Source organism: Streptomyces sp. AA1529, from assembly GCF_000280905.1.
Lineage (GTDB): Bacteria > Actinomycetota > Actinomycetes > Streptomycetales > Streptomycetaceae > Streptomyces.
Genome location: NZ_ALAP01000041.1, coordinates 1 through 57,671, shown reverse-complemented (window position 1 = coordinate 57,671; position 57,671 = coordinate 1). Strand labels below are relative to the sequence as shown.

The 57,671-nt window shown below is 73.7% G+C and carries 41 protein-coding genes (1 of these 41 running past the window's edge); 23 read left to right on the top strand and 18 right to left on the bottom strand.

Annotated elements, in window-relative coordinates:
• On the bottom strand, positions 1-437 hold the 5' portion of the coding sequence (locus A949_RS0112185; protein ID WP_019356291.1) for a carboxypeptidase regulatory-like domain-containing protein. Its footprint begins 946 nt before the window's first position; 437 of the gene's 1,383 nt are visible here — the first part of the coding sequence; it begins with the start codon at positions 435-437; its stop codon lies off the left edge, out of view.
• A 156-nt stretch (positions 438-593) separates the two neighbouring features.
• On the opposite strand from A949_RS0112185, the gene A949_RS0112180 reads away from it, so the two are divergent.
• On the top strand, positions 594-1,235 hold the full coding sequence (locus A949_RS0112180; RefSeq protein ID WP_019356290.1) for a TetR/AcrR family transcriptional regulator: 642 nt from the start codon (positions 594-596) through the stop codon (positions 1,233-1,235).
• 94 nt (positions 1,236-1,329) lie between these two features.
• Here the strand turns inward: A949_RS0112180 and A949_RS0112175 are convergent, their stop codons facing one another.
• A complete protein-coding gene (locus tag A949_RS0112175; RefSeq protein ID WP_026004578.1) occupies positions 1,330-2,397 on the bottom strand; it encodes an ATP-dependent DNA ligase in 1,068 nt (355 codons plus the stop codon).
• Between the two features lie 366 nt (positions 2,398-2,763).
• Here A949_RS0112175 and A949_RS0112170 point away from each other — a divergent pair, with 366 nt between their 5' ends.
• Positions 2,764-4,299, top strand: a complete 1,536-nt coding sequence (locus A949_RS0112170) for an ATP-dependent DNA ligase (protein WP_019356288.1) — start codon at positions 2,764-2,766, stop codon at positions 4,297-4,299.
• 60 nt (positions 4,300-4,359) lie between these two features.
• Here the strand turns inward: A949_RS0112170 and A949_RS0112165 are convergent, their stop codons facing one another.
• The 4 genes from A949_RS0112165 to A949_RS0112150 all read right to left on the bottom strand — a co-directional run bounded on the left by A949_RS0112165 (position 4,360) and on the right by A949_RS0112150 (position 8,722).
• Entirely contained in the window at positions 4,360-4,791 is a 432-nt protein-coding gene (locus A949_RS0112165; RefSeq protein ID WP_019356287.1) for an HIT family protein, read from the bottom strand.
• A gap of 3 nt (positions 4,792-4,794) precedes the next feature.
• On the bottom strand, positions 4,795-5,580 hold the full coding sequence (locus tag A949_RS0112160; RefSeq protein WP_051019480.1) for an aldo/keto reductase: 786 nt from the start codon (positions 5,578-5,580) through the stop codon (positions 4,795-4,797).
• 235 nt (positions 5,581-5,815) lie between these two features.
• Positions 5,816-7,366, bottom strand: a complete 1,551-nt coding sequence (locus tag A949_RS0112155; RefSeq protein ID WP_019356285.1) for a purine-cytosine permease family protein — start codon at positions 7,364-7,366, stop codon at positions 5,816-5,818.
• 444 nt (positions 7,367-7,810) lie between these two features.
• Positions 7,811-8,722, bottom strand: a complete 912-nt coding sequence (locus tag A949_RS0112150) for a universal stress protein (protein WP_019356284.1) — start codon at positions 8,720-8,722, stop codon at positions 7,811-7,813.
• A gap of 431 nt (positions 8,723-9,153) precedes the next feature.
• On the opposite strand from A949_RS0112150, the gene A949_RS0112145 reads away from it, so the two are divergent.
• Both A949_RS0112145 and A949_RS0112140 read left to right on the top strand, forming a co-directional pair.
• Positions 9,154-9,813: a TetR/AcrR family transcriptional regulator gene (locus A949_RS0112145; RefSeq protein WP_019356283.1), complete on the top strand. Its 660-nt coding sequence runs from the start codon at positions 9,154-9,156 to the stop codon at positions 9,811-9,813.
• 232 nt (positions 9,814-10,045) lie between these two features.
• A complete protein-coding gene (locus A949_RS0112140) occupies positions 10,046-12,223 on the top strand; it encodes a HelD family protein (protein WP_019356282.1) in 2,178 nt (725 codons plus the stop codon).
• Here the strand turns inward: A949_RS0112140 and A949_RS38065 are convergent.
• Positions 12,200-12,370: a hypothetical protein gene (locus A949_RS38065; RefSeq protein ID WP_158687575.1), complete on the bottom strand. Its 171-nt coding sequence runs from the start codon at positions 12,368-12,370 to the stop codon at positions 12,200-12,202. The two genes, A949_RS0112140 and A949_RS38065, sit on opposite strands and share 24 nt — an antisense overlap.
• 221 nt (positions 12,371-12,591) lie before the next feature.
• Here A949_RS38065 and A949_RS0112135 point away from each other — a divergent pair, with 221 nt between their 5' ends.
• The 9 genes from A949_RS0112135 to A949_RS0112095 all read left to right on the top strand — a co-directional run bounded on the left by A949_RS0112135 (position 12,592) and on the right by A949_RS0112095 (position 31,057).
• Positions 12,592-12,828: a DUF397 domain-containing protein gene (locus A949_RS0112135; RefSeq protein WP_019356281.1), complete on the top strand. Its 237-nt coding sequence runs from the start codon at positions 12,592-12,594 to the stop codon at positions 12,826-12,828.
• A gap of 351 nt (positions 12,829-13,179) precedes the next feature.
• The gene (locus A949_RS0112130; protein WP_019356280.1) at positions 13,180-14,082 is read left to right on the top strand and encodes a helix-turn-helix domain-containing protein; all 903 of its coding nucleotides are present in this window, start codon (positions 13,180-13,182) and stop codon (positions 14,080-14,082) included.
• Positions 14,083-15,069: 987 nt separating this feature from the next.
• The gene (locus A949_RS0112125; RefSeq protein ID WP_237735807.1) at positions 15,070-16,350 is read left to right on the top strand and encodes an MFS transporter; all 1,281 of its coding nucleotides are present in this window, start codon (positions 15,070-15,072) and stop codon (positions 16,348-16,350) included.
• Positions 16,286-20,122, top strand: a complete 3,837-nt coding sequence (locus A949_RS0112120) for a non-ribosomal peptide synthetase (RefSeq protein ID WP_019356278.1) — start codon at positions 16,286-16,288, stop codon at positions 20,120-20,122. The genes A949_RS0112125 and A949_RS0112120 overlap by 65 nt, the downstream gene beginning before the upstream one ends.
• A 107-nt stretch (positions 20,123-20,229) precedes the next feature.
• Positions 20,230-25,314 carry a non-ribosomal peptide synthetase gene (locus tag A949_RS35545; protein ID WP_051019474.1) on the top strand — a complete coding sequence of 1,695 codons (5,085 nt, stop codon included), beginning with the start codon at positions 20,230-20,232 and terminating at the stop codon, positions 25,312-25,314.
• A 1-nt stretch (position 25,315) separates the two neighbouring features.
• Entirely contained in the window at positions 25,316-26,047 is a 732-nt protein-coding gene (locus A949_RS0112110; protein ID WP_019356277.1) for a thioesterase II family protein, read from the top strand.
• Positions 26,048-26,052: 5 nt separating this feature from the next.
• Entirely contained in the window at positions 26,053-26,943 is an 891-nt protein-coding gene (locus A949_RS0112105) for an SDR family oxidoreductase (RefSeq protein WP_078565408.1), read from the top strand.
• A 53-nt stretch (positions 26,944-26,996) separates the two neighbouring features.
• Entirely contained in the window at positions 26,997-29,822 is a 2,826-nt protein-coding gene (locus A949_RS0112100) for an amino acid adenylation domain-containing protein (RefSeq protein ID WP_019356275.1), read from the top strand.
• A complete protein-coding gene (locus A949_RS0112095; RefSeq protein ID WP_019356274.1) occupies positions 29,819-31,057 on the top strand; it encodes an ATP-grasp domain-containing protein in 1,239 nt (412 codons plus the stop codon). Before A949_RS0112100 ends, A949_RS0112095 begins: the two co-directional genes overlap by 4 nt.
• Positions 31,058-31,191: 134 nt before the next feature.
• Here the strand turns inward: A949_RS0112095 and A949_RS0112090 are convergent, their stop codons facing one another.
• Complete coding sequence (locus A949_RS0112090) at positions 31,192-32,013, bottom strand: SAM-dependent methyltransferase (RefSeq protein ID WP_019356273.1); 822 nt, start codon at positions 32,011-32,013, stop codon at positions 31,192-31,194.
• A 245-nt stretch (positions 32,014-32,258) separates the two neighbouring features.
• The gene (locus A949_RS0112085; protein ID WP_019356272.1) at positions 32,259-32,726 is read right to left on the bottom strand and encodes an ATP-binding protein; all 468 of its coding nucleotides are present in this window, start codon (positions 32,724-32,726) and stop codon (positions 32,259-32,261) included.
• A 318-nt stretch (positions 32,727-33,044) separates the two neighbouring features.
• On the opposite strand from A949_RS0112085, the gene A949_RS0112080 reads away from it, so the two are divergent.
• From A949_RS0112080 to A949_RS0112060, 5 genes are all read left to right on the top strand, one after another.
• A complete protein-coding gene (locus A949_RS0112080; RefSeq protein ID WP_026004575.1) occupies positions 33,045-33,902 on the top strand; it encodes a helix-turn-helix domain-containing protein in 858 nt (285 codons plus the stop codon).
• Between the two features lie 3 nt (positions 33,903-33,905).
• Positions 33,906-34,166: a DUF397 domain-containing protein gene (locus A949_RS0112075; RefSeq protein WP_019356270.1), complete on the top strand. Its 261-nt coding sequence runs from the start codon at positions 33,906-33,908 to the stop codon at positions 34,164-34,166.
• Between the two features lie 42 nt (positions 34,167-34,208).
• Positions 34,209-35,033, top strand: coding sequence for an SAM-dependent methyltransferase (locus A949_RS0112070; RefSeq protein WP_019356269.1), 825 nt, complete (start codon positions 34,209-34,211; stop codon positions 35,031-35,033).
• Positions 35,034-35,074: 41 nt separating this feature from the next.
• Positions 35,075-35,899 carry an SAM-dependent methyltransferase gene (locus tag A949_RS0112065; RefSeq protein ID WP_019356268.1) on the top strand — a complete coding sequence of 275 codons (825 nt, stop codon included), beginning with the start codon at positions 35,075-35,077 and terminating at the stop codon, positions 35,897-35,899.
• A 127-nt stretch (positions 35,900-36,026) separates the two neighbouring features.
• Positions 36,027-37,856 (top strand): acyl-CoA dehydrogenase, encoded by a 1,830-nt coding sequence (locus tag A949_RS0112060; RefSeq protein ID WP_019356267.1) that lies wholly within the window; start codon positions 36,027-36,029, stop codon positions 37,854-37,856.
• Positions 37,857-37,872: 16 nt separating this feature from the next.
• Here A949_RS0112060 and A949_RS0112055 read toward each other — a convergent pair whose 3' ends face one another.
• Entirely contained in the window at positions 37,873-39,423 is a 1,551-nt protein-coding gene (locus A949_RS0112055) for an FAD-dependent oxidoreductase (RefSeq protein WP_019356266.1), read from the bottom strand.
• A 231-nt stretch (positions 39,424-39,654) separates the two neighbouring features.
• Between A949_RS0112055 and A949_RS0112050 the strand changes: the two genes are divergently transcribed.
• Together A949_RS0112050 and A949_RS0112045 are read left to right on the top strand one after the other, a co-directional pair.
• Entirely contained in the window at positions 39,655-40,419 is a 765-nt protein-coding gene (locus tag A949_RS0112050) for a DUF6227 family protein (RefSeq protein WP_019356265.1), read from the top strand.
• Between the two features lie 48 nt (positions 40,420-40,467).
• Entirely contained in the window at positions 40,468-41,736 is a 1,269-nt protein-coding gene (locus tag A949_RS0112045) for a peptidoglycan DD-metalloendopeptidase family protein (protein WP_019356264.1), read from the top strand.
• Here A949_RS0112045 and A949_RS0112040 read toward each other — a convergent pair.
• Genes A949_RS0112040 through A949_RS0112020 form a run of 5 tightly spaced genes read right to left on the bottom strand, consistent with a single transcriptional unit; the run spans position 41,693 to position 46,938 of the window.
• The gene (locus A949_RS0112040; protein WP_019356263.1) at positions 41,693-42,436 is read right to left on the bottom strand and encodes an ABC transporter ATP-binding protein; all 744 of its coding nucleotides are present in this window, start codon (positions 42,434-42,436) and stop codon (positions 41,693-41,695) included. The two genes, A949_RS0112045 and A949_RS0112040, sit on opposite strands and share 44 nt — an antisense overlap.
• Positions 42,433-43,455 (bottom strand): ABC transporter ATP-binding protein, encoded by a 1,023-nt coding sequence (locus A949_RS33195; protein WP_019356262.1) that lies wholly within the window; start codon positions 43,453-43,455, stop codon positions 42,433-42,435. Before A949_RS33195 ends, A949_RS0112040 begins: the two co-directional genes overlap by 4 nt.
• Positions 43,452-44,300 (bottom strand): ABC transporter permease, encoded by an 849-nt coding sequence (locus A949_RS37195; protein ID WP_026004574.1) that lies wholly within the window; start codon positions 44,298-44,300, stop codon positions 43,452-43,454. Before A949_RS37195 ends, A949_RS33195 begins: the two co-directional genes overlap by 4 nt.
• A gap of 53 nt (positions 44,301-44,353) precedes the next feature.
• Complete coding sequence (locus tag A949_RS0112025) at positions 44,354-45,346, bottom strand: ABC transporter permease (protein ID WP_019356260.1); 993 nt, start codon at positions 45,344-45,346, stop codon at positions 44,354-44,356.
• Positions 45,343-46,938: an ABC transporter substrate-binding protein gene (locus A949_RS0112020; RefSeq protein ID WP_026004573.1), complete on the bottom strand. Its 1,596-nt coding sequence runs from the start codon at positions 46,936-46,938 to the stop codon at positions 45,343-45,345. The genes A949_RS0112025 and A949_RS0112020 overlap by 4 nt, the downstream gene beginning before the upstream one ends.
• A gap of 236 nt (positions 46,939-47,174) precedes the next feature.
• On the opposite strand from A949_RS0112020, the gene A949_RS0112015 reads away from it, so the two are divergent.
• Together A949_RS0112015 and A949_RS0112010 are read left to right on the top strand one after the other, a co-directional pair.
• Positions 47,175-47,996, top strand: coding sequence for an SAM-dependent methyltransferase (locus A949_RS0112015; protein WP_019356258.1), 822 nt, complete (start codon positions 47,175-47,177; stop codon positions 47,994-47,996).
• A 92-nt stretch (positions 47,997-48,088) separates the two neighbouring features.
• On the top strand, positions 48,089-50,185 hold the full coding sequence (locus A949_RS0112010; protein ID WP_051019477.1) for a putative bifunctional diguanylate cyclase/phosphodiesterase: 2,097 nt from the start codon (positions 48,089-48,091) through the stop codon (positions 50,183-50,185).
• A gap of 7 nt (positions 50,186-50,192) precedes the next feature.
• Here the strand turns inward: A949_RS0112010 and A949_RS0112005 are convergent, their stop codons facing one another.
• Positions 50,193-51,143 carry a LysR family transcriptional regulator gene (locus tag A949_RS0112005; RefSeq protein WP_019356256.1) on the bottom strand — a complete coding sequence of 317 codons (951 nt, stop codon included), beginning with the start codon at positions 51,141-51,143 and terminating at the stop codon, positions 50,193-50,195.
• 124 nt (positions 51,144-51,267) lie between these two features.
• Here A949_RS0112005 and A949_RS0112000 point away from each other — a divergent pair, with 124 nt between their 5' ends.
• Positions 51,268-52,548: an MFS transporter gene (locus A949_RS0112000; RefSeq protein WP_019356255.1), complete on the top strand. Its 1,281-nt coding sequence runs from the start codon at positions 51,268-51,270 to the stop codon at positions 52,546-52,548.
• Positions 52,549-52,580: 32 nt separating this feature from the next.
• On the opposite strand, the gene A949_RS0111995 is transcribed toward A949_RS0112000, so the two are convergent.
• Together A949_RS0111995 and A949_RS0111990 are read right to left on the bottom strand one after the other, a co-directional pair.
• Positions 52,581-53,522 carry an alpha/beta fold hydrolase gene (locus A949_RS0111995; RefSeq protein WP_019356254.1) on the bottom strand — a complete coding sequence of 314 codons (942 nt, stop codon included), beginning with the start codon at positions 53,520-53,522 and terminating at the stop codon, positions 52,581-52,583.
• 58 nt (positions 53,523-53,580) lie between these two features.
• The gene (locus tag A949_RS0111990) at positions 53,581-56,778 is read right to left on the bottom strand and encodes a glycoside hydrolase family 2 TIM barrel-domain containing protein (protein ID WP_019356253.1); all 3,198 of its coding nucleotides are present in this window, start codon (positions 56,776-56,778) and stop codon (positions 53,581-53,583) included.
• Between the last annotated feature and the right edge of the window lie 893 nt (positions 56,779-57,671).

Sequence of the window (57,671 nt, the reverse complement as noted above, 5' to 3'; positions counted from 1 at the left end):
GCCTCGTGGATCCGGAGCGTGCCGCCACTGTGCTGCGCCACGCCGGTGAAGGTCTTCTGGAGGACCGCTTCGAGCGAGTAGCCGTCCGCCTTGGCGACGTAGAGCCGGGGGTGCTCGGCGTCGGGCACGAAGCCCGCCGTGGCCGCCCGGTCGGTGACCGCGTCGTGTGCCGCCTGCGCGTCGGCGACCTGGTGGATGTCGAACGCTCCGGGGCTCTGCTGTTCGAGGGCCTGTCCGAGCTGGTGGGCCGTCGGCCCGGCGACGGCCACGTCCACGTGGTGCGGCACCGGGTTGTGGAAGGGCAGCAGGTAGCAGACGAGGAAGCCGGTGAAGAAGAACGCCGGGAACCAGAGCGTCTCCGCCAGGGTGCGTACGGTCGCGCCGAGCGCCCGTGGGCTGCTGCCCGTGCGCTCCGGGTCCGCCTTGTGTTCCGCCATGGACAGGGTCCGCCTCCTCGTGCATACGGCGCGGCAAAATAAATGGCCTAGCCAATGATTAGAGAGGCTAACAGAAACATGCAGTGCTGCAAAAATGCACTACTGTAGAAAGCACCGCAGCACGGGCAGTGACCGGAATCAGCACGGGGAGCACAGATGGCCGCCCAGTCCGCCGGAGCCGACGCCCGAGGGCTCCGGGAGCGCAAGAAGCTGGAGACCCGCTCGGCGCTGCGCGCCGCGGCGGTACGGATGTATCTGGAGCGCGGGCCGGCAGCCGTGACCGTGCAGGACATCTGCGAGGCCGCCGGAGTCTCGCAGCGCACCTTCTTCAACTACTTCGAGACCAAGGACGACGCGGTCTTCGACTGGGACCGCCGGCTGGCCGGACAGCTCGTGGAACTGCTCACCGCGCGCCCCGCGAGCGAGCCCCCGCTGGAGGCCGTGCACCGGACACTCCGCACCGCCGTCCCGGCACTGGTCGCCGACGCCGGCTGGCGGGACCGCCGGCGGCTGCTGGGCACCTATCCGGAACTGGTGCCCAAGCTGCTGCACAGCAACAGCCATCTGGCGGAGGCCCTGGCCGCGGCGGTCGCCCAGCGCACCGGACTGCCCCCGGACGCCCTCTACCCGCGGCTGCTGGCCGGCGCCGGACTGACCGTGCTGCGCTCCTCGATCCGGGCCTGGGACCCGGAGTCCCCGGCCGAGGACCTGCTGGCCGTGCTCGACTCCTGCTTCGCCTCGCTGGCCGCCGGGCTGCCGCACCCCGAAGCCGACGACCCGGTGCACTCGGCGCGCTGACGCCCCGGGACACCCGCAGGCGCGACACCCCCGGCTGCCGCCCCGGCCGGCACCGGCCGGTGGCACCGCACGGCCCGAGGAGCGGCCCGAGACCTCAGCGGCCGCCCAGCGCCGCCTCCAGGTCGTAGTGCACCGGCTGCTCCAGCTGCTCGTACGTGCACGAGCGCGGGTCGCGGTCCGGGCGCCAGCGGCGGAAGAGCACCGTGTGCCGGAAGCGTTCGCCCTCCATGTGGTCGTAGGCCACCTCGCACACCCGCTCGGGCCGCAGCGGCACCCAGGAGGCGTCCTTGCCACCGCTCCACCTGCTGGGCGCGCCCGGCATCCTGCCCTCCTGCTGCGCTTCCTCCTCCGCCCAGCGAGCCCACGGGTGCTCCTCCGGGCGGTCCGTCCGCAGCGGTGCCAGCTCCCGCATCAGTTCGCGCCTGCGGGCGGCCGGGAACGAGGAGGAGGCACCGACGTACTGGAGCACGCCCGAGGCGTCGTGCAGCCCGAGCAGCAGGGACCCGAGCGCCTCGGGGCCGCTCTTGTGGGGACGCAGTCCGGCCAGCACGCAGTCGGCCGTGCGCTCGTGCTTGACCTTGAGCATCACCCGCTCCCCCGGCCGGTAGGGCAGCTCCGTCCGCTTGGCCACCACGCCGTCGAGTCCGGCGCCCTCGTACTGCGCGAACCACTCCCGCGCCAGCGCGCTGTCGTGGGTCACCGGCGCCAGGTGCAGCGGCGGGCGGCATCCCTCCAGCGCGGACTCCAGCATCCGGCGGCGCTCGGAGAGGGGCTCCCCCATGGCGTCGGTGTCGCCCAGGGCCAGCAGGTCGAAGGCGACGTAGGAGACGGGCGTCCGCTCGGCGAGCAGCCGCACCCGGGAGGCGGCCGGGTGGATGCGCTGCTGGAGCGCCTCGAAGTCCAGCTGCCCGCCCGCCGGCAGCACGATCTCGCCGTCCAGCACGCAGCGTTCGGGCAGCCGTTCCCGCAGCGCCGCGACGAGTTCGGGGAAGTAGCGGACCAGGGACTTGCCGGTCCGGCTGAGCAGCTCGACCTCGTCGCGGTCCCGGAAGACCAGGCAGCGGAAGCCGTCCCACTTGGCCTCGTACTGCATGCCCTCCGGGACGGCGGACACGGCCTTGGCGAGCATCGGGCGTACCGGGGGCATGACAGGCAGTCGCATACTCCGACTGTGCGGACCGGCAGCGGTTCCCGCGCGCCGGATGACCCCTTCCGGTGAGCACCGGCACCGCTCCGGCGGTCGGGTGGCACTGCGCACCCGAGGGGGGCCGTCGGATGAGCCGCACCGCTCGTCGGGCACCGCCCGGCGGCTCAAGAGCGCCGGCCGGCCGGGCGGTGGGCGGCCGGGCCTCGCCGGGCGTCGCGGGCTGCGGGACCCGCACGGGGCCCGCAGCTAGCCTGGAGGCCCGCGGTACCGGCGTGCGCGCGGACCCGCCGGCGGGTCCGCGCGACGGGTGGCCCCGGGGCCGGAACCTCCTTCGGCCAAGTCGTCCACGGCCCTCGTCCGGCCCTTCTCGCGAGGTGTGCCATGTTGCTCGCCGACATCGCGCGGACCTCCGCGCTGATCACCCGGGCCGCGGGCCGCAACGAGAAGGTGACGCTGCTCGCGGAACTGTTCGGGCGGGCCGAGCCGTCCGAGGCGCCCCTCGTCGTCACCTACCTCGCGGGGCGCCTTCCGCAGCGCCGTACCGGCATCGGGTGGCGCACCCTGCGCGAACTGCCGCCGCCTGCGGCCGAACCGTCGCTGACCGTCCCGGACGCGGACACCGCCTTCGACCGGATCGCGCAGGTGAGCGGGAAGGGCGCACAGGCCGAGCGCAAACGGCTGCTGGACGGGCTGCTGGCGGCGGCCACGGAGGAGGAACAGCAGTTCCTCGTCCGGCTGGTCGGCGGCGAACTGCGGCAGGGCGCGCTGGACGCGTTCGCGGTGGAGGGGCTGGCCGCGGCCGCAGACGCCGACCCGGGAGCGGTGCGGCGTGCGGTGATGCTCGGCGGGTCGCTCGGGGCGGTCGCCCGGGCACTGCTGGCCGAGGGCCCGGCGGCGCTGGCCGGGTTCACGCTGGAGGTGGGCAGGCCGGTGCTGCCGATGCTGGCGCAGTCCGCGAAGGACGTCGAGGAGGCGCTCGGCAGGCTCGGTCCGTGCGCGGTCGAGGAGAAGCTGGACGGCATCCGGGTGCAAGTGCACAAGGACGGCGGCGACGTCCGTGTCTACACCCGGACGCTGGAGGAGATCACCGACCGGCTGCCGGAGGCCGCGGCGGCCGCACGCAGGATCGGCGCCGCGCAGGCGGTCCTCGACGGTGAGGTGATCGCCCTGCGCCCGGACGGCCGGCCCCACCCCTTCCAGGACGTGTCCGGGCGGGTCGCCTCCCGGCTGGACGTCCCCGGGGCCAGCAGCGAACTGCCGCTGCACCCGGTCTTCTTCGACGTCCTGCTGCTGGACGGCCTGGATCTGCTCGACCAGCCGATCGTCCAGCGGCACGCGGCGCTGGCCCGGGTGCTGCCCGAGGAGCTGCGGGTGCGGCGGCTGCCGGTGCCCGATCCGGCCTCGGCCCGGGCGCGTGCCGCCGCGCGCGGTTTCGCCGAGGAGGTGCTGGCACGCGGGCACGAGGGAGTGGTGGTCAAGGCGCTCGACTCGGGATACAGCGCCGGGCGGCGCGGCGCCTCCTGGCTGAAGGTCAAACCGGTGCACACCCTCGATCTGGTGGTGCTCGGGGCCGAATGGGGGCACGGGCGGCGCACCGGCAGGCTGTCGAACCTGCACCTGGGGGCGCGCCGCCCGGACGGCAGCTTCGCGATGCTCGGCAAGACCTTCAAGGGGCTGACCGACACGCTGCTGGCCTGGCAGACCGTGCGGCTGCGGGAGCTGGCCGTCCGGGAGGAGCCCTGGGGCGTACTGGTGGCGCCCGAACTGGTGGTCGAGATCGCCTTCGACGGGGTGCAGCGCTCGACCCGCTACCCGGCGGGCGTCACCCTGCGGTTCGCCCGGGTGGTGCGCTACCGGGAGGACAAGCGCCCGCAGGAGGCCGACCCGGTCGAGGCGGTCACGGCGCTGCTGCGCTGAGCCGGCCTGCCGCGGCGCGCGGGCACCGGCACCGGCACCGGCACCGGCACCGGCACCGGGTCACAGCTCCGCGCGGACGCGTGCGGCCACGCGCCGGGCCTCGGACTCGTCGGGGTAGCTGCCGCGCGGCCAGAAGAACCCGCGCAGCCCGTCCTTGCGCCTGCGCGGCACGACGTGCATGTGCAGGTGCGGCACCGACTGGCTGACCCGGTTGTTCCCCGCCACGAACGAGCCCTCGGCCGCCATCGCCCGCTCCACCGCACCGGTGACCCGGCGGACGGCGCCGAAGTAGGGGCCTACCGACTCCTCGGGCAGGTCGGTCAGGGTCTCCACATGGCTGCGCGGCACCACCAGGGTGTGGCCGGGGAAGAGCGGACGCCGGTCGAGGAAGGCGACGACGGCGCCGTCCTCGTGCACCCGGAAGGCGGGGAGTTCGCCGTCGACGATCCGGCAGAAGACGCACCCGCTGCCGTCGGTGGGGTCGGCGGACACGCGTCAGTCCAGGGTGCGGGGGTCGGGGCCGACGCGGGTGCCGGTCTCCAGCCGCTGGATCTCGCGCAGGTCCTCGCCGTCCAGTTCGAAGTCGAAGACGTCGATGTTCTCCTTGATCCGCGAGGGGGTGACGGACTTCGGGATCACGACGTTGCCGAGCTGGATGTGCCAGCGCAGGACCACCTGGGCCGGCGTCTTGCCGTGCTTGGCGGCGGCCCGGCGGACCGCGGGGTCGTCCAGGACGCCGTTGCCGCGGCCCAGCGGGGACCATGCCTCGGTGGCGACGCGGTGCTCCGCGTCGAAGCGGCGCAGCTCCGGCTGCTGGAGGCGGGGGTGCAGTTCGATCTGGTTGACCGCGGGGGCGACTCCCGTCTCGTCCAGGAGCCGCTGGAGGTGGTCGGTCTCGAAGTTGGAGACGCCGATGGCCCGTGCCCGGCCGCTGTCGTGGATCTCGGCCAGCGCCCGCCAGGTCTGCACGTAGCGGTCCCGGCCGGGCGCGGGCCAGTGGATGAGATAGAGGTCGACGTAGTCGAGCCCCAGCCGCTCCAGCGAGTCGTCGAAGGCGCGCAGCGCGGTGTCGTGGCCCTGGTCGGTGTTCCAGAGCTTGGTCGTGACGAACAGCTCCTCGCGGGGGATGCCGGACTCGCGGAGCGCCTTGCCGGTGCCGCCTTCGTTGCCGTAGAGCGCGGCGGTGTCCACGCTGCGGTATCCGGACTCCAACGCGGTGGAGACGGTGGCCGTCGCCTCGTCGTCCGGCACCTGGTACACGCCGAACCCGAGCTGCGGCATCTCCGTTCCGCTGTTCAGCAGGAGGGTGGGGACCTGGGTGCTGCTCACTGTGGACCTCGGCTTCCTCGGAGAGGGCGTCGCGGGCGGCGGTCGGATGCCGCCCTGGACCGGGGTTTCCGCTCCGGCCCGCTCCATTCACGCATACCGCACCGGGCTCGCGGGGCTTCCTGCGCCCCGCGAGCCCGGTGCTGCGCCCTCCGGTCCCGGTTCGCCCCGGTCCGGGACGGGCGTCGCTTCAGTCCCGGTGCGTCCCGGCGGACGCCTCCTCGGTGCGGGGGGCGGGGACCGGCGCGGGTGCCGCGCCCTCGCGGGGCACGGGCAGCGCCGCGTGGAGCAGCGCGGCCAGCAGTGCGGTGGCGGCCCAGCCGAGCCCGTTCTCGCCGATCCAGGTGGAGACGAGGGGCCCGGTGAACCAGTCGCACTTGGTGAAGCCCAGGCCCAGCAGCAGCGCGACGCCCCAGGCTGTCATGGCCTGCCAGCAGTAGCCGCCGACGTACCAGTAGCGGCTGCTGCGCGAGGTGTCGAGCAGCCCGGCGGGGTCGTAGCGGACGGTCCGGTTGCGGCGCCGCAGCATGTCGATCCCGTAGACGCCGACCCAGGCGGAGAAGGAGACGGCGAGCAGCGACAGGAAGGAGATGAACGAGCCGTAGAAGCTCTTGGCGACCAGCATCAGCAGCAGCCCGCCGACCAGGCTGATGCCCGCGTTGATGCTCACGGCCCAGGCGCGCGGCAGCTTCACGCCCATCGTCTGCGCCGTGAAGCCGGCCGAGTACATGGAAAGGCTGTTGATCAGCACCATCCCGATGAGCGCGACGACCAGGTACGGCACGGCCAGCCACATCGGCAGCGCCTCACCGAGGAAGGAGACGGGGTCGTCGGTCTTGGCCAGTGCCGGGTCCTTGACCGACATCACGCCACCCATCAGCACCATCGGAACCAGCACCAGCAGGGCGCCGGAGAGGGTGGTGCCGAAGATCTTCCGCCCCTCGGCGCTGTGCGGCAGGTAACGGGCGAAGTCGGGTCCGGTGGGGATCCAGCTGATCCCGCCGGCCGCGATGGTGCCGATCCCCGCGATGAACATGGCGGTGCCCCCGGCGGGCCGGGAGAAGACCGCGCCCCAGTCCATGGTGGTGACCAGGTAGCCCAGGACCAGCACCGTGAAGAGCCCGAAAAGGTAGGTCGACCAGGTGTTGCAGAGGTTGAGGACCTTGCGGCCCATACCGCTGACCACGAAGGTCACCCCGACGAACAGCAGCAGTGTGACGGCGATCAGCGGGGTGCTGCTGCGGACGCCGAAGAGCAGGCGGAGCACCGTCAGGACGGCGTAGGCCCCGGTGACGGCGTTGATGGTCTCCCAGCCGAAGCGGGCCACCCACAGGATCATGCCGGGGAAGTAGTTGCCCCGGACACCGAAGGTGGCCCGGGAGAGCATGGCACCCGGTGCGCCGCCCCACTTGCCGGAGACGGACAGCAGCCCGACCAGGCCGAAGGAGATACCGCCCGCGATGGCGGCCGCGAGCAGGACCTGCCAGAAGTTGAGGCCGTTGAAGACCACCAGGCCGGCGCCCATGGTCAGCAGCAGGACGCTGATGTTGGCGGCCACCCAGGTGGGGAAGAGTTCGCGGACCCGGCCGCGCCGCTCATGGTCGGGGACGGGCTCGATGCCGCGGGTCTCGACGGTCCCGTCGAGCGCGCCGGCCGTCTCGGCGGCGGCCGGGGACGCGGGTGCTGGGGAGGGCGCCGAGGCGGCGCCGTCGGCGTCGGTGACGCCGGGGGAGACTGCCATGGGTGGGGCTCCGTGCGTGATTCTCTGGTGCGACGTGCGTCATTGCAGAGTCCTGACCAGGACTGGAAAGGACTCTACGCGCGTTGCACGGGGCCCTCCATCGTACAGAGTGCCACGATCGACCCCCTTGACCTCGGGTGATCCTCCAACGGGCCCGGAGCCGCGGTTTCGGCCCCGGCCGCCCGTTCGAGCGGCCCCGGCAGCGGAGCGGGCCGCGCGAGCGGACTCCTCCGCCCTTCCACGGCGGGGAGGGCAGCCACGGCGAGGAGGGCACCGGGTTCCGCGTGGCCGGCACCCGGGGCACGGGCCACCGCGCAGCGGCGCGACCCGCCGCGCAGGCTGCCCTGACACCGGTTCCGGAAGTGCGGGACGTCACGCACCCCGGGGACAGCCGTGCGGCGCCCCCGGGGAGGGGCCCCGGGGGCGCCGGCAGCGGTCAGGACGTCACGGCACGGGGATCAGCACCACCGAGCACTTCGCGTGGTGCAGCACCGCGTGCACCACCGGGCCCACCTGGAGGCTGAGGCGGCGGGCCTGGCGCCGCACCCCCAGCACGACCGTGTCGGCGCCCTCGCTCAGCTTGATCAGATGCTCGGCCGGCTGACCCTGGTGCTGCTCGGCACTCAGCGGCACCTGCGGGTACCGCTTCCGGAACGGCCGGAGGGTGTCCGCCACGAACTGCTCGGCGCGCTTGGTCTCCGTGGAGGGCTCCTGCGGCGACAGCCGCAGGGCCACCCCGGGCAGCATCGGATAGATCCAGCAGTGCGCCACCCGCACCGCCGCACCGGACCGCTGGGCCGCCTGGAACCCGTACTCCACCGGCTGCGTCGCGCTCCCCGACTTCACGCCGACGACCACATCGCCGGGGGCGGCGCCGGGCTCGGGCAGGGCGCCGCGCACGACCATCAGCGGCCCCGCGGCGTGCGCGGCCAGCCGCAGGCTGACGGAACCGAGCAGCAGACCGCGGAAGCCGCCGTGCCCGCGGGTCCCCACGACGGTCAGCTCCGCGGTACGGCTGCGGCCCACCAGCGCGTCGGCCGCGGGTTCGCTGACGCCGGTCGCCACGACCGTGAGCCCCGGCACCCGCTCGCGGGCCCGCTCCGCGGCGCTTTCGGCGACCTCACGGGTCGCCTGCCGCATCCGCTCCCGGTCGGCCTCCGTCTCGGGGTACGCACCGCGTCGCGCGGGCACCCCTCCGCAGAGCACCTCCAGTTCGGCGCCCCGCCGTTCGGCCTCGTCGGCAGCCCGGTCCAGCGCGCGCAGCGAGTGCGGGGAACCGTCGACCCCGACCACGACACGGCCGACTCCGTCGGCGGGCGCGGATATTCCTGCGGGGCGCTCGTTGCTCTCCGACATGTCCGTCCTCTCCTCGCGTCCTCGCCTCGATGCGTGGGTACCCCGCCAGTGTGGTGCACACGGGACGGATGCGGTAGAAGCTTCGGCAACCGGTCGTACCCGCCCTCCGGCGCCCGCCTGGGTGTCCGCCCGGACCGGCCTCCGAACCGGCCCGCACGAGGCGGCAGTTGGGTCCGGAACCCGCACTTCCGCGGCCCGGCACCGATTTCCGGAGTGCCCTCCTCCGCCGTTCCTCTCCACGCCCTGCACCGCTCCCCTTCGCCGCACCCTTACGCCGTCGCCGTTCCGGCTCACCGCCGGGGCGGTTCCCGTCGCGCGCGGTGCCGCCCGGGTGCCATCCCTCCGCGGCAAACCGCAGCCGATTCGGACGCACACAAACACAACCAGGATAGAAATTTAACTGAGTCACATTTTACTGTTACGGTCGCCCCATGAGCGAAAACGGCACCGGACTGCGCGCACGCAAGCGGCAACGCACCTACCGGGCGATCTCCGACGCGGCCGTCTCCCTCTTCCTGGAGAAGGGATTCGCCACCGTCTCCGTGTCCGAGATCGCCGAGGCCGCAGAGGTCTCCAAACCGACCCTCTTCCGCTACTTCCGCACCAAGGAGGACATGGCGCTCCACCGCTTCGCCGACCACGAGAACGAGGCCGCGCGCGTGGTGGCGGGGCGCCACGCGCACGAGTCGCCGCTCACCGCGCTGGAGAACCACTTCCTGGCCGGGCTCGAAGCCCGCGACCCGGTCACCGGACTGTGCGACGAGCCGGAGGTGCTCTCCTTCCACCGGCTGCTCTACGGCACCCCCGAACTGGTCGCACGGCTGCACTCCTACACCGCACGGTCGGAAGAAGCGCTGGCGGACGCGCTGGCGGCCGGTGCGGCCGACGGCGCCGCGGACGCGGGCACCGCACCGGGCCTGACGGCGCGGCTGGCGGCGGGGCAGCTCGTGACGTCCCAGCGGGTGCTCGCGACCGCCAACTGGCGGCGGATCGCGGACGGCGCGAGCGCGGACAGCGTGTCCGCCGCGGCCCGGGAGGACGCCCGCCGCGCCTTCGCGCTGCTGCGCACCGGACTGACGCCGTTCGCCTGAGCCGGGGCGAGCGGAACAGCGGGCGTACCCGCGCACCCCGCTCCCGGACAGCACCCGCACCCGCACCGGCACCGCCACCACGGGCCGGCTCCGCCCACCGACACGGCGGTCCCGGCCCACCGGAGCACCGAAACCGCCGGCCGCCACCTGCGCGCCGGACACCGAGCACCCCCTACGACACCCCTACCGAGCCCGATCAGGCAGTGGACCGGGCAGTGAGGAGCACCGCCCCATGCCGGGGGAAGACACCGCAGAGGAGAACGCGCTCCGGGCCGAACTGGCCGCCGAGCGCGCCTATATCGAGCTGTGCCGCGCCGCGCTCGGCACAGCGGAGAGCGCGGCCCGGGACCGGGTCCGGGAGGGCGCCGGAGTACTGACCGGGCAGCACTCGGGCGAGGCGGCCGCGGAGGGCGTGGCGGCCGACGGCGCGAGCGCCGAGGCCCTGGGCCGCCGGCTGCGCAGCCGGGCCGCGGAACTGCACACGGAGCCGGAGGGGCCGCCGTTCTTCGGACGGCTCGACTTCCTCGGCGCCGGGCGCGGCGGCGAGGAGGCCGGCGAACACCGGGGGCAGCGCTACTACATCGGCCGGCGGCGCGTCAGCGAACACCCTTCGGCGCCGCCGCTGGTACTGGACTGGCGCGCCCCGGTCTCCCGGGCCTTCTATCAGGCGACCGCCGTGCACCCGCAAGGAGTGGGATCCCGGCGCCGGTTCGGCTGGGCGCCGGAGGGTACCGGCACCCCGGCGGATCTGACCGGGCTGGAGGACGAACGGCTGACGGACCCGCTGCCGGAGGCTGCCGGCGAGGGGGCCCGGACCCCGGGAGCGGTGGCCGGGTCCGTCCTCGCCTCCCGGATCGTCGCCGGGGAGATCGAACGTCCGCGGGTCGGGCCGATGCGCGACATCGTCGCCACCATCCAGCCCGAGCAGGACGACCTGGTGCGCTCGGGCCCCGACAGCTCGATCTGCGTCCAGGGTGCGCCGGGCACGGGGAAGACCGCAGTCGGGCTGCATCGTGCCGCGTATCTGCTCCACACCCATCCCCGGCGGATCGAGCGGGGCGGCATGCTCGTCGTCGGCCCCAACCCGGCCTTCCTGGCCTACATCTCGGCCGTGCTGCCCGCGCTCGGCGAAGGCGGGGTACGCCAGTGCACCGTGCGGGACCTGCTGCCGGGGCTCCCGGTGCGGGCCGAGGACGCTCCGCGGGTCGTGGAGCTGAAGCACGGCGCCCGGATGGCCGAGGTGCTGCGACGGGCCCTCCTCGGGCGGGTACGGCTGCCGGACGGCCCGCTGGCGGTGCCGGACGGCTCCTATCGCTGGCGGCTGGACGAGGCCGAGCTGCGTGCGCTCGTCGAGGAGACGCTGGCGCAGCGGCCGCCCTTCGAGGTGGGGAGGGAGCGGGTGCGGGCCCGTGCGGCGGCGCTGCTGCGGGAGCAGGCCGAGCGCCGCGCCGGGCCGCCGGGCGATGCCTGGCTGCGGCGGATGGGCCGGACCAGGGCGCTGACCGGGTTCCTCGACTCGGTGTGGCCGCGGACGAGGCCGGAGGAGGTCGTCGCCGGCTTGCTGGGCGACGCGGAAGCGCTGGCCCGGGCCGCCGACGGGCTGCTGAGCGAGGAGGAGCAGCGGGCACTGCTGTGGCGGGGGCACCGCCCGCGGTCGCCGCGCGCGGCCCGCTGGTCGGAGGCGGATCTGCTGCTGCTGGACGAGGCTGCGGGGCTGATCGCCCGTCCCGGGGAGAGTTTCCGGCACGTGGTGGTGGACGAGGCCCAGGACCTCTCCCCCATGCAGTGCCGCGTCCTGGCGCGCCGGAGCCGTTTCGGCTCGCTGACCGTACTGGGCGACCTGGCACAGGGGACGACGCCCTGGGCGGCGCGCGACTGGCCGGAGCAGTTGGCGCATCTGGGCGCGCCCGGGGCGGCTGTCACTGCCCTGACCACCGGTTTCCGGGTACCGTCCGAACTGCTCGCGCCGGCCAACCGGTTGCTGGAGGCGCTGGAGGTGCCGGTGCCGCCCGCGCGTTCGCTGCGCACCGGGGGCGAGCTGTGTACGGTCCGGGTGGCGACGGCTGCCGAACTGTCCCGGGTGGTGCCGGAGCGGGTCGCCGCGGCTCTGGGGCGTGCGGGCTCGGTCGGGGTGCTCGCGGCCGGGTCACGGGCCGCGGGTGTGCGGGCGGCCCTGGAGGCGGCCGGGATCGCGACCGGCGCACCGGGAGGCGCGCCGGAGCGGGTCGTGGTGGTGGCGGCGGAACTCGCCAAGGGCCTGGAGTACGACCATGTGGTGCTGGTGGAACCGGCCGAACTGGCGGGCAGCGGCCCACTGGGGCCACGGCACCTCTACGTCGCGCTGACCCGCGCGGTGTCCCGGCTGGAGATCGTGCACTCCGCCGAACTACCGCAAGCTCTGCGGGGCTGATCCGGCGGGGGCGGCCAGGTCGCGGAGCCAGTCGGGCTGATCGGCGATCTCCAGCAGGAGAAGCAGCCGGGTGAGCGGGTGGTCGCAGCCTGGACCGTCGCCCGCCGGGCCGTCAGGGGTGGTGAATCGAGCGCCTGTTGTGGTCACGGAGGCTCCTGTGGACGGACGGAAGATCATGAACTCCATTGTCCGGTGGCGGAGTTGAGCCCACTGGGAACTCGGGCTCGGGTATGACGGGCATTGTCGTGGGTCCGCACTTACTTCTGCAAGTACATCTGCAAGTACATCTGCAAGCACGTCCAGCTGTGAGACGCTTCCGGACGTCGCAACCGCCACGGGGGACGCAAGTGACGTAGGGAGAGTCGTACATGCAGATCGAGAACGGCATCGAGGCCACGAAGATCGAGGGTGCCGCCTGGCGCAAGAGCCGCCGCAGCAACCCGAACGGCAACTGCGTGGAGGTCGCAACGCTTCCCGGGCAGGGAGTCGCCGTCCGCAACTCCCGGTTCCCCTCGGGACCCGCCCTGGTCTACACGCCCGCCGAGATCGCGGCGTTCGTCCAGGGCGCCAAGGACGGCGACTTCGACGACCTGCTGGACACCTAGGCCTCCGACCGGACCGGCGGCCGGGCCGGGGCGGGCGCGTGTGCCGGACCCGACGGGGTCGGCACGTTCCGCTCCGGACCGCGCCCGCGACCGCCGACCACCCGCATGGACACCGCCGCCACACGACACGGACGGGTGGCGGCGGTTCGCCTCCGGCGAAGCCACCGCACGGGGACGCGCGGCATCCGGCCCCGGCAGGTACGGCAGCAGGAGGGCCGCCGCGCGCCGACAGACAGGTCCCCGCCACCCGGCCGTCAAATCCGGCCGTACAACCTGTATGGCTGTACGCTCAGTCGACGGAATGGGACACTGAGCATCCGTGCAGTCACTCAGGGAAGCTAGGCGGGCGCGATGGAGGCACAGCCGCGACGCGAGGCGTCGCCCGGACGCATCCTGGACCACCCCAGGGGCGGACCGACGATCCTGCGTATCGTCCTGGGCACCCAACTGCGGCGGCTGCGCGAGGAGCAGGGCATCTCCCGGGAAGCCGCGGGCGAGGCGATCCGCGGCTCGCACGCCAAGATCAGCCGCCTGGAGCTGGGACGGGTCGGCTGCAAGGAGCGCGACGTCGCCGATCTGCTGACGCTGTACGAGGTGTGGGACCAGCGGCAGCGCGAGGAGTATCTGGAACTGGCCCGGCAGGCGGGCTCACCGGGCTGGTGGCAGAAGTACAGCGACGTGATGTCGCCGTGGTTCGACCGGCTGCTCGGCCTCGAGGAGGCCGCTTCCGTCATCCGCACCTACGAGGTGCAGTTCGTGCCCGGGCTCCTGCAGACCCGCGACTACGCCCGCGAGGTCATCCGGCTCGGTCACCCCCGCGACGACAGCCGGCGCAGCGAACGCCGCATCGAACTGCGCATGGAACGCCAGTCGATCCTCGGCCGGCCGCACTCCCCGCGGCTGTGGGCCGTGATGGACGAGGCCGCACTGCGCCGCCCGCTGGGCTCCCGCGAGGTGATGCGCGCCCAGCTCGAGCACCTGATCGACGTCGCCCGGCAGCCCAACATCACGCTGCAGATCGCCCCGTTCAGCATGGGCGGGCTCGCCGCCGCGGGCGGGCCGGTCACCATCCTGCGCTTCCTGGAGCCCGACCTCCCGGACATCGTCTACCTCGAACAGCTCACCTCGTCGCTCTATCTGGAGAAGCGGGACGAGGTGGAGGGCTACCTGGTGGTCATGGACCGGCTGTGCGCGATGGCCGAACCCCCGAACAGAACCACGGCGTTCCTGGAGAAGCTGCTGAGCGAGTACTGACCCGGCGGCGCCACCCCGCCGGGAGGGGCCGACCGCCGCGCCCCGCGGCGCTGCCCCGGCGTCCTTCGGCTTCCGCCGCGGGGATCGAGGCGCTGCCCAGGGCGCGTGACGCGACCTCCGCTTCGCACCGCGACAGCCCTCGCCGTGCGACATCATGCCCCGCGTCTCCTGCCGGCCGCCGGGCACGCCCGGCCCGCCCTCCGCCGCGACCGGATTCCACGACCCGGCACCCGGCACCCGGCACCACCCGGTGCGGCGCCCCGCGGCTCGCTCCCCACGGCTGCGCACGCTGCGCGGGCGACTGCCACTGCGTTCGCTTCGCGTTCACACCTGCCGGTCGGCCGCCTCGGGCTGCCTCGGGAGACCCCCTCGGGCCCACTCGCCGACACCCGGCGGGCCGCGGCCCGTCGGACGCCCAGGGGACGATTTCGCGCCGTATGCGGCGACCGGCGCCGGCCCGCCACGCACTCCCACCGGCCCTCCCCCGGAGGCTTCCCTGCCGCGCGGTGCGGCGTCGCGCAGCCGGGTCCGCCTGCGCTCCTCAGTCCCCGAACGGTCCCCGGATCCCGGCGGTCCAACCCTTCGCCACTTCACAGCGCACCCTTTGATCACAAGCCTGGAAGGAGACGTTTTTCCGCACAAGGCACTTCTTGACCGGGTTCTGAGTGACCTGTTAGAACACATGCCGTAATCGCGCATCGCCGTCGGCGGGGCGCCACAACGGGGGATCTTCACGGGGGAACTTGGGGGGTTTGAACCACGGGGATCTCCGGCCCCGGCAAGCCGGACACCAGGAACGGCAACCGCTTCCTGCGACGCCGCAGAGTCCTTGATCACTGCCGCACGGCGCTCCGATGTGCGGTGCGATCCTGCCTGGCGTATTTCTTTCGCACACCCACCGGCCGATGCCGGCGTGCGCCGCACGCCTGCCCGGCTGCCACCTCTGCCCTTCTCGGCCTACTGAACGGTGTGGACGTGAAAGCCTATTTGAGCATCTTACGTATCGGGGACTACCGGCTGCTCTGGTCGGCCCTGGTGCTCAACCTCCTCGGCGACGGCGCGACCTACGCGGCCCTCGCCTGGATCACGCTCGACAAGGCGGGCGCCGCCGGCCTGGGCGTGCTCGGCGTCTGCCTCACTCTTCCGGTGATCGTGGGCGGTGCCGTCGTCGGCCCCCTGCTCGACCGGTTCTCCCGGCGCAAACTCTTCATCTACGACTCGGTCTTCCGCGGCGCGGTCGTCGCCCTCGTCCCGGTGCTGGCCGTGACCGGTTCACTGCACGCCTGGCACCTGTACCTGGTGGCCCTCGTCTACGGTCTGCTGAAGATCATCCCGTTGGCCGGCACCCCCGCCGTACTGCCGGAGCTGGTCCCCGCCGACAAGCTCCAGGCGGCGTCCGGGCTGGAGGCCACCGCCATGGGCGCCGCGAACGTGCTGGGCCCGCCCATCGGCGCGGGGCTCATCGCCCTCTTCGGCGCCCCGAACGTGCTGCTGCTGGACGCCGCGACCTATCTGGTCTTCGCCCTGCTGATCAGCCGGATCAAGGCCCCGCTGGCCCGCCCCGAGCCGACGGCCGAACCGGGCGGCGGGATACGGAAGCCGGGCTGGGCCCCGGTGTTCCTGCTGATCGCGCGGGACCGGTTCCTGCTGGTGCTCACCCTCGCGTTCGGCGCCTTCAACGTCTCGGCCGGAGCGCTGGTGGTGGCGATCCCCTGGCTGACGAAGTACGAGTTCGCCAGCGGCCCCGGCGTACTCGGACTGATGCTGGCCGTGATGGCGGCCGGTGAGCTCATCGGCTCGCTGGTCTCCGGAGCCGTGGAGACCAGCGAGAAGCAGATGCTCCGCATCGGAGTGCTCCAACTGCTCTCCGGAGCCGTGCTGTTCCTGCTGATCCCCACCGCGCTGCCGTGGATCCTGCTGGGCCTCGCGCTCAACGGCATCCTCTCCGCACCGATGACCGTGCTCGGCGGAGTGGTCCGGATGACGCGGGTGCCCAACGAGATGCGGGGGCGCGCGATGACCCTGATGCGCACCGTCATGGCGGGTGCGCTGCCCGCCGGTTCGGCGCTCGGCGGAGTACTCCTGAGCGGCGGACACTACACCGGCCTGATCTTCGTGGTCGCCGCGCTGGCCACCGCGCCCGGACTGCTCACCGTGCTGCTCTTCCGCAACACCCCCTTCAGACTGGAGGTGACAGCAGCCGATGACCAGCACCCGCAGCGGGACTCCGACCCCGACGACGCCGGCACCGTCCCCGCAGCTTCCTGACGCCCCGCCCGCGACGGGCGGGGAGGCGGTACAGCTGATCAGCGATCTCCCCCGCACCCGGGAAGCGGCGCACGGCCCGTGGGACGTCGTCCGGCTCGCCGGGGCCCACGGCTCCGTGGACAGCGGACCGGCTCTGGCCGCCTTCGCCGTCGTGCTGCACCGCTGGACCGGACAGCGGCGGCTGCTGCTCGACACGGAGCTGTCCACGACCGGCGCGGGCGCCCTCACCGTCGAGGTCGCTCCGGACCGGCCGGTCGGCGCCTGCGCCGCGGCGGCATCCGCTGCGGCGGCAGAGCCGCGGGACCGGCCGGGTGCGACAGCCGTCCGGTTCGCGGACCGCCCCGTGTCCGACGAGGGAGTCCACGAACTCGCTCTCGCCGTGGACGGGCCCGACCTGCTGCTCGGCTACCGCGCCTCGCTCTTCACCCGGGAGACCGCACAGCGCCTCGGCCGGCATGTCGTACGGGTACTGCGCTGCCTGGCCCGGCGGCCGCACACCGCGGTACGGGACGTGGCACTGCTGGACGACGGCGAACGGGAGACGGTACTGCGCCGCTTCAACGACACCGCCCGGCCCTACCCCTCGGGCTCCACCGTCCACGCGCTGTTCCGGGAGCAGGCACGGCGTGCCCCACGGGCCCCGGCGGTGACCTGGCGGGACCGTACCGTCGGCTACGCGGAACTGGACGCGGCGACGGACCGGCTGGCCGACGCGCTGCTGGCGGCCGGGGCGCGCCCGGGCGACCGGGTCGGGCTGCACACCGGGCGCACACCGGAGCTGCTGGTGGGCGCACTCGGCATCCTGAAGGCGGGGTGCGCGTATCTGCCGTTGGACACCGGGTACCCGGCCGAGCGGACCGAGTGGCTGCTCGCCGACTCCGCCGTCCGGCTCCTGGTGGCCGCCGCGGACCTGCCCACCGCTTTCGCGTTCTCCGGGACGGTGCTCGACCCCTGGTGTGACACCGAGCGGCCCGGGCGCCGGTTACCGGGCTCCGGCGACGGATCCGACGGCCCCGGGGCGCCCGGTGGGCCCGGGCACCCCGGAGACCGCGGTGAGCCCGGAGATCTCGCGTACATCTGCTACACCTCCGGCACGACCGGGCACCCCAAGGGCGTGGAGGTGACCCACCGCAACGTGGTGCGGCTGGTGCGCGGCGCGGACTACGTGCGGTTCGGGCCGGAGATGAGCGTCATGCCGACGGGCTCCATCGCCTTCGACGCCAGCACGTTCGAACTGTGGGGCCCGCTGCTGAACGGCGGGCGGGTGCACCTGGCAGACGACGACACGCTCCTCGACGCCGGTCCGCTGGGCCGGGAGCTGGCCGCACGCGGCATCAGCACGCTGTGGCTGACCTCCCCGCTCTTCAACCAGCTGGCCGAGCAGGACGCCGCCGCCTTCCGTCCGCTGCGGGAACTCGTGGTCGGCGGGGACGCCCTCTCCGCGGCCCACGTGGCGAAGGTGATGACCGCCTGCCCCGAGCTGTCGCTGGTCAACGGCTACGGCCCGACGGAGAACACCACGTTCTCGGTCACCCACCGGCTCACGCGAGCCGACCTGGGGCGGATCCCGATCGGCCGGCCCGTGGCCAACTCCACGGCGTACGTGCTGGACGAGGCCGGAGAGCCCTGCCCGGTGGGGGTGCCCGGTGAGCTGCACCTGGGCGGGGACGGGGTGGCGCGGGGCTACCGCGGGCGCCCCGGACTCACCGCGGAGCGCTTCGTCGGGGACCCCTTCGCGCCCTTCCCCTCCCCCGGCGGCAACCGGCTCTACCGCAGCGGCGACCTGGCACGCTGGCGGTCCGACGGCGTCCTGGAGTTCCTCGGCCGCCGCGATCACCAGGTCAAGGTACGGGGCTTCCGGGTGGAGCCCGCCGAGATCGAGAGCGTCCTGCTCGGCCATCCGGGCGTGGCGGAGGCGGTCGTGACGGCCGGCTCGCGGCCGGGCCGGAGCGAGAAGCAGCTGTGCGGCTACTACACCGGCCCGGCCGGTACCCCGCCGCCCGCGCCGGAGGAACTGCGGGCCCTGCTCGCCAGGACACTGCCCGGCCACATGGTCCCCGCCCACCTGGTGCCGCTGCCCGGACTGCCCCTCAACCGCAACGGCAAGGTCGAACGCTCTCGTCTCCCCGCCCCGGACAGCGCCCACCTGCTGGCGGGGACGGCCTTCGTACCGCCGGCCGACGACGTCGAGCGCGTGCTGCTGGAACTGGCCGAGGCGGCCCTGGGCCTCAGCGGGATCGGCACGGCGCACGACCTGCGGGAGCTGGGCGCCGACTCGCTCACCGCGACGCTGCTGGCCGCCGGTGCGCGGGAGCGGCTGGGCCGCGAGTGCCCGGTCGGCGCCGTACTGCGCTGCGGTACCCCGGCCCGGCTCGCGGCGCTGCTGCGCACCGCCCCCGCGCACCGGACGGCGCCGATACCGCGCGCCCCGGCACGGGCCACCCATCCGCTCGCTCCGCAGCAGCGGCAGCTCTACTTCGAGCAGGCCAAGGACGCGGGCGCGGTGCACTACAACGTGCCGGTCACGCTGGTGCTGCCGGCCGGCACCGATCCGCAACGGCTCGTCGCGGCGCTCCGGCGGCTCGCGCTGCGCCATGACGCGCTGCGCACCTGCTTCGTCGCCCGGGACGGCGAGATCAGGCAGCGTGTCGAAGCCGACCCCGAGGTGTCCGTCACCGTCCACGAGGGACCGCCGGGGCCGCCGGAGGACTTCGTACGCCCCTTCGACCTGGGCCGGGCGCCGCTGTGGCGGGCCGGGATCCACCGGACCGCCGAGGCGGTGACACTCCGCCTCGATCTGCACCACATCGTGGTCGACGGCTTCTCCCTGGCACCGCTGTTCGCGGACCTGTCCGCGCTGTACGCGGGCGCGGAGCCACCACCCCCGCGCCTGGGGTACCGGGACTACGCGGAGTGGCTGGCCGGGCCCGCCGGTGCGGCGCTGCGTACCGCGCAGCGGCCCTACTGGCAGCGGACGTTCGCCGCTCCGCCGGATCCCGCGGACCTGCCCACCGACACGCCCCGGCCCGCGCTGCGGGTCCTGGACGGCGCGGTGGTCGCCTTCGACCTGGGCCGGGAGAGGACCGGCGAGCTGCGTGCGCTGGCCCGCCGTCAGGGCGTGACGCTCTTCGCCGTGCTGGCGTCCGCGTACAGCGTCCTGCTGTCCCGGCTCAAGCGGACCGAGGACGTGACGGTCGGCACGCCGGTATCCGGCCGCACGGCGCCGGGGCTGGAAGGGACCGTGGGCATGTGCGCCGGGACGGTGTGCCTGCGCACGGCACCCGAACCCGACCGGTCCGGGGCCGAGTTCCTGCGCAGCACCGCGCTGACCGCTCAGGAGGCCTTCGCCCACCAGGACTTCCCCTTCGAGGACGTGGTCGCCCTGGCGGCTCCGGTGCGGGACTACAGCCGGACACCGGTCTTCGACGCGCTCATCGCGCTGCACAGCGCGCGCTACCTGTCGGTGGACTTCCAGGGCACCAGGGTGCCGCTGCGGCTGGAGCAGACCGGCCAGGCCGTCTTCGACCTGAACATGCAGATCCACGAAGAGGCCGACACCCTCCGGGTCGCCTGGCAGTACGCCGCCCGCCTGCTGCGGCGGGAGACCGTCGAGGAGTGGCGCGACCATTTCGTGGCCCTGCTGGACGCGCTCGTCGCGGATCCTTCGGCTCCGCTCGGTTCACTCGCCTCCGACCGGGCCCCGGGCCCGCTGCCCGTGCCGCGATCCGCGCAGGGCCGTGGCCCCGATCCGGGCTTCGATTTCGACCTCTGAGGCGCCGACCGGCCCCACCCGGCCGCCGCCCCCTGTCCGCGCGCCACCCGCGCTCTCCGCTCTCCGCTCTCCGAGTCGACTTCTCACCACAAGTGCAGGAGACATCCATGCCTCTGCTCGAATCCGACGCGGCACCTTCCGGGCCGTCACCGCAGACCCCGCAGCTCACCTATTGGCGCTCCCGGCTGGCCTCGCTCGCGGAGACCTCCGGCTTCCCGGCCGACTTCCGCTCCCCCGCCGCAGGGGACCGCACAGCCGAGGAAGACCGGTCCGGCGACGGGATCCGGCGCGCAACCCGCACCCTGGACCTCGGTGGCCCGCTCACCGAACGGCTCGAGCGGATCAGCCGGGGCCGCCCCGACCAGCTCACCGTGCTGCTGGCCTCGGTGCTCGCCGCGCTGCTGGGCCGCAGCACCGGCCGGCCGGAGGCGGTCGTCGCACTGCCGAGGCAGGCGGGCTCCGCACGGTTCGCGGACGGCCCGCTGCTGGTGTGCACCGAGCCGACCGGCCCGCTGCGCGGGTTGCTGGCCCGAGTCGGGGCAGCGGTGCGGGAGGCCGAGGAGCACCAGGACTGCGACGTGGCCGCCGTGGCCGCCGCGGTGGGCCGCCCCGGCGCCTTCGACACCGGTGTGGCGCTCGCGGGGCACCACGCACCCGGATTCCGGGCGCCCGGGATCATGGTCACGGCCTTCCGGCAGGACTCCGGTCTGACGGTGGAGTTCGACTACGACGCCGACCGGTTCGCCGAGGACTCGGTGGACCGCCTCGGCGCTCACTACACGCTGCTGCTGGACGGCGCCACCGCGGATCCCGACCGCCCGGTGGAAGCGATCGACCTGTGGACGGCCGAGGACGAGAAGGTCGTCGCCGCGGCCAACGCCACCGCGCGGGAGTTCGACGAAGAGGCCACACTGCACGGCCTGTTCCGCCGGCAGGCCGCGCGCACACCGGACGCGCCCGCGCTGCTGAGCGCGAGCGGAACGGTCACCTACGGGGAACTCGACGCGTGGTCCGGCCGGCTGGCGCACACCCTGCGGGAACGCGGCATCGGCCGCGGCTCCGTGGTCGCGCTGATCACCGAGCGGTGCCCGGCGATGATGGCGGGCGTGCTCGCGGTGCTGAAGGCCGGCGCGGCCTATCTGCCCATCGACCCGTCCTGTCCGCAGGCGCGCATCGACCAGCTGCTCACCGACAGCGCGGCCGGGCTGGTACTGCACCGGAGCCGGTCCGGCCCGCCGGCGGGCGGTGTGCCGGCCCTGGACCTGGAGGACACCGCGTCGTACGCGTCCGCGGACGGGCCGCTCGGGGAGGGCGCCGGAGCCCGGGATGTCGCCTACGTCATCTACACCTCCGGTTCGACGGGCCGCCCCAAGGGGGTGCAGGTCGAGCACCGCAGCGCCGTCAACCGGCTGCTGTGGATGCAGGACGCGTATCCGATCGGTGCTGACGACGTCGTCCTGCAGAAGACCTCCGTCTCCTTCGACGTCTCGGTGTGGGAGCTGTTCTGGTGGTCGTTCACCGGCGCCGCGCTCGCCCTGCCCGCACCGGGCGCGGAGAAGGACCCGGCCGCGCTGCTCGCGGCCGTCGAGCGGCACGGGGTGACCACGATGCACTTCGTGCCCTCGATGCTCAGCATGTTCCTGGGCCATCTGGACCGGTTCGGCGGCGAAGGTGCCATCCGCACCCTCCGGCAGGTCTTCGCCAGCGGCGAGGCTCTTGCTCCGGACCGGGCGGCCCGGTTCGCCGAACTGGTGCCCGACGCCCGCCTCGTCAACCTCTACGGGCCCACCGAGGCGACCGTGGACGTCACCCACCAGCCCGTCGAAGGGCTCACCGGCCGGGCCCGGCTGCCCATCGGACGGCCGGTGGACAACCTCCGGCTGTACGTACTGGACGACCGGGGGCGGCAGGCCCCGGTCGGCATCCCGGGTGAACTGCACATCGCCGGAGTCGGGCTGGCGCGCGGCTACCTGGGCCGGCCCGAGCTGACGGCGGAGAGGTTCACCACCGGTGCCGCGGTACGCGCCGCAACCGGCGAGGACCGGCTCTACCGCACCGGTGACCGGGCGCGGCGGCTGCCGGACGGCAGCCTCGACTATCTGGGCCGGGTGGACGAGCAGGTGAAGGTGCGCGGCTTCCGCGTCGAGCCGGGCGAGATCGAGGAGCAGCTGCGCAGCCACCCCGCGGTGCGGGACGCGGCCGTCGTCGCCGTCGACGACGGCTGGCAGACCGCGCTGCGCGGCTTCGCCGTGCCCGCTGCCGGAGCGGCCGCGGAGGTGACCGAGGCCGGGCTGAAGGAGCATCTGGCGGCCGTTCTGCCCGCGTACATGGTGCCGGGCCGGGTTCTCGTGCTGGACGAACTGCCGCTCATGCCCAACGGCAAGCTGGACCGGGCGGCGCTGCGCGACCCGACCGCCCTGCGCCGGAGGACGCCGTCGCACACGGCCCCGCGCAACAGCACCGAGGAGGTGCTCGCGGGGATCTGGCGCGAGGTGCTGGGCCGGGAGCGGATCGGGGTGCACGACAACTTCTTCGCGCTCGGCGGCAACTCGATCCACTTCGTGCCGGTGCTGGCCAAGTCCCGCGAGGCCGGGCTGGACTTCACCTTCCAGCAGCTCTTCCGGCACCAGACGATCGCGCTGCTGGCGGCGTCGATGGCGGAGGAGTCCGGGCCGGCGCGGGGCGAGGAGGATGTCGCGGCCCGCGGCGCCTTCCGGCCGTTCGAGCTGGTTTCGGACGAGGACCGGGCGCTGCTGCCGGCGGACGCGGAGGACGCCTATCCGCTGTCGATGCTGCAGGCGGGGCTGATCTTCCAGACGGAGATCACCGGCGGCCTCGGCCAGTACCACGACGTGCTCAGCTACGGGGTGACCGGCGCGTTCGACACCGCGGCGTTCACCGAGGCGGTGCGGCTGCTGACCGGCCGGCACCCGATCCTGCGCACCACCTACCACCTGACGGGGTACAGCGAGTTCCTTCAGGTGGTGCACCGCGAGGTGGCGCCGCCGCTGACGGTCGAGGACCTGCGCCATCTGGACCCGGCCGCGCAGGAGGAGTGGCACGAGCGGTGGCTGGCCCGGGAGAAGGCGCGCAGGTTCGACTGGGAGGCGGGCGGCCTGGTCACCCTGCACATCCAGGTGCTCGACGACCAGCGGTACCGGTACACGGTCAGCCAGCACAACTCGGCGCTGGACGGCTGGTCGATCTCCCTGCTGCACACCCAGTTGTTCGAGCTGTACCACCAGGTGCGGGAGGGCGCGGACACCTCCCGGCCCGCGGTCGACAACCACCTGCGCAACTTCGTCGGGCTGGAGACCGAGGCGCTGCGCTCCGCGCAGTCGGCGGAGTTCTGGCGCGGGGTGCTGGCGGACCCGCACCCCGCCGACGTTCCGCCCCGGCCGGACGCGGTCGCCACCGACGACTTCCGCGTCGTGCTGCGGGACGTCGCGCTGCCCGCCGGGCTGACCCGGCGCGTCGAGGCGACGGCGGACGCGCTGTCGGTGCCCGTGAAGGACGTGCTGCTGGCAGCTCATATGAAGGTGCTCGGGCTGGTGTCCGGGCAGGAGACGGTGCTGACCGGCTACGAGCACAGCGGGCGTCCGGAGCTGCCGGACGCGGAGACCACGCTGGGCCTGCATCTGAACACCGTGCCGTTCCAGGTCCGGGTGGCGGGCGGCAGCTGGGCCGAGCTGGTGCGCCGCGTCTACCGTGCGGAGCTGGAGCTGCTGCCGCACCGGCGCTACCCGATGGCGCAGATGAAGCAGGACCTGGCCACCCGGCAGCAGCTGTTCAGCACCACCTTCAACTTCACCCACTTCTACCTGCTGAAGAACCTGCGGCGGCTGCCGGAGTTCTCGCTGCTGGAGATGCGGGTGGACTCCGAGACGGAGTTCCCGTTCCGTACCGAGTTCTCCCGCGACTTCCACGACGACGAACTGCGGCTGTGCCTGCACTACCACACGCACCTCTACGACGACGCCCGCATCGACCGGATCGGCTCCCTGTTCGTGCGCGTCCTGGAGCTGATGGCGAGCGAGCCGGACGCACCGCACGAGGCACAGCTGCCGGCGGCCGGGGACACGGAGGCGGGCGAGGCCGTCCGGCGGGACGGCGGTGCTCCGGCGGATGCGCGCCCGGCGCCGGCCGCACCGCCCGGCGCCGCGGCCTCGCCGGAGACTCTGGCGCGGGTCCGTGCGGCCTGGCAGCAGGTCCTCGACCTCCCGGCGGAGGAGCTCGGCGAGGCGGACGACTTCTTCGCGCTGGGCGGCAACTCGCTCTCGGCGCTGCGCGTCGTGCTGGAGCTGGACGGACTGATCACGCTCTCCGACCTGACCCGGGTCCCCCGGCTCGGCGAGCTGGCGGCGCTCGTCGACGGCGGCGCGGAGGGCCAGGGCACCGAGGAACTGCTGCAAATGCTCTCCCCCGGCGCCGAGGAGGCGCAGGCGGCGGTGCTGTGCGTGCCCTACCCGTGCGGGCACCCGGTCAACTTCAGGCCACTGGCGGAGGCCCTGCGGCAGCGCGCCCCGCACCTCGCGGTCTACGGGCTGGAGCCGCCGGGCCACGCTCCGGGCGGTGCGCGCGTGTTCACCGACGTGGCCGAGACGGTGGAGCGCACCGTCGCGGAGCTGGAGGGGAAGGGAGCGCTGCCCGACCTGCCGCTGATCCTGTGGGGCCACTGCGGCGGCGCCGCGGTGACGGTGGAGCTGGCCCGGGTCCTGGAGGAGCGCGGCTTCGACCTGCGGCGGGTCTTCGTCGGCTCGAAGCTGCTCCCGTCCGCGGCCGACATGCGCGAGTCGATCGCGATGATCGAGAGCTGGAACGACGAGGACATCATCACCTACATGGTCGAGGAGACCGGCTACTCGGAGATGGACGGACTCGACCGGCGCTACACCTCGTTCATGGGCGAGCTGTTCCGGCACGACGTGTGCGGCGGCTACCGCTACTTCATCGGGCTGACCGAGGCGGACCCGGGGTGGCGGATCGAGGCCCCGTTCACCGTGGTCGTCGCCGAGGACGACAAGGGCCTGGCGCACGCCGCCGAGGAGTACCGCTGCTGGGAGCGGGTGGCGCGCGAGGTGGACTTCCAGCGGCTCGGCTCCGGCGGCCACTACTTCGTCCGGGGCAACCCCGCCGGGACGGCGGAACTGATCGAGCGGGCCTGGGTGTCCGCGACCGAGAGGGAGGACTGAGATGCCGGTTCCCGTATCCGGACCGATCCCCGTGCTGTGCTTCCCGTTCGCGGGCGCGGGGGCGTCCGCCTTCCGCCGCTGTCAGGAGTACGGCAGCGACACCGTCCGGATCTGCCCGGTGCAACTGCCGGGCCGCGAGGAGCGGTTCGGGGAGCCGCTGTACACCGACGTCGCCCAGGCGGCGGACGGGCTGCTGCCCGGGATCCTGGACCAGCTCGCCGGGGAACCCACCGTGGCGCTGTTCGGGCACAGCCTCGGTGCCGTGGTGGCCTACGAGACGGCCCACCGGATCGCGGCGCTGGGCCACCCCGCGGTGGTCAAACTCTTCGTGAGCGGCTCCCCCGGGCCGTGGACGCGGCGCCGGATCCGCGCCACGGGACTGTCCGACGCGCTGTTCCTGGAGCGGGTGCGGGAGTTCGCCGGGTACACCCATCCGGCCCTCGAACATCCGGAGCTGCGGGAGATGCTGCTGCCGCCGCTGCGCGCGGACGTCGAGATGCACGAGAACTACCTGGCCCCGTCCGAGAAGCCGCTGGCCGTCCCGGTCGTCTCGATCCGCGGTGCGGAGGACGAACTGGTCTCCCGTGCCGAGGCGGTCGAGTGGGAGTCCGCCAGCACGGCGGGCTGCCGGCAGGTCGAGCTGCCGGGCGGACACATGTATCTGGTGGACGAGCCCGCCGCTCTGGTGCGGCTGCTCGACGCGGAGCTCGCCTCGCAGGGGGTGGCACGGTGAACGCGATGCTGGCCTCTCCCCCGCCCGCCCCCGCGGACGCCGCCGGGTCCCGGGGTGCGGCCACCGGGCAGCTGGCGGGCAAGGCGGCGCTCATCACGGGTGCGGCGCGCGGCATCGGACGGGCGTGTGCGGTGGCGTACGCCCGCGCCGGGGCGGAGCTGCTCCTGACCGACATCGGCCACGACCTGGCGGGCGTGCCCTATCCGCTGGGCAACGCGGACCAGTTGGCGCACACCGCGCGGCTGTGCCAGGAGCTGGCCCCGACCGCCGCGGTGGTCACGGCCGAGGCGGACGTACGCGACCTGGACGCCGTGCGGGAGGTGGTGGACGGGGCGCTGGACCGGTTCGGCCGGATCGACATCCTGCTCAACAACGCCGGTATCGCGGCGCCGTCGGGCAAGACGGTGCAGGACATCACGCCTTCCGAGTGGGAGCTGATGCTGGACGTCGACGTCTCGGGTGCCTGGCGGATGATCCGCGCCGCGGGCTCCGCGATGGCCGCACAGCGTGCGGGGAGCATCATCAACGTCTCCTCGACGGCCGGGCTGGTGGGCTACCGGCACTTCGCGGGGTACGTCACCGCGAAGCACGCGCTGATCGGGCTGACCAAGTCCGCGGCGCTGGACTTCGCCCCGTTCGGGGTCCGGGTGAACGCGCTGTGCCCCGGTTCGGTGCGGGACGACGGCGCCGCGGAGGGCCGGATGCTCAGCGAGATCGCCCGCTCGCTGGAGGTGCCGGTGGCCGAGCACGAGGAGACGTTCGTGGCCGCGCAGCCGATGAACCGTCTGATCGAGCCCGAGGACGTGGCGGGGGCCGCGCTGTGGCTCGGCTCCGACGGCTCCCGGCAGGTGACGGGCTCCACCGTCACCGTCGACGGCGGGTTCACCAGCCGATGAGCGGCGGCACAGGTCACCTCGGGCAGCACAGCGACAGCGGGGAGGGAAGGACGATGGACGACACCGGCCGGCTGTGCCAGGCGCTCGTCGTACGCCTGCACGCGGAAGCCGGCACCGGTCCGATGGAGCGGGCGCTCGCCCGCGCGGCGGACGGGGTACGGCTGTGGGTGCAGGACGTGCCCGGCGGCGCGGACGCGGAACTCGCCGCGGCACGGCGGGAGCGGGAGCTCTCCCGGCCCGCCGACCCGCGCACCGGGCCGGGGCTGCGGGCGGTGCTGCTGCGGTACGCCGACGGGGCGGCGGACCTGGTCGTGGTCGCCCACCGGGCGGTGCTGGCCGACCCCTGCGACCTGGCCCGGGCCCTGCTGGGCGAGGAGGTGGACCCGGCGGTCCGGACCGGGGACGCGGCAGCCGGGCCGGAGGCCCGGCTGCGCTCGGCGCTGCGGGACCTGGACCGCCGCCCGGCGCCGGAGTGGGGCCTGGGCGAGCCCGGGGCACCGACGGTGGGGCACCGCGGCTTCACCGTCCCGGCCCGCGGCCGGGCGGCGGACCCGGTCTCGCTGCGGGCGGCGCTCGGGCTGGTCCTCGCCCGCTGCACCGGGAGCTCCGAGGTCGAGGTGGGAGTGGACGCGGAGCGGCGGGTGGCCTTCTCGGCGGCTCCGGGCCGGACGGTGGCGGAGTATCTGGCGGAGGTCGGCCGTGCGGTACCCGCGCCCGGCCCCGCACCGGCCGTCGGGTTGACGGTCCTGCCGTCCGCCGAGGCGCTCGGCGGGGACGGGGTGAAGGCGGAACCGCTCGACGTGCGGCCGTTCCTCGCCCCCGTGCATCCGCTCTCGCTGTGGGTCGCCGACGACGGCTCCACCGCGCTGCGGGCCGGATGCGCCTACCGGCACGGCGTGTTCGGCGACGCGGCCGCGGAGTGGCTGACCGGCATGCTGGCGACCGCACACCGGACGCTGACCGCGGCGGACCCGGACGCCCCGGTGGGCGAACTGCCCCTGTTCGAGGAGGAGCGGCGGCAGGCGCTGGCCCGGCTGGGCGGGCTGGGCCGTACCCCCGAGGTGCCGGACGAGCGGATCGAGCAGGCCGTGGCACGCCGGGCCGCGAGGACACCGGATGCGCCGGCCCTCGTCTGCGAGGGGGAGACCCTGGGCTACCGGCAGTTGGACCGGCGCGCCGGCCGGTTCGCCGCGGGGCTGCGCCGCCTCGGGGTGGTGCCCGGTGACCGGGTGGGCGTGTGCCTGGAGCGCTCCATGGATCTGGTGGTGGTGCTGCTGGCGGTGCTCAAGGCGGGGGCCGCGTATGTGCCGATGGATCCGGCGTATCCGGCGGAGCGGCTCGCGTTCACCGTCGAGGACTCCGCTGTGCCCCTCGTCGTGACGGAGGCGGAGGACTTCCCGCAGCCGGAGGGGGTGCGCCTGGTCCGGCCGGCCGCGCTGGAGGAGGCGGCCCGTGACGGCGACGGGCGGCCCGGCCCGGCGCCGGACGCCGGTGGGCCGCGGGCGCTCTCCCCCGACGACGCGGCCTACGTCATCTACACGTCCGGCTCGACGGGCCGCCCGAAGGGTGTCGTGGTACCGCACCGCAATGTGGCGGCGCTGCTCGCGGCCACCGAGGGGGACTTCGGGCTGGGCGGGGAGGATGTGTGGACCCTCTTCCACTCCAGCGCGTTCGACTTCTCGGTCTGGGAGATCTGGGGCTGTCTGACGACGGGCGGCAAGCTGGTGGTGGTGCCGTACTGGGCGGCGCGCGAACCGGCCCGGTTCGCCGCGCTGCTGGCGGACGAGCAGGTGACGGTGCTCAGTCAGACGCCGAGCGCCTTCGCGCAGTTGAGCCAGGCCGACCGGGAGAGCCGGGTCGGCGACTCGGTGCGGCTGGTGGTCCTGGGCGGTGAGCCGCTGGACACCCGGCCGCTGCGGTCCTGGCTGGACCGGCATCCGGCGCGGGAGTGCCGTCTGGTGAACATGTTCGGCATCACGGAGACCACCGTGCATGTGACGGCGCAGACCGTCACCCGCGGCGCGGCGCTGTCGGGTTCGCGCTCGGTGGGCCGCCCGCTGCCCGGCTGGCATGTGTACGTCCTCGACCCCGAGGGCCGGGAGCTGCCGCCCGGGGTGCCGGGCGAGATCCACGTCGGCGGGGCCGGTGTGGCCGGCCGCTATCTCAACCGCCCGGAGCTGACCGCGCAGCGCTTCCTGCCCGATCCGCACGCGCCGGGCCCGATGTACCGCAGCGGGGACCGGGGGCGGCTGCTCCCGGACGGCAGGCTGGAGCATCTGGGGCGGCTGGACAACCAGGTGAAGCTGCGCGGATTCCGTATCGAGCTGGACGAGATCCGCGCGCGGCTGCTGGACGCGCCGGCGGTGACGGCGGCGGCCGTGGTGCTGCGCCCGGGTGCGGACGGCGACCCGGCCGGGGCCCGGCTGGACGCCTACGTCGTGCTGCGCGCGGACGGGGCGGCGGGCGACCGGGCCGCCGACGGCGAGGAGGTGCGGCAGCACACCGCCGGCTTTCTGCCCGCGCACATGGTGCCCGCCACCGTCACGGCGCTGCCCGCGCTGCCGCTGACCCCCAACGGGAAGGTGGACACGGCGCGGCTGCCGCTGCCGCTGACCGGGGCGGTCGCCGCCGAGGAGGACGGACCGGCCGGTGACGATGTCGAGTCGCGGCTCCGCGTGGCGTGGGAGCAGGTGTTCGGCTTCCGCGTCGGGCTGGACGACGACTTCTTCGCCCTCGGCGGCAACTCGCTGCTCGGGGTGCGGCTGCTGGCGGCCCTGAAGGCCGCGGGGCTCCCCGGCTTCCCGCTGCCGCAGCTCTATCTGCACCGCACCGTGCGCCGGCTCGCCCCGGTGCTGGAGTCCCAGGGGGTGCCCGCATGACGCTGCTGCTGATCGGTGCCGGGTCGCAGGTGTACCGCGAGTATCTGTTGGCCTCGGTCGCCGCCGTCCACGACGTCCATCTTCTGGCGGAGCGCGCCCCCGCCTGGGAGTCGGCGTATCTGGCCGGGCACACGGTGCTGGACACCACGGACGTGGCCGCGATGGCGGCGGTCGCCCGGCACTGCGCCGTCGAGGGGGTGCTCACGTGGGACGACACCAGAGTGGTGCAGACCGCTGAGCTCGCCGCGCGCCTGGGGCTGCCGGGCAGTACCCCGGAGGCGGCCCTGACCTGCCGGGACAAGCGGGCGACCCGAACGGCGCTGGACGCGGCGGGGGTGCCGCAGGCCCGTTCGGTGCCGGTGGCCTCGCTGCCGCAGGCGCGGGCCGCCGCGGCCCGGATCGGCTATCCGGTGGTGCTCAAACCGCGGGCGCTGAACGCCAGTGCCGGGGTGGTGCTGGTGGCCTCGGCGGACCGGCTGCCTGCCGGGTTCCGGCTGGCCAGGGGAGCCACGGCGCCCGGCGCTGTGGAGGTGGCGCCGGGGGACGTGCTGGTCGAGGAGTATCTGGACGGTCCGGAGATCAGCGTGGACGCGGCCTGGGTCCGGGGCCGGATGACGCCCGGGTTCGTGGCCCGCAAGGAGTGCGGGTTCGCGCCCTGCTTCGAGGAGGTCGGCCATCTGGTCGACGGCCGTGACCCGCTGCAGGACGACGCCGAGGTGCTGGAGGTGGTGGCACGGGCGCACGCCGCGGTCGGGTTCGGCACCGGGTGGACCCACACCGAGCTGCGGCTGACCGCCGAGGGCCCGAAGGTGGTCGAGATCAACGCCCGGATCGGCGGTGACCGCATACCCGACCTTGGGCGGCTGGCGCTGGGCACCGACGCGGCGCTGGCGGCGGCTCGGGTGGCCTGCGGCGCGGAACCGCCGGACCTCCGTCCCGGCCCCCGGCGGGTGGCGGGAGTCCGGTTCCGCTATCCGGAGGCCGACTGCCTGGCCCGCGCCGTGCGGGTGGACACGGCGGCGCTGCCGCCGGGGGTGAGCGAGGCACTCGCGATCGCCCTGCCGGGGCAGGAGCTGCGGCTGCCGCCGCACGGCGCGGTCGCGGGCCGGTACGGGCTGGTCACCGCCGTCGCGGAATCGGCTCAGGAGTGCCGTGCCGCCCTGGAGAAGGGTGCGGAGGCGGTACGGCTGGAGGTGCTCCGCCCGCTGGGGCCTCCGCGCGGGGGGCTCGGATAGCGGACCACCACCGCTGCCGGCCGGGGTCGGGAGGTGCCTGTGGCCCCGGACCGGCAGCGCGGGCGCCGGTCCGTCGTGGGCGGGTCGGCGCTCGTGCGGCGTTCCGCGGGTCGGCGGCCGGAGCCGGCGCGGTGCTACGGCTTCCGCGCCACGCCGCCGAACTCGAACCAGGTCTCGTCCTCCAGCCGGCGTGCGCACAGGTCGGAGTCGGGCCGCCAGTCGTTGACCTCGACCAGGCCGGGTTCCAGCACGTCGAGACCGGTGAAGTACGCCTCGACGTCGTGTGGTTCGCGGACCCGGCCCCACTGGCCGTTGGTGCTGCGGTCCATGAACCCGGTGACGAAGTCGCGGGTCTCCCGGTCGTGGCTGACGAGCTGGTTGAGGACGACGAAGCTGCCGGAGGGCACGCGCTCCAGGGCCCGGCGCACCACGGCGGCGGGGTCGGAGTGGTCGGGAATGCAGTGCATCACCGAGACGAAGAGCAGCGCCACCGGCCGGGAGAGGTCGATCAGGCGCTTCACCTCGGGGCTGTCGAAGATCTCGTCGGTGTCGCGCATGTCGGCCTGGATCACCGCGGTCTCGGCGTTCTCCTCCAGCAGTGCCCGGCCGTGGGCGAGCACGATGGGGTCGTTGTCCACGTAGACCGCGCGCGATCCGGGGGCCGCGCGCTGGGCGACCTGGTGGACGTTGTCCTGGGTGGGCAGCCCGGAACCGTGGTCGAGGAACTGGCGGATGCCGTAGTCGCGCACCAGGATGCGCACGACCCGCTGCAGGAAGCGGCGGTTGTTGCGGGCGAGATGGCGGGTGCGCGGCACCTTCTCGTCCAGCGCCGCGACGGCTTCCCGGTCCACGGCGTAGTTGTCCTTGCCGCCGAGGTAGTGGTCGTACATCCGGGCCACGCTCGGGACGTTGATGTCCACCGTGTGCTGCCCGGTTCCGGTCGTCTCGTCCCGCATACGCGCCCCAGTGTGTTCACCGGCACACCGCGCGCCGACCGCGCGGGCACCTGCCCTGGCGGGCAGCATGTCACGCCGGTCCGGTCCGGACCAACGTCAAGTGGCCTTGGTGCAGGGGAATTTGACCAGGTGGCCGGGACAGAACGGGAGGAGCCGGGAGGGTCGCGGCGCCCCGGGAGGGTCGGGACGCGGGGGCTGTTTCCGCACCGGGCGGCGCGCCATCGGCAGCCGCCGGGGGCCGGCCCCTACAGTGCGCCGTCGGCCGTGCCCAGTTCGGCCCACACCACGCGGCCGCACCGGCCGCCGTGCGCGGAGACGCCCCAGCGCTGCGCGAGGGCGCCGACGAGTTGCAGCCCCCGGCCGTTCACCTCTTCGGGGGCTGCGCTGCGCGGCTGCGGCGCACAGCTCTGGGTGCCCTCGTCGGTGACCTCTATCCGCAGGCGCTCGGCGTCCAGGTGGATGCGGCACGCTATCCGGACGGTGTCCGTGTGCAGGACGGCGTTGGTGACGAACTCGGAGATCACCAGTTGCGCCGTGTGGGCGAGCTCCTCGGGAAAGCCCCAGTGCTGCAGCCTTCCGCGGAGCCGGGCGCGGGCACGGGCGACCGACGAGGTGTGCGCGGGGAGCTCGAATCCCTCCTGCCGCGCTTCCTCGGCCGGCGCGGCCGACGGTGCGGGCAGGGAGAGCTGCGTGAGGGGATACGAGGAGGCCACGGGGGAACGCCTTCCGTCTACCTGTGAGGGGAGGGGACGGCTACCGGGGAGCAGTCCGCACCGGGCGCGAGCGGGCCCGCGCAGGCATCGGCCGACCGGGCCGCTGCGGGCCCTTCCGGCGGCAGCGATGCTGTGCGGCTCCGGTGCCGCAGTCTCATGAGCTGGGTCACGTTCTTCACTATGCCCAGCTTCTTTCACAGATGGCAAGAGGAGTTCTGCAATTCGCAGAATCGCAAGGGCAGTATGGCTGCTGCACACCAGCCATGGCACACTGCTTGACGCCAGGGTCCGCCAGGGGAGGCAGTCAGGGAGGCAGTAGTGGCCGAGGCTCGTTCCGCGCCGACTGTGGGGCAGATAGTGCTCGGCCTACGCCTTCGCGACCTCCGCGAGCGCGCCGGACACTCCTTCACCGACGCCGCGTACGCGCTCAGTGTCAACACCACGACGGTGCGTCGCATGGAGAAGGCCGAGGTGGGCCTCAAGCCGCCCTACGTGGAGAAGCTGCTGCGGATGTACGGCCTCTCCGACGAGGAGACGACCTCGTTCCTGGCCCTGGTGGACGAGGCGAACCGACCCGGCTGGTGGCACAGCTTCCGCGACGTGCTGCCGCCCTGGTTCAGCCTCTACGTGAGCCTGGAGGGCGAGGCCAGCCTCATCAGGGCGTACGAGCCGCACTGCGTACCGGGACTCCTCCAGACGGAGGAGTACGCGCGAGCCCTGCTGCGCACCGGCTTCCCCTCCGCCGAGGAGGAGGAACTGGACCGCCGGGTGCAGCTGCGCATGGGGCGCCAGCGACTCCTCCAGGACCCCGAGGCTCCGGTGCTGTGGGCCGTGCTGGACGAGCAGGTGCTGCGCCGCCACGTGGGCTCACCCTCCGTGATGCGCGGCCAGATCGACCGGCTGATCGAGCTGTCCCGGCAGCAGAACATCACGCTGCAGATCATTCAGTTCACCGCGGGTGCCCACCCCGGCATGTTCGGGCCCTTCCAGCTCTTCCGGTTCGAGATTCCGGAGCTCCCGGACATCGTCTACACCGAGAGCCTGACGGGCGCCACCTACCTGGACGAGCGTCCGGACACCGCCGCCTATCTGGAGGTGCTGGACCGCATGGGCGCGCAGGCCGCGCCAGTACCACACACCGAGACCGTACTCGGTGAGATCCGCAAGGAGTTCTGAACCATGGGTCATTCCGGCCACCCCCCACACATATACAACGGCATGCCCGCGAAACACCTCGGTACCGAGGGCTGGCAGAAGCCGTGGAGCGGCACCAACGGCGGCAGCTGCGTCGAGGCGATGAAGCTCGGCGACGGCCGGGTGGCTCTGCGGCAGTCGACCGACCCGGAAGGTCCGGCGCTGATCTACACCACCCACGAGTTCGAGACCTTCCTCAGAGGCGCCAAGCAGGGCGTGGCCGACTTCCTGCTGGCCTCCGACTGACCGCAACGCCATCACCCCGGACCCGGAGAACGGAGAGGCCGCATGACCGCAGAGGGCAACCCTCCCGGCATAGACACCACCAAGCCCCACTCGGCCCGGATGTACGACTACTACCTCGGAGGCAAGACCCACTACGAGGTGGACGTCCAGGCGGCCGAGGCGGTCATCGCGACCGTTCCGTTCGCCGGCGCGATGGCCCGCGCCAACCGCGACTTCATGACCAGGGCGACCCGCTGGCTGGCCGCCGAGGCGGGGGTGCGGCAGTTCCTGGACATCGGCAGCGGCATCCCCACCGAGCCCAACCTGCACCAGGTGGCCCAGTCGGTCGCCCCCGACGCCCGGGTCGTCTACACCGACAGCGATCCCATCGTGCTGCAGTACGCGCAGGCGCTGCTGCACAGCACACCCGAGGGCCGCACCACCTATCTGCAGGCCGACGCCGCCGAGCCGGAGTCCATCGCCGACTCCGACGAACTGCACGCCACGCTCGACCTGAGCCGCCCGGTGGCCCTCTCGGTCAACGCGCTCTTCCACTTCGTCCCCGACGAGTGGGGGCCCTACGAGATCCTCACCGGACTGCTGGACCGGCTGCCCTCCGGCAGCTATCTGTGCCTCTCGCACGCCACCGCGGACATCGACGACCCGGCCCTGGCCGCGCTGGGCCGCGAGGTCGAGGAGATCTACGCCAAGGGCGGCACCGCACTCCGGCTGCGGGACCGCAGCGAGGTCGGCAGGTTCTTCGAGGGGCTCGAACTGGTCGAGCCGGGCCTCGTGATGGCGCACGACTGGCGCCCGGAACCCGGCCAGGCGGACGAGCTCGAAGAAGGACAGCCCAGCATGCTCGCGGGCCTGGCCCGCAAACCCTGAACCACGGGGACCACGACAGGCACTACTGAGGGGGAGACCGCATGTCCGAGCAGGACGGACCACCGCCGGTCGACACGGCCACGCCGCACTCCGCGCGGATGTACGACTACTACCTCGGGGGGAAGACCCACTACGAGGCGGATGTGCGGGCGGCCGAGGCGGTGGTCGCCAGGCTGCCGGAGATCGTCACGGCGGCGCGCACCAACCGGGACTTCATGATCCGCGTCACCCGCGCCCTGGCGGCCGAGTACGGCGTGCGGCAGTTCCTGGACATCGGCAGCGGCATCCCCACCGAGCCCAACCTGCACCAGGTGGCCCAGTCGGTCGCCCCCGACGCCCGCGTCGTCTACACCGACAACGACCCGATCGTGCTGCAGTACGCGCAGGCGCTGCTGCACAGCACACCCGAGGGCCGCACCACCTATCTGCACGCCGACGCGACCCGGCCCGGGACCGTGCTGGACTCGCCCGAGCTGGGCAGGACCCTCGATCTGGACCGCCCGGTCGCCGTCTCGGTGAACGCGCTCGTCCACTTCATCCCGGACGAGCGGGCGCCGGAGGGGATCCTGCGCACGCTGCTCGACCGGCTCGCCCCGGGCAGCTTCCTGTCGCTGAGCCACGGGATCGCCGATGTACCCGACCGGGAGGGCTCCGAGCGGATCGACCACGTGGTCGACATCTACCGGCGCAGCGGCACGGCGCTCGTACCCCGGAGCCGGGAACAGGTCGCCCGGTTCTTCGACGGGTGGGAGCTGCTGGACCCGGGGCTGACCATGACGCATCTGTGGCGCCCGGACAACGGCCCCGACGGCGGGCTGCCCAAGGGCGCCCTGACCATGTACGCGGGGGTGGGCCGCAAGCGGTGACCGCGCGGGTCCGGTCCCGGGGGCGTTGACAGGGCCGACCGTCGGCGTGACCATAAGCAAGCGCTTAGAAACCGAGCGCCGCACGTCACTGCCGCCTGCTCGCCGCCTCCGGGATCGGACCGCCCTCATGCCCTCACCCTCGCTGCTGCTCTCCCGCCGCGACCTGGACTTCCAGCTCCACGACTGGCTGGACGTCGAGGCGCTGACCCGGCGCCCCCGCTACGCGGAGCACTCCCGGGAGACCTTCGACGACGCCCTGGAGCTGAGCGAGCGGATCGCCACCCGGCACTTCGCCCCGCACAACAAGAAGAACGACCAGGAGGAGCCCTGGTTCGACGGCGAGCGGGTGCACACCGTCGAGGAGGTCTCCGAGGCGCTCGGGGTGTTCGCCGAGTCCGGGCTGCTGGCGGCTGCCATGGACGAGGAGTTCGGCGGCATGGGCATGCCGCACACGGTCGCCACCGCCTGCTTCTCCTACTTCCAGGCGGCCAACGTCGGCACGTCCGCCTACCCGTTCCTCACCCTGGGCAACGCGCGCCTGCTGTGCGCCCACGGCAGCCGCGAACAGATCGACACCTATGTGCGGCCGATGCTCGAAGGGCGCTTCTTCGGCACCATGTGCCTGTCCGAACCGCAGGCCGGCTCCTCCCTCGCGGACGTCACCACCCGCGCCGAACCGCAGCCGGACGGCACCTACCGGCTCTTCGGCACCAAGATGTGGATCTCCGGCGGCGACCACGAACTGTCCGAGAACATCGTCCACCTGGTGCTCGCCCGGGTGCCCGGCGGACCGGCGGGCGTCAAGGGGCTGTCCCTGTTCGTCGTCCCCAAGTACCTGGTCGGGCCGGACGGCGGCCCGGGAGAGCGCAACGACGTGGTCCCGGCCGGGCTCAACCACAAGATGGGCTACCGGGGCACCACCAACACGCTGCTCAACTTCGGTGAGGGCGCACGCCACCGGCCCGGCGGAGCGCCCGGAGCCGTCGGACACCTGGTGGGCGAGGAGCACCGCGGGCTGGCGTACATGTTCCACATGATGAACGGCGCCCGCATCGGCGTCGGCGCGGGCGCGATGGCGCTGGGATACACCGGCTATCTCAAGTCCCTCGCCTACGCGCGCGAACGGCCGCAGGGGCGCGCGCTCGCGGCGGGCGGCAAGGACGCGGCGGCTCCGCAGGTGCCGATCGTGCGGCACCCGGACGTGCGGCGGATGCTGCTGGCGCAGAAGTCCTACGTGGAGGGCGCGCTGGGACTGCTGCTGTACTGCTCCATGCTGGTGGACGAGCAGCGTTCGGCCGCGGCCGAGGAGGACCGGGCCCGCGCCGGGCTGCTGCTGGACGTGCTGACGCCGATCGCCAAGAGCTGGCCCTCGCAGTGGTGCCTGGAGGCCAACAGCCTGGCCATCCAGGTGCACGGCGGCTACGGCTACACCCGCGAGTACGACGTGGAGCAGCACTATCGCGACAACCGCCTCAACCCCATCCACGAGGGCACGCACGGCATTCAGGGGCTCGACCTGCTGGGCCGCAAGGTGGTGCAGCACGGCGGCGCCGGGCTGCACGCGCTGGACGGCGCGGTGCGGGAGACGCTGCGGCACGCCGAGGCGGCCGGCGGCGAGGCCGCGGCGCTGGCCGGGACGCTGGGCGGCTACTGGGAGCGGGCCACCGCCGTGACGGCCCGGCTGTGGGAGAGCGGCGACCCGAAGACCGCGCTGGCGAACTCCTCGGTCTACCTGGAGGCGGTCGGGCACGTGGTGGTGGCGTGGATCTGGCTGGGCCAGTTCCTGGCCACGCTGTCAGCCGACCGCGCGGACGCGGGAGCCGAGGCGTTCCTGCGCGGCAAGCAGCAGGCAGCGCGGTACTTCTTCCGCGTCGAACTGCCCCGCACCGGCCCGCAGTTCGACCTGCTGGCCGCGCTGGACACCGTCGCGGCCGAGACCGATCCCGACTGGCTCTGAGTCCGGCCGACGCGGCTCAGTCCTCGCCCAGGTCGCGCGGGTCCAGGGGCCGGGTGGCCGGGCCCTGGAGCACGGAGCCGTCCGTGGCGAACCGCGAACCGTGGCAGGGACACTCCCAGGCGGTCTCCGCGTCGTTGAACCTGACCAGGCAGCCCAGGTGCGGGCAGCGCGGCGAGAGGGCACGCAGTTCGCCCTCGGTCGTCCGGTGCACCGCGCAGCGCCGCCCGCGCACCCGCACGAGGGCGCCGTCGCCCGGCAGGATCTCGTCCACCGAGTCCACATGGCTGGGGCGCAGCCGGTCGGCGACGAACCGCCGGGCCACCGTCGACTGCAGACGCAGCAGCGCGGGCGCCTCACCGGCCCGCAGCCGCACCGGGTCGTAGAGCTGCGCCCACGGCGGCAGCGGCGCGCCGGTGACACGGGCGGCGAGCAGCTGCCCGGCCAGCACCCCCGAACTCATCCCCCAGCCACCGAAGCCCGCGGCGACGTAGGTGTGCCGGGTCCCGGCGTGAAAGCGCCCGATGTAGGGCACCCGGTCGGTGGTCTCGTTGTCCTGGGTGGCCCAGCGGTGGGCGAGCCGGGCGCTGGGGAAGCGCTCGTAGGTCCAGGCGGCCAGCCGTTCGTAGCGGGCGCCGACGGAGCCGGTGCCGGGTGTTCCGGGGGCGAACTTCTCCCCCGTGACGATCAGCAGCCGCCGTCCGTCACCGAACGGATAGGGTGCGGTGCGCACCGACCGGCTGCCGCGTTCCGGCGAGACGTAGGTGCCGCCGGGGTCCTCCTCCTCGGGGAGCAGCGCGGAGATGACCAGTTCCCGGCGCGGTTGCAGCCGGGAGAACATCAGCGCCCGGTCGAAGACCGGGTAATGGGTGGCCACCACCACGTCCCGCGCGAGCACCTCTCCCCCGTTCTCGGCGCGGAGCAGGCAGGGCTCCCCCTCGTCGAGCGCCACGACGCGGGTGCGCTCGAAGAGCAGGCCGCCGTGCAGCCGGATGTCGTCGGCCAGCGCCAGCAGGTACTTGCGCGGGTGGAACTGCGCCTGGTTCTCCACCCGGACGGCGGCGCGCACCCGGAAGGGAAGTCCGGTGTCGGTGACGAACGAGGCGGCCAGTCCGGCCTCGGCGGCCGCCTCCGCCTCGGCGCGCACCTCGTCCACGTGCTCGGCCGACTCCACGTAGAGATGCGCCGGGACGCGCTCCAGTTCGCAGTCGACGCCCAGCCGCGCGGCGACGGCGGCCAGCCGGTCGACGGCGCCCTGCTGCGAGAGGGCGTAGTGCCGCGCCTCCTCGGCGCCGCGCTCGGCGCGGAGCCGGCTGTAGGTCAGTCCGTGCAGCGCGGAGAGTTTGGCCGTGGTGTGTCCGGTGACCCCGGCCGCCAGCCGGTCGGACTCCAGCACGGCGACGCTGCGGCCCGCACGGGCCAGCTCCCAGGCCGCCGAGAGGCCGGCGATGCCGCTGCCCACCACGGCCGCGTCCACCTCGATCCGGCTGTCGGGCGGCAGTTGGGGGCAGGCCTCCCCGGCCGCCGAGAGCATCCAGTAGGACTCGTATCCGACGGGCAGTGTGGTCACCGCCGCCTCCCTTCGGCCCCCGGGTCGTCCACTCTGTGGTTCCCGCTGGTATGGCGCTCACCCCCCACCGGCCACCGGCATATCACCGGGATTCGGCCGAAAAAAACGCTTCTCCGCGGGGTTTCCCGCAGCGGAATTCCCCCAACTCCTCCCGCACGAAGCGGTGGGAGCGCTACGGTGTGTGCGCGCGGGGACGGTCGGTTGTTTGCTGCACGCCGGGAGGGTTCCGCGATGAGCGACAGAGGGCACCTGACGCCTGCTCACCACCTCGAAGAGCTGCTGGCCCGCGCCCAGAACCCGTTCGACGTCCGCGACCCGGTCCTGGACCGACTACGCAGCGCTGTGATGTGCCAGGTGGAGCTGTACGGCTGGCGGCACCGCAACATCCCGGCACCGACCCTGCGGTGCAGCACTTTCCGCCATGTCTTCCTGCTCGCCGACGGCAGCAGCGTACTGCTGTGGGAACTGCGCTACGACAGCCCGGACGGGACGGGCGAACTGCACGAGGTGTACGACGACACGGAGGCACTGCGCCGTGCCGAACGCCGGGCGCACCGCCGGATGGGCGAGCGGAGCGAACCGGACCGCCCGGGCCGCACGGCCGCCGTGTTCGACTTCCTGGCCGGTTCTCCCGGGACGGCCTGCCCGCGGCGCGAGTACTCCGAGGGCGACTCGGCCGACCACGCCCGCAGGCTGCTGCGCCGGGCCGAGAACCGGGACCGGCCGGGCGAGGAGACGCTGCGGCTGCTCTCCTCGGCGCTGGGCCACCACATCCTGCACGTCCCCGGGCCCCGGGTACGGGCCGGGGACTGCCAGGTGTGGTGCTCGGTCTACGAACACGCCTTCCTGCTCGCCGACGGCAGCGAGATCAGCCTCTACGAGCTGGAGCACAACATGACGGGCAGCGGCCGGCTGGCGTGCGAGGTGTACCCGGACGAGTCCGTGGCCGGCCAGGCAGCACACCGCCTCGCCCGGGAGCGGGGCCTGGACCTGTAGATCCCGGCCACGGTCGCCCGTGGACCGCCGAGCATCGGAGGAACGGCCATGTCCGCTCACGGACGCCACCGCCGCCACCAGCCACGCGCCGTCTCCCGCGTCTCGTTACGGGTGACCGCCGGCGGCGCGGGGATCGCACTGCCCCTGGTCGGGGCGCAGACCGCGGACGCCGCGGCCGGGGACGTGTGGGAGAAGGTGGCCGCGTGCGAGAGCAGCGGCAACTGGAACAGCGCCACCGACAACGGCTATTTCGGGGGCCTCCAGTTCTCCAGCAGCACCTGGGAAGCGTACGGCGGTACCGCCTACGCGGCCCGGGCCGACCAGGCGACCAAGGACCAGCAGATCGCCGTCGCCGAGAAGGTGCTCGAGGGCCAGGGCCCCGGCGCCTGGCCCACTTGCGGGCCGCGCGCGGGTCTCACGCGCGGCGGCGCGGCTCCGGCCGCCGCCCGGCACGGCTCCGGCCGGCAGACGGACCCGGCCGGTACGACGCCCGCCGAGCGGACCGCGCAGGCGGCACAGACCAAGGCGGACCGGGCCAGAGCCGAGCGGGGCAAGAAGCTGACGACCTACCAGGTGGTCGGCGGCGACACGCTCTCCGGGATCGCCCAGGAGCACGAGGTGGCGGGTGGGTGGCACACCCTGTACGAGGGCAACCGCTCCACCATCGGAGCCGACCCCGACCTGATCCTGCCCGGCCAGCGGCTGAGCCTGACCGGCAGCCCGCGGCGCACCGGGCGCCCACCGTCCCAGGCCCGCGGCTCCGCGGACACCGCCGCGCCGCAGGCACCGCGGCAGCACGCCCAGAAGCGGCCCGCTCCGCAGAAGAAGCCGCAGCCGTCCCCGGAACAGCGGTCCCGCAAGGACACCCGGAAGCAGGCGGCGAAGCAGGCTCCCGCGCACCGGGACTCCCCCTCCGCGACCGCACCCGTCTCCGGCGTGGCGCCCAGCACCGCCTACCGTGCGGCGGGCGGCAGTTGGTCCTCGGGACACCACACCGGGGTCGACTTCCCCGTCGGCACCGGCACCAGCGTCGAGGCGGTCACCAGCGGCACGGTCGTCTCGGCGGGCTGGGGCGGCGCCTACGGATATCAGGTGGTGCTCCGGCACCGGGACGGCAAGTACAGCCAGTACGGCCATCTGTCCGCCATCTCGGTGCGCTCGGGACAGGCCGTGCGCACGGGGCAGCGGCTCGGCCGCTCCGGTGCGACGGGCAACGCGACCGGCCCGCACCTGCACTTCGAGGTCCGCACCGGGCCCGGCTACGGCAGCGACATCAATCCGCTGACGTATCTGCGGGGGCGCGGGGTGCGGATCTGACCTCCGCGCACTCCCGGGCTCCGGAGGCAGCGGCCAGCTCGACGGTGCGGTCGCACCAGCGCTCCAGCAACGGACGGTCGTGGCCGACGGCCAGCAGCGCCGCACCGGTGCGGCGCCGGTAGTCCTCCACCACGGCGACCAGCGCCGCCGTGGTGGAGGCGTCCAGCATGGCGGTCATCTCGTCGCAGACCAGCACCCGCGGACGCAGCACCAGCGCGCGTGCCACACAGGCGCGCTGGAGCTGCCCGTCGCTGACCGCGTGCGGGCGGCGGGCGAGCAGGTCGCCGCCGAGGCCGACGGCGCCCGCCAGTTCCGCGACCCGCGCGGCCGACTCGGCGCGGCGCCCGGTCGCCCGCAGCGGCTCGGCGATCAGCTCGGCGAGGGTGAGCCGGGGATCGGCGGCGAGCCGGGGCTGCTGGAAGACGACGCCCACCGCGGTGCGCTGGGCCCGCGGCGCCCGGTGCCGCCAGCCCCGGGCGGGCTCGCCGCCGAGGCGTACGGTGCCCGCCGCGGGCCGGTGCAGCAGAGCCGCGACCCTGGCCAGGGTCGACTTGCCGCAGCCGCTGGGCCCCAGCAGTCCCACCGCCTCCTCGTCGGCGATCCGCAGCGAGACGCCACGCACCACCGGGACGCGGCCGCGCCGGTCGTAGCCCGCGGTGATGCCGCACAGCTCCAGCGCCGGAGGCGGTGCCCCGGTCATGCGCCCCTCCCCGCGCACGGCGGTGCCGGAGCCGCGGCCGGATGGGCGTCCCGGGCGGGGTGGTGGCAGGCGACGCCGCCGTCCAGAACCGGCTGCCGGGTGCAGGCGGCGTCGGCCCGGGCACAGCGCGGGGCGAACGCGCAGCCCGCGGGCAGGTCGTCCAGTTCGGGGGGCATGCCGGGGACGGCGCGGAAAGCACGCTCGGGCAGGGCCGCGAGCAGTCCGCCGGCGTAGGGGTGGCGCGGGCCGGGGGCGCCGAAGAAGTCCGCCGCGGAGGCCAGTTCGACGATCCGGCCCGCGTACATCACCGCCACCCGGTCGGCCACCCGCTCGGCAGCGGTCAGGTCGTGCGTGATGAGCAGCAGGCCCCGGCCCCGGTCGGTGTGTGCGCGCAACTCGTCCGCGGTGCGCTCGACCAGGTCGCGGTCGAGCCCGGTGGTCGGCTCGTCGGCCAGCAGCAGCGGGGCGTCGCCGACCAGCGCCATCGCGGTGGCGGCCCGCTGGGCGAGCCCGCCGGAGAGCTGATGGGGATAGCGGTCCAGGTGCCCGGCGGGGAAGGCGGCGCGCTCGGCCGCGGCGAGGGTGGCCTCGGCCAGGGCCGGGCCGCGTGCTCCGGTCAGTTCCCGTACGGTCTCGGCGAGTTGGGAACCTACGGTCCGTACCGGGGTCAGATGGGCGGCCGGGCTCTGCGGGACGAGGCCGATGCGGCGGCCGCGGACCGTGCGGGCGAGGGTCGCCTCGTCGGCGGCGAGCAGATCCGGCCCGGCGTCCGGTCCCGGCCCGCCCAGCAGGGCGCTGCCGCCGACGCGCGCGTTGGCCGGGAGGAGCCCCAGCAACGCGGAGGCGAGGACCGACTTGCCGCAGCCGCTCTCCCCCACCAGCGCCAGGCATTCGCCGGCCGCAAGGTCGAAGGAGACGCCGCCGACGGCGGCGATCTCCTCGCCGCGGCGCCTCCGGAAGTGCACGCACAGGTCCCGTACCCGCAGCAGGGTGCGGGCATCGGCTGTTCCCTCGCTCACAGCATCAGCTCCGATCGCCGCCGCGGGTTGATCCGGTCCCGCCACACGCCCGCCAGCGAGGCGAGGGCGAGGGTGGGCACGATGAGGAAGAGGCCGGGGAAGAGGGTGGGCCACCAGTCGCCGGCCTGCAGGGTGCCGCGGGCGGCCTGGATCATGTTGCCGAGGCTGGCGCGGTGGGTGGGCAGCCCCAGCCCGAGGAAGGAGAGTGCCGACTCGTGCCAGATGGCGTGCGGCACCATCAGCACCGCGGCCAGGCCCGCCTTGGGCAGTACGCCGGGCAGCAGATGGCGTACGGCCACCCGCAGGCGCGAGGCGCCGCCGGAGACGGCGGCGTCGACGAAGTCGCGGGAGCGCAGCGAGAGCATCTCGGCCCGGACGATCCGTGCGGTGGACAGCCAGTGGGTGAGCCCGACGGAGGCGACGACGGGCCATACGCCGGGGCGGAACAGCGCGACGACGAAGATGCCCAGCAGAAGGTGCGGTACGGAGGAGAAGACGTCCACGGCCCGCATCACCAGCCGGTCGGTCCTGCCCCCCGCGGCTCCTGCGGCCGCGCCGACGGCCGTGCCGAGCACGGTCGCGGTCAGCGCGGCGACGACGCCGACCAGGAGCGAGACCCGCAGCCCGTAGACGCAGCGCAGCAGCACGTCGCGGCCGACGTCGTCGGTGCCGAACGGATGCGCCGGGGAGGGGGCGCGGAGCTTGCCGGCCAGGTCGACGGCCTGTTCGTCGAGCGGGACGAGCAACGGCACCAGCAGCACGGCGCCGAGCACGGCGACGACGACGGCGGCCGAGGAGCCCACCCGCAGGGCGCGGCCCGGCGGCACGGTCCGCGGCCCGCGCAGCGCACCGGTGGCGGTGGCGGTGGCGGTGGCGGTGGCGGTGGCGGTCTGCCGGCTCACATCTCCTCCAGGGGGACGCGCGGATCGGCCAGTCCGTACAGCAGGTCGGAGAGCAGGTTCCCGGCGAGCACCGCGACCGTGGCCAGGGTGGTCAGGGCCGCCAGGAGCGGGAAGTCGGTCGCGGTGGCGGCCTCGACGGTGGCCGAGGCGATGCCGGGCCAGCTGAAGACGGTCTCCACCAGCAGCGCCCCGGTGATCAGTTCCGGGACTCGCGATCCCAGCAGGGTCAGCAGCGGCAGCAGCCCGCTGCGCAGCGCGTGCCGCAGCAGCACGGTGCGCTCGGCCAGGCCGCGGGCACGTGCACCCCGCACGGCGTCCTCCTCCAGCGCGTCACCGACGCCCTGCCGGACGTAGAGCAGGAACCAGGGCACCTGCGAGAGCCCGAGGACGAGCGCGGGCAGCGCGAGGTGGCGCAGCAGCGCCCCCGCGGTGACCACGTCGCTGCCGGCGTCGGTGAGTCCGCCCGCCGGCAGGACGCCGAGCCGGACGGCGAACAGCCAGATGCCCAGCAGCCCGATCCAGAACGGCGGTGCGGCCTCCAGCGTGTAGGCCAGCGGGGTGACGATCCGGTCCAGGAGTCCGCCGCGGCGGCGGGCGGCGGCGACGCCGAGAGCCGTGCCGGCCGTCACGGCGAAGCAGAACCCCGCGGCGCACAGCAGGACCGACCAGCCGAGCCGTTCGCCGATGGCCTGTGCGACGGGCTGCCGCAGCGAGGTCGAGTCGCCCAGGTCGCCGCGCACCGCGCTGGTCAGCCACTCCCACCAGCGCTGCGGGAAGGGCGCGTCGAGGTCGAGGTTGGCGCGCAGTTGGTCGAGCGTCTCCTGCGAGGCGCTGAGTCCGGCCGCGTCCGCGTACTGCTGCACGGGGTCGAACGGGGAGGCGGCGGCCAGCGCGAAGACCCCGAACGTCACCGCCGCCAGCACCGGCACGGCGGCCAGCAGCCGCCGTGCCACCAGGCGCGCGGCCGGGGGGATGGCTGCGGCGCTCACTCCTCGGGCTGCCAGTCCTGCACGTTCCACCAGGGTCCGGCGCCGATGCCGTGGTCGTGCGGCTCGACCTGGGTGGTCAGCCCGCGCCACTTGTCGTCGATGACGTAGACGTGGTCGATGTGGGTGAGGAAGGTGTAGCCGGGGTTCTTCTCCAGCGCCGTCTGGACCTTGTCGTAGGCGGTCTTGCGCACCTCGGGGTCGCGGCTGCGGCGGGCGGTGTCGAGCTGCTCGTCGACGGTCTTGTCGTGGTAGTGGGCGAGGTTGTTCCAGCCGTCGCCGATCTGCGAGGAGTGCAGTGTGGGGTAGAGGTCGAAGTCGGGATCCGCGGGGAAGCCGTTGCCCATCAGCATGGCGTCGTGGTCGAGCCGGGGGCGGACGACCTCGCGGCTGCCGGCCCGGACGGTGACGTCGATTCCGGCCTTCTTGGCGTCGGCGGCGTAGGCGAGGGCATGGTCCTGGCGCAGCTTGTCCCCGGAGAAGTACCAGAGGGTGAAGGCGGCGCGCCTGCCGTGTTTCGTGCGGATGCCGTCCTTGCCCGGCTTCCAGCCGGCCTCGTCCAGCAGTTTCCGGGCCCGGGGCAGGTCGCGCGCCCGCCGGGTCCCCTCGGCGAACCAGGGGCTGTCGGTGGGCAGCGGGCCGTAGGCGGGCTTGCCTGCGCCGTTGAGGACGGAGGCGACGATGGCCTTGCGGTCGACGGCGAGGTCGAGGGCGCGGCGGACGGCTCTGTCCCCGGTGACGGGGTTGCCGCTGGGGAGGGTGACGGCGCGGTAGTCGGCGGTCTTGGCGCTGAAGGTGCGCTTGTCCTCGTCCTTCTCGAAGGTCTCGGCCAGGTCGGGGGGCAGGATGGCGCCGTCCAGGTCGCCGGAGCGCAGCCGGGTGGCCCGGACGTCGTCGTCCTCGATGACGGCAACGGTGAACCGTTCGACCTTCGGCTTGCCGCCCCAGTAGTGCGGGTTCGCCTTGAAGCTGAGCTTCTCGCCCTTGCGCCAACGGGTGAGGATGTACGGGCCGGTGCCCACCGGCTCGGTGTTGTACGACCCGGTGTTGACATCGGTGCGCGACGCCACGGCCCGGGAGGCGATGGGCAGCACGGTGCGCTCGGCGAACGCCGCGTACGGGTAGGACAGCCGGAAGACGACCCGGTGCCTGCCCTCGGCGGTGACACTCTTGACCGCGTCCAGTTCGCCCTTGGAGGGGTTGTTGGTCTTCTCGTCGAGGATCGTCTCGTAGGTGTAGACGACGTCCTCGGCGGTGAAGGGTCTGCCGTCGCTGAAGGTGACGCCCTTGCGCAGGTCGTAGGTGTAGGTGCGGCCGTCCTCGCTCACCTGTGGCAGCCGGGTGGCGAGTGCGGGCCGCAGGTTCATCCTGGCGTCGTGGGTGAGCAGTCCGTCGAATATCTTCGAGTTGCCCTCCTTGCCGTAGCCGAGCAGGGGGCTGAGGGTCTCCGGCTCCTGGGCGACGCCGACCGTGACCGTGTCCGTGCCGCCGCCCGAGCCGTCACCGCCGCCGGGCGCGGAGCAGGCCGCGGCCCCCGCGAGGACCACCGCGGCGGTTGCCGCAGCGGTGGCTGTCCGTACTGTCCGGGCAGTCATCTGTGGCACACTCCTTGTTCGACGTCGCCGGTTCTTGCAAACCTTTCGCAATTACTGCGATTAAATCACGAGCGGCGCGGTGCGCTATGCCCCGATACCTCCCGACGGAGCCGACCGCGCCCGGGCAAGATCCAGCCCCAGTAACGCTGTTTCCTTCCACGCGCCGCTCCTCGGTCAGTAGCCTCGTGGGCCCGACCGGAACTCCCCGGTGAACAAAGCGAGCTGGAGACCCATCGATGGAACGTCCCGCCTGGGCCCCGCAGGGCATCGATCTCACCGTGCCGAGCGTGTCGCGGATGTACGACTACTACCTGGGCGGTTCGCACAACTTCGAGGTCGACCGGGAGACGGCGCGCCGGGCGATCAGGGCATGGCCGGGACTGCCCAAGATCATGCAGGCGAACCGGGCCTTCATGCGCCGCGCGATCCGCTTCGCCGTCCGGGAGGGGATCACCCAGTTCCTCGACATCGGATCGGGCATCCCGACCTTCGGCAACGTCCACGAGGTGGCCCATGCGCTGGACCGCGGCGCACGCACCGTCTACGTCGACAACGACCCGGTCGCCGTCGCGCACAGCCGCGCGGTGCTGGGGGACGACAGCAGAGTGGGCATCGTCTCGGCCGACTTCCGCTCGCCCCAGGACATCATCGGGAGCCCCGAGGTGGAGGAACTGCTGGAGCTGGACAAGCCGGTGGTGGTGATGCTCGTCGCACTGCTGCACTTCGTCGGGGACCGCGACGAGCCGCGCAAGTGCGTGGCGGAACTGGCCCGCCGCCTGGCGCCCGGCAGTCTGCTGGTGATCTCCCACGGGTCCGGTGAGGGCGGCCCCGTGCGGGACGGCGGCGCCGCCCTCCGCGAGGTGTACAGCACCGCGAGCGCCCCGCTCGTGACCCGGTCCAAGGACGAGATCGCCCAGTTCTTCGAGGAGTTCGAGCTCGTGGAGCCGGGCCTGGTCGCGCTGCCGCACTGGCGCCCCGACAGCCCGCTGGAGCTGGAGGACCCGGTCGTCCTGGGCGGGTTCGCCGGGGTGGGCCGCAAGGTGGGACTCGGCGAGTGACTTCCCAGGACGGGCCCGAAAAACACCAGGGGCACACCAGCTGGGCATCCGGCCCGGCGGAGGACGGCACCGGGCAGGGGGGCGAGGACGGGCTGCGCCGCTTCGCCCGGATCTGGAGCCGTACGGTCTACCCGGCCACCCAGACCTCCCTCACCCGGGCCGAACTGGAGGACTTCCTGCACCCGTTGGCCGTCCGCCTGGGCGAGGCGCTGCACGCCTACCCGTTCAGCCCGGCGCCGGGCCGGGAGGTCGGCGAAGTGCTGGTGAACCAGGCGCACTGCACCAGCCCCGACGCGCTGCCGCACATCCTCGGGGTGATCGAGTCCTACCTCGTCCTCTACGCGGGCGCCCCGCGCGGCCTGGGCGTGGACGAGGCGCGGTCGCGCTGCGCCCGGCTCCAGCACGCCCTCGCGGCCGGGTTCACCCTCGCCGTGCGGGAGCGGACCCTGGCCGAGCAGGAGGCCCTCTCCCGCGCCGCGCTGGCCGCGCAGACCGCGGTCGAGGAGGCCCTGCACGCGTCCGAGACCCGGTTCCGGGCCGTCTTCAAGGACGCCACCCTCGGCATCGGGATCGCCGACATGAACGGCCGGCTGCGCGACGCCAACGGCGCCCTGGCCCGGATGTTCGGGCACTCCGAGGAGGAGATGCGGCGCCGCAACATCAACGACTGGGTGCACCCCGACGACGCCCCCGACGTGTGGCGGCTGCACCGCGAGCTGGCCGCCGGGCGGCGCGACCACTTCCGGGTGGAGAAGCCCTATCAGCGCCCCGACGGCACCGTGCTGTGGACCAATCTGACGGTCTCCCTGCTGCGGGACGCCGACGGCGAACCGCGCTACCAGCTCGCCCTCATGGAGGACATCACCGAGCGGCGACTGCTCCATCTGCGGCTCCGCTACGAGGCGACCCACGACGAACTGACCGGGCTGCCGAACCGCACCCTGTTCGCCGAGCGGCTGGACCGCATCCTGACCCCGGGCAACGGGGTGGCCCGGTTCGGGCTGTGCTATCTGGACATCGACGGCTTCAAGACGGTCAACGACAGCCTGGGGCACGCCGTGGGCGACCAGCTCCTCGTCGCGGTCGGGGAGCGCCTCCAGTCCTGCACGACCGCTCCCGCGCACCTCGTGGCCCGGATCGGGGGCGACGAGTTCGCCGTGCTGATGTCCGACCCGCAGGGCGCGGAGGAGATCACCGGCATGGCGCGGGCCCTGCTCGCCGCGCTGGCCACCCCCGTCTCGCTGGACGGTCGGGAGCTGTCGGTCCGGGCCAGCATCGGCATCGTCGAGGGTGCCGCCGGAGTGCTCGAACCCGCCGAGGTGCTGCGCAGCGCCGACATCACCATGTACCGGGCCAAGGACGCGGGCGGCAACCGCTACGAACTGGCCGACCCGGACTCCGAGGCACGGGCGATAGACCGGCACAGCCTCACCAACCGGCTGCCCGCGGCGCTGGAGCGGGACGAGTTCTTCCTGGAGTACCAGCCGCTGATCCGGATGAGCGACGGCCGGGTGGACGGCGCCGAGGCGCTGGTGCGCTGGAAGCACCCGGTGCACGGGAGGCTCGGTCCGGACCGGTTCATCCCGCTGGCCGAACACACGGGACTGATCGTGCCGTTGGGGCGCTGGGTGCTGGAGCAGGCCGTCGCGCAGAGCTGCGCCTGGGCGGGCGGGCAGCCACTGCGGGTCAACGTCAACCTCTCCCCGCGCCAGCTCCACCACCCGGACCTGGTGCCGGACACCGTCGCGGTGCTGGAGTCCGCGGGTGTGGCGCCCTCGTCGTTGTGTCTGGAGGTCACCGAGAGCGCCCTGATCAGTGCGGACGAGGACGAGCTCAAACCGCTGTGGCAGCTGGCCGAACTGGGCGTCGACATCGCGCTGGACGACTTCGGCACCGGCTACTCCAACCTCGCCAACCTCCGCAGACTCCCGGCCACCACGCTCAAGTTGGACCGTTCCTTCACCCAGGGCCTCCAGCGGCACCCGGCCGACCCGGTGGATCTCACCTTCGTGGAGGGCATCGTCTCGCTGGCGCACGCGCTCGGACTGGCCGTGACCGTCGAGGGAGTGGAGACCGAGAGCCAGGCCGACCAGCTGCGCGACCTGGGCTGCGACACGGCACAGGGCTGGTACTACGCGCGTCCGTCCTCGCCGGGCGAGTTCGCCAAGGACTGGGTGCCGGCCGGGTGAGGCCCGGTCAGGCCCCGGGGCCCGGCCGCTGCCGCGCCGCCCAGGAGGGGAGCCAGGCCGCCTCGGGGAGCCCCGGCAGGCCCGCCAGGTGGGTGAGGATGCCGCGCAGGCCCGGGTGCGGGCCCGTCGCGGGCAGCAGGAGCGAGATCGGATAGGCGAGGGTGGGATCCACCACGGGGATGCGGCGCAGGTCGTGACCCGCGGGCCACAGGTACCGGTCCCGTGCCCCGACGAGTGTGGCCACCTCGGCGGAGTCGGCGAGGATGTCCAGGAGCACCTCGTCCCCGAAGTGCGGGCCCGCCGCGTCGATGCGCAGGTCGAATGCGGCCGCGAGCTGATCGTAGAACTCCCCCCACTCGCTGCGGGGTGCGATGCCGGGCACCCATATCCGGTGTCCGCGCAGCTGGCGCGGCGACAGCCGCCGCGCGGAGGCGAGCGGGTGCGCCGGGCCGACCAGGAGTTCCAGCGGGGAGTGGAAGGCGGGGATCATCCGCACCCCGGGCGGCAGCGCGGCGTGGTCGGTCACGGTGCGGAACGAGGCGTCGATCTCCCCGGCGGCGACGGCGGCGACCGCCGTGCGCGGATCGGCGGCCCTGAGCGTCACCACGTCGAGTTCGGTCCCGGGGTGCGAGCGCCAGTAGTCGTGCAGCACGACCGCCTGCGCGCTGCGCAGGCCGAGCACGTCGATCCGCAGGGCGCGGGAGCCCGGCCTGACCGCGCCGACGGCCCGCTCGGCACCCGCGACGATGCCCCGCGCGTGCGGGAGGAACGCCTGCCCGTCGAGCGAGAGCTCGACTCCCCGGGGAGTACGCGAGAACAGCCGTACCCCCAGCTCGCGCTCCAGCACCGCAATCCGTCTGGAGACCGCCTGCTGGGTGACGCCCAGCTCGTCCGCCGTGTGCTGGAACTGTCCGAGCTCGGCCGCCCGGACGAACGATCGCAATGCCTCGGTGTCCACCGCTGCACTCTAGAGGCACACAACCGTGCGTTGTGGCGCGCCGCGGAGCGGTTGTTTGCTCCCGGCCGTGCGGCGCTGGTGTGCTGCGCGGCATCCACACCAGCGGTTGTCACGGGGGGCCACGTTGCACAGGAGACAGGGAACCGATCTCGGACGGCTGTGGACGGCCTACGCCGTCAGCACCTTCGGCACCTGGATCGCTTTCGGGGCCTTCCACCTGATCGCGGTCCGGGTGCTGCGGGTGTCGGCGTTCGCGGTCTCGCTGCTGGACGCCGCCGGTCTCGCCCTGGCCGCGTGCGTCGCGGTCCCGCTGGGGCCGTGGATCGAGTACCGGACCAAGCGTCCGGTCATGATCGCCACGGGTGTCGTGCGCTTCACCGCCCTGGCGAGTGTTCCGCTCGCGTACCTGGCCGGCGTGCTGTCCTACGGCCAGCTGCTGGCCGTCTCGGTCGTCTGCGGGACGGCGGGCATCGCGTTCACCGCCGCGTCCGGCGCGTATCTCAAGCACCTCGTCGACGCGGACCGGCTGCTCGCCGCGAACGGAAGGTTCGAGGGCACGAACTGGCTGGCGACCGCGACCGGTCCGCCGCTGGGCGGCATGCTCGTCGCGCTGCTCGGCCCGGTCGTCACCGTCGCCGCGGACGCCCTCGGCCATCTGCTCTCCGCGCTCGGCCTGCTGCGGATCCGCGGTACCGACACCGCCGCACCGCGCGCGGCGGCCGGCCGGCTGCGTGCGGCCGACCTGGCGAGCGGCTGGCGGTTCATCCTGCACGACCGCGTCCTGCGCCGCCTGTTCGTCAACTCCATGACGGTCAACGGGCTGATCATGGCCACCGGTCCGCTGCTGGCGGTCCTGCTGCTGGGCCGCTACCACTTCCCCGCCTGGCAGTACGGTCTGGCCTTCGGCGTCCCGGCGCTCGGCGGCTTCGTCGGCGCCCGGCTCTCCGCGCCCCTCGCCGCGCGCCACGGGCGGCATCGGGTGCTGCTCGTCTCCGGGTGGCTGCGCTCGCTCTTCCCGGTCGGGCTCGCACTGACCCGCCCCGGCGTGCCCGGCCTCCTCACGGTGCTCACCGTCGAGGCGCTGTTGATCTTCAGTGCGGGCGTCTTCAATCCGCTCAACACGACGGAGCGACTGCGACGCGCTCCCACCGGCCGCGTCGCCCAGGTCCTCAGCGCCTGGAGCATCAGCAGCAAACTCGCCCAGGCCGCCTTCATCCTGGCCTGGGGAGCCCTGGGGACGCTGACCGGCCCGCTGACCGCGATCACCGTCGCGGGGATGCTCCTGCTCGGAACCCCGCTGCTCCTCCCCCGGCGGATGTCCGGGCCCGAGGACCCGTCCGGGGCGGCCAGGGCGGCCGGGGCGGCCGGCGAAAGCGGGGAGGCCGACGAACTCCGTCCGGTATGACGCCTGCCGCGAGCCGCGGCGCGGGAGCGCCGCTATCCGCGGGCGGCCGCGTCCAGGTGGCGCTCGAACCACGCCAGCAGATCGGCCTCGACCTCGTCCCGGTTGGTCTCGTTGAGGATCTCGTGCCGGGCGCCCGGGTAGGCGCGCCAGCTCAGATCCCGGGTGCCCCGGTGACGGAAGTCCTCCAGCAGCTCGTGGACGAGCGTCAGCCCCTGATGGCAGGGGTCCTGGTCGCCGACGGCGACATGGACCGGCAGCTCGCGCGGGATCCGGGCGAACTGCCCCGGATCGTTGATCTTGCGGGAGCCGCGCACCCAGTCCAGGGACAGCCCCGCGCCGAAGGGGAAGCCGCAGCGCTCGTCCCCGGCGTAGCTCTCGACCTCGGCCGGATCGCGGGAGAGCCACTCGAAGCCCGTGCGATGCGTGAAGGGGTCGTTGAAGGAGCCGAAGAGCAGCGTGGTGAAGTCCGACGGGGCGTCTCTGCCCTCCTCGGCGACCTGCCGCTCCAGCCGCTGCACGGCGGCTTCGGGATCGCAGCCGGGCAGCGAGCGGAACGTGCCGGACAGCACCAGCCCGGAGAGGCCGCCGCCGTACTCCTGGGCGTAGTCGCGGGCGAGCTGCGAGCCCATGCTGTGGCCCAGCAGGAACAGCGGCGCACCGGAGGGCAGCCGGGACCGGGCCCGGTCGCCGACCTCCTTGAGATCGGCGACCGTGGCCCGCCAGCCCTCGGCGCCGGCAGCTCCGTAGCCGCCGGTGGCGGCAGCCGTGCGGCCGTGACCCCGGTGGTCCGAGGCCACCACCGCGTAGCCGCCCGCGGTCAGCCGGCGCGCGAACCGTTCGTAGCGCAGCGCGTGTTCGGCGGCGCCGTGCGCGATCTGGACCAGCGCGCGCACCTCGCCCTCCGGCCACCAGGTGTAGCTCGCCACCGGCGTCCCGTCCGCCGCGGCCGTGACCTCGTCCCGCCGTTCCGCCACGCTCGGCCCCTTTCCCCCCGGCCGTCCGCCGGGCCCTCGACGCGCACCGGCGCGCGGGTCACCGCACCGCGCGCAGGCGGTAACCGTAGCGGTAGGTGCGATCCGCGTGAAGAAGGTACTTCTCCAGCGGCGGAGCCCCCCACGAGTCGTTGCCGCCGACTCCCGTCTGCCGGTGGTTGACGCCGAGCACGGTCTCCTTCCCGGGGCCGAGTTCGTAGGGGTGGCCGGGGCCGTCCAGATCGGCCGGGGTGTACCGGAGCGCGTTGAGTTCCAGCTGGTCGCCGTCCTCGGTGGTGACCCGCAGCCCGGCACCGTGCCTGCCGGTCAGCTCGCCCCAGCGCACGCCGGTGACGTTGCCGCACTCCTGCGGGCGTACGTAGGGCGTGAACCGGTCCGCCACATCCGAGCGGTAGCGGCCCACGTGGGCGGCGGTCGCGCGGTCCTGGTAGTTCTCGTGCGGCCCGCGGCCGTACCAGCCGAACGAGGAGAGCTCCCCGGGCAGGGTGAACAGCGCACCGACCAGCGGCAGATCGGGGAGTCCGGAGCCGGGTTCCAGTGTGTGCGCCACCCGCACCTCCCCGTCGCCGCGCACCGTGAGGACGGTGGTGAAGGCGCTGCTCGCGGGCGAGGTCGGCAGGGTGCTGCGGACCTCCACGGCGAGCTGCGAGCGGCTCTTCCGGGTGACCCGCACGCTGTCGGTGGTGCGCCGGGCGCCCGCCTCCTTCCAGGTCCCGGCGGTGTTCTGGAATCCGCGGCCGCGGTCGTTGTCGGTGGGCGCGCGCCAGAAGTTGGGCACCGGACCTTCCGTGAGCAGCACCACGCCCCGGTGCCGGAAGTCGGTCAGGGTGCCGCGGTCCTTGTCGAGGGTGAGGGAGAAGTCTCGGCCGGTGACGGTGACCTGCTCGCCGGTCTCCTCGTACTCGACGGGCGGCAGTCCGGTCTCCCGCGGCTCCTCGGCGGCCGCCTGCCACTCCGTGAGCGGGAACTGCGCACCCGCGACCTCGTGCCCGGCCTCGGCCCAGGAGCTGCGCCGCCGCAGCACGAGCGAGAGGTTCAGCCAGTACTCGGCGCCCGGTACCGGCCGGGAGGGGCGTTCGAGGGGCAGCCGCAGGGTGCTCGTCCCGCCGGGACCGGTTCGCGGTGGCCGCACGGTGCCGTGCCCGGTGCGCTCCCCGTCCCGGGTGACCTCCCAGCGCAGTTCGTAGCCGTCCAGACCGGTGAACGCGTATTTGTTGGCGATCCCGACCTCGCCCCGCGCGGCCTTCCCGCCGGAGAAGGCGACCCGTTGGTAGACCCGTTTGACCTCGGCCATCGCGGGGTTGACCCGGCGGTCGGAGCGGACGACGCCGTTGCAGCAGAAGTTGCCGTCGCTCGGATAGCCGGGGACCCAGTCGCCGCCGTAGGACTGGTAGCTGCGGGAGGGATCGCCGGGCACCGGCTTCCGGATGGTCTGGTCCACCCAGTCCCAGATGAAACCGCCGTGCAGATTGGAGTACTTCTCGAAGAGGTCCCAGTACTCCTGGAGGTTGCCGGTGCTGTTGCCCATGGAGTGCGCGTACTCGCACAGCATGAACGGCTTCGTGTTGCCCGAGCTGCCATACCGCTCGACCTCGTCGGGTTTGGCGTACATCCGGCTCTCCACGTCGGCGACGGAGCTCATGCCCTCGTAGTGCACCGGCCGGGTGGGGTCGCGCCGGTGGAACCAGTCGGCCATGGTGCGGAAGTTCTCGCCGCTGCCCGCCTCGTTGCCGAGCGACCACAGCACCACGCACGGGTGGTTCTTGTCCCGTTCGACCATGCTGCGGGCCCGGTCCAGGCACGCCTCGGTCCACTCCGGGAGGGAGCCGGGGACGGTGTCGCGGACCCCGTGGGTCTCCAGGTTGGTCTCGCCGATGACGTACAGGCCGTACTCGTCGCACAGCTCCAGCCAGCGGGGCGAGTCCGGGTAGTGCGAGGTGCGGACGGCGTTGATGTTGTGCTGCTTCATCAGTTCGATGTCACGCAGCATCGTCTCCTCGGGCACGGCCTGGCCGTGCACGGGATCCGTCTCGTGCCGGTTGGTGCCCGCGAAGAGCAGCGGCCGGCCGTTGAGATGCAGTCTGCCGGGCCCGAACGTCACCTCGCGGAATCCGAAGCGCACCCGTTGGACCTCGCTGCGGTCGCCGCCCGGATCCCGCACGGTCAGCACCAGCGTGTAGAGGCTGGGGCTCTCCGCCGACCACAGCCGCGGCGCCCGCACCGTGCCGGTCAGCTCCAGGTCGGCGATGCCGCCGGCCGGGGGCTGTGCGCTGCCGGTGAGGGGGCCGGTGCGCACCCGGTGCCCGTCCGCGTCGTAGAGGACGCCGGAGACGGTGTACTTCCCGACCGTGCCGCCGGTCGTGTCGCGTATCCGGGCGCGGACGGTGAGCTCGGCGCCGGTGCGCGCGTCGTCGAGCGCGGTGCGGACCTCGGCGTCGTGGAGATGGACGCGGGGCACCGAGTACAGGTACACGTCGCGGAAGATCCCGGACAGGTCGATCATGTCCTGGTCCTCCAGCCAACTGCCGTCGGACCAGCGGTAGACCTGCACGGCCAGGGTGTTCTCGCCGTCCTGGAGCTGCTCGCCGATGTCGAACTCGGCCGGGGTGTAGCTGTCCTCGCTGTAGCCGACCCGCTCGCCGTTCACCCAGACGAAGAAGGCCGACTTCACCCCCTGGAAGGAGAGGAGGGTGCGCCTGCCGCGCCAGCCGCGGGGCACGCGGAAGGTCCGCCGGTAGGAGCCGACCGGGTTGAACTTCGCGGGGACGTCGGGGGGTTCGGGCTGCTCGTAGCCCGTCCAGGGGTACTTGATGTTGAGGTAGACCGGCTCCCGGTAGCCGTGCATCTCCCAGTTGGACGGGACGGGCAGCCGGTCCCAGTCCCCGTCGTCGAAGTCGGTGCGGTGGAACCCCTCCGGACGCTGCTCCGGGTTCTCGCACCAGTGGAAGCGCCAGTCGCCGTTCAGCGAACGGTGGTACGGGGAGTCCCCGGGCCTGTCCTTGAGTGCGGAGGCGCGGTCGCGGCAGGGGATGAGGGCCGCGCGCGCCGGTTCGCGGTTGACCTGGAAGACGGTGGGATCGGCGTCCCACTCCCGTCCGGCCTCCCGCCCGTTCGGTCCGGCCGGGCCCCGCCGCGCGGCGGCGAAGGCCGCCTTCTGTTCGCGGAAGGCGGCCCAGCCCGCCAGAGTGCCACCGGTCGTTGCCAGAAAGCTCCGTCGTGCCCATGGCTTCGGATTCATGACTCCACAAGACACCACAGAGCCACATCACTATCAACGCTTTCGCACAACTTCTTTCACCCAGAGGGTGCCGGCACTCGGGCGGGCCGACGAGCGGTCACCGAGCCGCGGCATCGGCTCGGGCGTCGCGCCCCGCACGTCGTACGCGTCGGGCGTCGGGCGTCGGGCGTCGGGCGTCGGGCGTCGGGCGTCGGGCGTCGGGCGTCGGGCGTCGGGCCGGAGTCTCACGTGTCCTGGCCGTGCCCGGCTCCCCGGTGGCCCCCGTGCCGAGCGGCGGGACCGCGAGACCCACCGGTCTGCGCCGCGGCTCCCGCCCCCGGGTCCGGGTCCGGGAGTCGGCCGGGGCCGGCCGGGTCGCCCTGCCGCGGAGCGGTCGCCGCTCCGGGTCCGTCCTCCCCGTCGGCGGGAGCGGCCTCGCCTCGGGGCCTGCCCGCGGGATCGTGCTCGGCGGCGGTGCGCTGCTGACCGTCGCGCCGGGGCAGCGGAGGACGCCCCGGCGTGCTCTGGGTGCCGTCGGGGTCCTCGGCCGGTGCGGACGGCGCGAAGGCCAGCGGGGCGGCGGGCCCGCGCTCCTTGCCGCGGGCCCGGGCCCGCGGCCGCGGATCCGCGGTGCCGCGGCCACCGGCCGGTGCGGCGGCCCCGGCCCCCGCCGGGTCCGCGGCGGTCCGCACCGCCGGTGCACGGGTGGCGACGTCGGCCGGGGCCGGAGCAGCCGCGGGGGCCGGGTCCGGATCCGCGGCAGGCCGGGGGCGGCGGGTCCCGGCGCCGGGGCGCGTTCCCGGACCCGGGGCCCCGGCCCGGCGGTGGGGGCCGTGCCCGGTCCCGGGGTCCGACCGCCCGAGCCGTCCACCGTTCCGGGGCCGGCCGCCGCGTGCCCGCTCCCGGCCCGGCGG

Excerpts from the sequence above, each read along its gene's own strand:
- A949_RS0112180 (WP_019356290.1), top strand. The coding sequence starts at position 594 with ATGGCCGCCCAGTCCGCCGGAGCCGACGCCCGAGGGCTCCGGGAGCGC.
- A949_RS0112175 (WP_026004578.1), bottom strand. The coding sequence starts at position 2,397 with ATGCGACTGCCTGTCATGCCCCCGGTACGCCCGATGCTCGCCAAGGCC.
- A949_RS0112170 (WP_019356288.1), top strand. The coding sequence starts at position 2,764 with ATGTTGCTCGCCGACATCGCGCGGACCTCCGCGCTGATCACCCGGGCC.
- A949_RS0112160 (WP_051019480.1), bottom strand. The coding sequence starts at position 5,580 with ATGCCGCAGCTCGGGTTCGGCGTGTACCAGGTGCCGGACGACGAGGCG.
- A949_RS0112155 (WP_019356285.1), bottom strand. The coding sequence starts at position 7,366 with ATGGCAGTCTCCCCCGGCGTCACCGACGCCGACGGCGCCGCCTCGGCG.
- A949_RS0112150 (WP_019356284.1), bottom strand. The coding sequence starts at position 8,722 with ATGTCGGAGAGCAACGAGCGCCCCGCAGGAATATCCGCGCCCGCCGAC.
- A949_RS0112145 (WP_019356283.1), top strand. The coding sequence starts at position 9,154 with ATGAGCGAAAACGGCACCGGACTGCGCGCACGCAAGCGGCAACGCACC.
- A949_RS0112140 (WP_019356282.1), top strand. The coding sequence starts at position 10,046 with ATGCCGGGGGAAGACACCGCAGAGGAGAACGCGCTCCGGGCCGAACTG.
- A949_RS0112135 (WP_019356281.1), top strand. The coding sequence starts at position 12,592 with ATGCAGATCGAGAACGGCATCGAGGCCACGAAGATCGAGGGTGCCGCC.
- A949_RS0112130 (WP_019356280.1), top strand. The coding sequence starts at position 13,180 with ATGGAGGCACAGCCGCGACGCGAGGCGTCGCCCGGACGCATCCTGGAC.
- A949_RS0112120 (WP_019356278.1), top strand. The coding sequence starts at position 16,286 with ATGACCAGCACCCGCAGCGGGACTCCGACCCCGACGACGCCGGCACCG.
- A949_RS35545 (WP_051019474.1), top strand. The coding sequence starts at position 20,230 with ATGCCTCTGCTCGAATCCGACGCGGCACCTTCCGGGCCGTCACCGCAG.
- A949_RS0112110 (WP_019356277.1), top strand. The coding sequence starts at position 25,316 with ATGCCGGTTCCCGTATCCGGACCGATCCCCGTGCTGTGCTTCCCGTTC.
- A949_RS0112105 (WP_078565408.1), top strand. The coding sequence starts at position 26,053 with ATGCTGGCCTCTCCCCCGCCCGCCCCCGCGGACGCCGCCGGGTCCCGG.
- A949_RS0112100 (WP_019356275.1), top strand. The coding sequence starts at position 26,997 with ATGGACGACACCGGCCGGCTGTGCCAGGCGCTCGTCGTACGCCTGCAC.
- A949_RS0112095 (WP_019356274.1), top strand. The coding sequence starts at position 29,819 with ATGACGCTGCTGCTGATCGGTGCCGGGTCGCAGGTGTACCGCGAGTAT.
- A949_RS0112090 (WP_019356273.1), bottom strand. The coding sequence starts at position 32,013 with ATGCGGGACGAGACGACCGGAACCGGGCAGCACACGGTGGACATCAAC.
- A949_RS0112075 (WP_019356270.1), top strand. The coding sequence starts at position 33,906 with ATGGGTCATTCCGGCCACCCCCCACACATATACAACGGCATGCCCGCG.
- A949_RS0112070 (WP_019356269.1), top strand. The coding sequence starts at position 34,209 with ATGACCGCAGAGGGCAACCCTCCCGGCATAGACACCACCAAGCCCCAC.
- A949_RS0112065 (WP_019356268.1), top strand. The coding sequence starts at position 35,075 with ATGTCCGAGCAGGACGGACCACCGCCGGTCGACACGGCCACGCCGCAC.
- A949_RS0112060 (WP_019356267.1), top strand. The coding sequence starts at position 36,027 with ATGCCCTCACCCTCGCTGCTGCTCTCCCGCCGCGACCTGGACTTCCAG.
- A949_RS0112050 (WP_019356265.1), top strand. The coding sequence starts at position 39,655 with ATGAGCGACAGAGGGCACCTGACGCCTGCTCACCACCTCGAAGAGCTG.
- A949_RS0112045 (WP_019356264.1), top strand. The coding sequence starts at position 40,468 with ATGTCCGCTCACGGACGCCACCGCCGCCACCAGCCACGCGCCGTCTCC.
- A949_RS0112040 (WP_019356263.1), bottom strand. The coding sequence starts at position 42,436 with ATGACCGGGGCACCGCCTCCGGCGCTGGAGCTGTGCGGCATCACCGCG.
- A949_RS0112020 (WP_026004573.1), bottom strand. The coding sequence starts at position 46,938 with ATGACTGCCCGGACAGTACGGACAGCCACCGCTGCGGCAACCGCCGCG.
- A949_RS0112015 (WP_019356258.1), top strand. The coding sequence starts at position 47,175 with ATGGAACGTCCCGCCTGGGCCCCGCAGGGCATCGATCTCACCGTGCCG.
- A949_RS0111990 (WP_019356253.1), bottom strand. The coding sequence starts at position 56,778 with ATGAATCCGAAGCCATGGGCACGACGGAGCTTTCTGGCAACGACCGGT.